The following is a 57,671-nucleotide window of genomic DNA, read 5'->3' on the forward strand; positions in this document are numbered from 1 at the left end:
CTGTAGCTCAGCTGGATAGAGTACTTGGCTACGAACCAAGGGGTCGTGGGTTCGATTCCTGCCAGCCGCACCAGATTCAAGAAAATGCCCCGATGAGAGATCATCGGGGCATTTTTCTTTTCGACGTGCCTAAACTATAATGCGCATTTTGCAATTATCAGAAAGGTAACCGTCGACTATGTCCAAGACTTTCCCAGCTCTGCTGGCAGGCCTGTTCGGCTTCGCCCTTGCCCTGCCTGCCTTTGCCGACAGTGACGGTAAGGGCGCGATTGAAAAGTGTTCCAGCAGCCTGGGGACATTGGCTGTTGCCGAGCCACAAAGCGAGATTCTGACCCACCTCGGGCACTATAAATTGGGCTCGCCGTCCACTATGTTGCGCATGATCGCCCAGGAGTCCGGCTGCTTCACCGTGGTGGAGCGTGGCGTGGCCATGCAAAACCTGCAGCAAGAACGTGCCCTCGCCGCGGGCGGCCAATTCCAGGAAGGTTCCAATGTCGGCGGCGGACAACTGCAGGCAGCCGATTTCGTCATGACGCCAGCGATCCAGTTCAGCGATGACAGTGGCGGCGTGGGCGGCGCTGTAGGCGGCCTGCTTGGCCGCATGCCCGGTATGCTCGGTACCCTTGGTGGCCTGGCTGGCGGTGTGAAGTTCAAGGAAGCGGAAACGACGCTGCTGGTTGCCGATGTGCGTTCCGGTATCCAGGTCGCAAGTGCCGAGGGCAAGGCCAGCAAGATGAACTTCAGCCTCGGCGGCTGGGGCTGGGGTGGCTTTGGCTGGGCCAGCGCGGGCGGCTATTCCAAGACTCCAGAGGGCAAACTGATCGCAGCCAGCCTGCTGGACAACTACAACAAGATCGTCCAGGACATCCGTAACAAACCGCAGCTGATCCAGGTGACGTCGGCCGCATCGCAGCGCAATGCTGCCAATTCGATCAAGGCAACTACGCCCGGCCAGGGCTCGGTACAGCGTGCCTCCTACGCACCGGCTGCGCCGGTACGTGGCGGTGAAGATGGCGGCGGTATCGCGGGCGTGTACACCGCCCAGTTCATGGGCGACGACAATGGTACGGTGAACGTGATGGTCGCGCCCAGCGGCGCAGTGACTGGCATGGGCAAGTCCAAGAAATTCAATGTGGCCTTCCAGGTCAGCGGCACCGTGACGCCCGACGGCGAATTGGCCATGAGCGCCCAAGGCAGTGCAGGGGGCAGCAAATTCATGGGCAACGTTAACCCGAAGACGGGCGCCGTCATGGGCGTGTGGCAGTCGATGGCAAATGGCGGACTGCAGGGCACATTCACCGGGCAGCGCCAGCAGTGACCCGCACTGTCCCTATCGCCACTTCCACGTAGCGTAGGTGCATGCTATACTCCTGCCTTAAGCGGCTGTAGCTCAGCTGGATAGAGTACTTGGCTACGAACCAAGGGGTCGTGGGTTCGATTCCTGCCAGCCGCACCAAATTGAGAAGGGTCCATACCGGAAGGTGTGGACCCTTTTTACTTTTCAGCGCAAAACAATTGCACGCCGGCACTGGCCTTCTTCCGGTCGCGATGGCGGTCCTGGGACAATAAGGCTGGAGAGGGCTATACTTTAGGTATGAATAAACTCATTCTCGTTGGTGCCGCCGCCGTAATGCTCCTGGTTTCGGCCAGCGCCTTTGCCACTGCCAACGTCACCTTCGTCGGTATCGACAAGATGACCGATGTGCCGCATGACTTCCACAAGCGGGAAGATATGCAGTTCGCCTTGCGTGAGCACTTCAAGCGCTTGTCCGAGCAACTGCCGGCGGGGCAGGTGCTGAAAGTGGATATCCTCGATATCGACCTGGCCGGCGAAGAATTCCCGCGCGTCTCAATACAAGAGGTCCGCGTGCTGAAAGGCCAGGCCGACTGGCCGCGCATGCACCTGCGCTACAGCATCGAGCAGGATGGCCGATCAGTCGCCAGCGGCGACAGCGAAATCTCCGACCCCGGCTACCTCATGGGCAGCAACCGCTACAACCAGGAAGCATACGGCTACGAAAAGCAAATGCTCGACGACTGGTTCCGCAAGGAAGTCCTCAAGCGCCACTGAGCTGGATCAAATTCGCACAGCCGTTAAGCGCGCAGAATCGTACCTGTGCCTGCTTGACGGAGAAATGGCCATGCCTAAAGATGAAAACATGGACGTGCGGATCGCAATTTTGGAAACGAAAGTCGACGATTTGTTGGGCAAAGTCGCGACCTTGCGTCAAGAAATGGCAACGAAGTCGGACATTGCCAACTTGCAGACGCAACTTGATTTAATGCAACGGCAACTTGATGCAATGCAGGGACGATTAGATGGCTTCAAGGGTGAAATTGAACGCGCCGTCGCTGATGCGGCTCAACGTCTTGAACAGCGTCTCGAATTCGAAATCAAGTCACTCGCAACCAAGGCGGAGCTCGAAAAGGCCGTCAATAAGGCGCTCCTGAAAGGCATCGCTATACAAACTGCAATCAACATGGCGATGATCTCAGTCGTGGTGCAATTCCTGCGTTAATATTCAGGAATGACACTCATCACTTGCATCGAAGACCTGCGCCGCCTGGCCAAGCGCCGTGTGCCGCGCATGTTTTATGACTATGCCGATTCCGGCTCCTGGACTGAATCCACCTACCGCGCTAATGAAAAGGACTTCCATAAGCTGAAGTTCCGCCAGCGCGTGGCCGTTGACCTGAATAACCGCAGCCTGCGCACGACCATGGTGGGGCAGGAAGTGGCGATGCCGGTGGCGATCGCGCCGACCGGGCTGACCGGCATGCAGCATGCTGACGGTGAAATCCTCGCCGCGCGCGCGGCGGAAAAATTCGGCATACCGTTTACGCTGTCGACCATGAGCATTTGCTCGATCGAGGACGTGGCGGCGCATACGACCAAGCCGTTCTGGTTCCAGCTGTATGTGATGAAGGACCGCGATTTCATCAACCGCCTGATCGACCGCGCCAAGGTCGCCAATTGTTCGGCGCTGGTGCTGACGCTGGACTTGCAAGTGCTGGGCCAGCGCCACAAGGATTTGCGCAATGGCCTGTCCGCGCCGCCGCGCCTGACCATCGCCAATATGCTGAATATGGCGACCAAGCCGCGCTGGTGCGCCGGCATGCTGGGCACGTCGCGCCGCCAGTTCGGCAATATCGTCGGCCACGCGACATCAGTGTCGGATATGAGCTCGCTGTCTTCGTGGACCAGCCAGCAATTCGATCCGAGCCTGTCGTGGAACGACGTCGAATGGATCAAGCAACGCTGGGGTGGCAAGCTGATTATCAAGGGCATCATGGATGCCGAGGATGCCCGACTCGCCGCCAACAGCGGCGCCGATGCGCTGATCGTTTCCAATCACGGCGGCCGCCAGCTCGATGGCGCGCCGTCGTCGATCGCTGCACTGCCGGGCATCGTGGAGGCGGTGGGCCGGCAAATCGAAGTGCATATGGACGGCGGCGTGCGCTCCGGCCAGGACGTGCTGCGGGCAGTGGCGCTGGGCGCCCGCGGCGTCTACATCGGCCGCCCCTTCCTGTACGGGCTGGGGGCGATGGGCGAGGCAGGCGTCACGCGCTGCCTCGACATCATCCGCAACGAACTGGATATCTCGATGGCCTTCTGCGGCAAACGGGATATCCAGCAAGTCAGCAGGGAGATCCTCCTGCCCTGAAAACCAGGCCTGCCAGGAGCTTGCAAATTTCGTCGAACAGGGAGGGTTTGGTGTTGTCCATTTGCGTTTCCTTTCTGCTAAAGGTCGAAGTAAGCGCATTGTGAACTGTTTCATTGTTGGGATAAATGCTTATAATCGAATTGAATATCCCAAAAATGGAGCAATGAATGGATAGGCTGCACCACATGCGCTTGTTCGTCGAAGTGGCCAGGCGCAAAAGCTTCCGCGCGGCCGCCGAGGCGCTGGACATGTCGAATTCCACCTTATCGCGCAATATCGCCGAACTGGAAAAGTCCATCGGCCTGCGCCTGCTGCACCGCTCAACCCGCAAGGTGGAGCTGACCGAGGCGGGCGACGCCTATTTCAAGCGCTGCCAGGGCATCGTCGAAGAAGCGATGAACGCCCACGAGGCCTTGCTGGACTGGTCGGAAAAGCCGGCCGGCATCCTGCGCGTGACCATGACGTCCAGTTTTGGCGTGGGCTACCTGGCGCCGGTGCTGATGGAGTTCGCCGACATGTACCCGGACATCAAGATGGAATTCGATATTTCATCGCGTACCGTGGACCTGCAGTCGGAACCCTTCGACGTTGCGATCCGCATGGGACAGCCGCCGACGGCGCCATCCACCCTGGTGGTGCGGCGCATTGCAATGATGCCGCGCTACCTGTACGCCTCGCCGGTCTACCTGGCCAAGATGCCGCCGCTGGAACATGCCTGCGACCTGATGCGGCACACCATGTGCGGACGCTTTTTCTCGAGCCGCGTGCCGGAGATCTGGCGCAAGCTGTATCGCGGCGAGGAAGTGGTGGAGGTGATGGCGCAGTCGCGCTACGCCACCAATAGCGCGGCCCTCAGCATGTCCTTTGCCGCCAACGGCTTGTGCATCTCCGCCCTCGACCCGCTGCTCGCCAAACATGAAGTGCAGACCGGCCGCCTGCAGCGCGTTCTGACTGACTGGCATATGGAACCGATCATGGTGCATGCCTTGACCGAAACCCGTCACTTGCCGGCGCGTGCACGGCTGTTTATCGATTTTTTGCGGCAGCGGCTGGGGCAGGGCTAAGTTGTCGCCCTGGCGCGAATAAGGCATTACAATGTTTGCATCAATCATCGGGAGTACGCGCCATGGCTACGCTGATCCGGCACCGCAAGACCCGCATTATCACCCTGGAAGCAGGGGACGACTTGCACGAGCATTGCAAGCCCCGCGACATCGCGCTGGTGCCTGATCCAGCCGGATGGTGGACTTATTTTATTGGCGAAGATGGTTCGGTTGAGCGCTACGATATTCCCTTTGCGACCTATAATGAGGCCCTGTGGTCGGCCAAGGCCGCCGCGGAATTCGATGCGCAATAAGACTTGAGAACATATGCCGGATACATCCATTCTTGTAATTGAAGACGACGAACATATTGGCCAAATCCTGACGTTTATCCTGCAACGGCAAGGCTACAAGACGACTCTTGCGGCCGACGGGCTGGCGGCGCGCAAGGAAATCATGTCTACCAACACACCGCCATCGCTGGTGCTGCTGGACGTAATGCTTCCCTATATCGACGGTTTCGAATTGGTGCACATCATCCGCGCCCAAGCCGGCTGGCAGGAAGTGCCGATCGTAATGCTGACGGCAAAGCACACTGAAAAAGATATCGTGCGCGCGCTCGACGAGGGCGCCAACGATTATGTGGTCAAGCCTTTCCAACCCAATGAATTGCTGGCGCGTGTGCGCCGCCACCTGAAGGAATAGTTTGGATTACAAGCCGCCTTCCGATATCTACCTGCTGGTCGCACTCTGGACCGGCGTAGGCGCCATGGCGCTGACGGTACTGGTCGGCCTGCAGATCGTCTGGCTGCGTTTCGCGATGCTTCGCCTGCAGCGCCGCGAACAAGCCTTGACGCTGAAGTGGCGGCCCTTGCTGAATGCAGCGATCGCCGGCGACGAGGTGGGCAATCTGCCGGAGCTGGCGCAGCGCGACCGCGTGCTGTTCATCAAATTATGGCTGCACCTGCAGCAAGCCGTGCGTGGCGAGGCGAGCGAAGGCTTGAACGCCATCGCGCGCCGCCTCGGCTGCGACGCCAATATGCGTGTACTGCTGGTGCGCGGCAACCGCGCAGAGCGCCTGCTGGCGACGCTGGCGCTGGGGCATATGCGCGACCGGGAATCATGGGCGCCATTGGCGCGAGCGGCGCATGCCGCCGACAGCGCGTCCTCCGTGCATGCCTTGTGGGCGCTGGTGCAGACCGACGCAGAACGTTCGGCGCAGGAAATGGCGCCTTTGCTGCTGCGGCGCGACGACTGGCCCTTGTCCCAGCTGGCGAACATCTTGCAGAACGCCCGCAGCGAATGGCAGCTGGTGCTGGCCCTGGCCTTGTTGCGCGTGACCCCGGAAGAATTGCCGCAAGCCTTGCGGCTGGTGGCGGCCTTGCGCATCGACTTGCCGCAGCCGCAGCTGAAGGGCTACCTGGCCAGCGGCCAGGCGGAAGTTGTGCTGGCCGCCTTGCGCCTGGCGCGTACGCCAGCCGTACTGGAACAGGTGCGCGGTCACCTGGACAGCAAGGATTGGCGAATCCGCCTGCAGGCGGTGCGTGCGCTGGGCGAACTGGGCGATCGCAGCGACGTCGCGCGGCTGCGCGCCTTGCTGTCCGACCCGGAGTGGTGGGTGCGCTACCGTGCGGCCCATGCCTTGCTGTCCTTACCCTTCCTGACCACGGCTGAACTGGCCGAATTGCGCAATTCCGGCGACCGTTATGCCGCCGACATGCTGGCGCAGGTGGCGGCCGAAATGGAGGTGGCGTGAAGCCCGACTCGCAAGTAATCCACGCCATCACCATTTGCGTGCTGGTCTACTTCGTGCTGCTGAATGGCGGCTACCTGCTGCTCAATTTCCTCGCCATGTTCGCGCTGCGCCGGCGTGCCCAGGAAGCAGTGCTGGACGACCTGCCGCAGGTGTATTCCGCGCTGGAGCCGCCGATCAGCATCCTGGTGCCGGCCTATAACGAGGAAGCCACGATCGCCGCTTCCGTGCGTTCGATGCTGCAGCTGTCGTATTCGGAGATGGAAGTCATCGTCGTCAACGACGGCTCGACCGACCGCACGCTGCAGGTGCTGACCGAGGAATTTGCGCTGGTGCCTTTCCCGGAGGCGTACCGCATCCAGCTTGAGACCAAGCCTGTGCGCACGATTTACCGCTCCACGCGTTTCCCGAACCTGCGCGTGATCGATAAAGCCAACGGCGGCAAAGCCGATTCCCTGAACGCCGGCATCAATGCAGCACGTTACCCGCTGTTCTGCGGCGTGGATGCCGACTCCATCCTGCAGCGCGACAGCCTGCAACGGCTGGTGCGGCCCTTCCTCGGCGACCCGCAGATGGTGGCAAGCGGCGGCACGGTGCGCATCGCCAATGGCTGCGAGGTGCGCGGCGGCTTCCTGACCCGGGTCGGCATGCCGAGCAGCCCCTGGGCGCTTTTCCAGGTGGTGGAGTACCTGCGTGCCTTCCTGTTCGGGCGCCTGGGCTGGTCCGTCATCAACGGCATGCTGATCATCTCCGGCGCCTTCGGCCTGTTCCGCAAGGAGACCGTGGTGGCGGTGGGCGGCTACACGCCGAAGTCCATCGGCGAAGACATGGAACTGGTGGTGCGCATGCACCGCAAGCTGCGTGAGCGCGGCATTCCCTACAAGATTGAATTCGTGGCCGACCCGGTGTGCTGGACCGAGGCGCCGGAAGACCGCAAGCAATTGCGCAACCAGCGCATCCGCTGGCAGCGCGGCCTGTCGGAAAGCCTGAACAGCAACTGGGGCCTGATGTTCAGCCGTCACGGCGGCGTTGCGGGCTGGCTGGCTTTCCCATTCTTCGTCTTGTTCGAATGGCTGGGCGCCCTGGTTGAAATGCTTGGTTATGTGTTTATGGCCGTGGCCTGGTGGCAGGGCTGGATCTCCTGGGATTCGGCGGTGATCTTCCTGTTCGTGGCGATCGGCCTGGGTATCCTGCTGTCCGCCTTCGGGCTGCTGCTGGAGGAGATTTCCTTCCACCTCTATCAGCGGCCAGGCCAGCTTTTATTGCTGGCGGCCGTGGTGGTCGCGGAGAACTTCGGCTACCGCCAGTTGAACAGCTGGTGGCGCCTGGTGGGACTCTATAAGTGGGCGCGCGGCGGCGAGGCCAAGTGGGGCGTGATGAACCGCAAGGCCGGCTGGCAGCGCGACATCAATTAGACGCCGGCAGTACCACGTGGAAGGTCGTTCCCTGGCCTTCCTCCGTCTCAAAGCCGATGCTGCCGCCATGCTGTTCAACAATGGCGCGGCAAATCGCCAGGCCCAGGCCAGTGCCGCCTTTGAGGCGCGTATCGGAACTATCCGCCTGGCCAAACTTCTCGAAGACGCGGGAGCGGAATTCCAGCGGGATGCCGGGCCCGTTGTCGCTGACGGACAGGCGCACGCCTTCCGGTACGGCGGCGCAAGCCAGGGTCACGGTGTTGAATTGGGGTGAATATTTGATGGCGTTGGACAGCAGGTTGACCAGCACCTGAACCAGGCGGTCATGGTCGCCGCGCACTTTCAGCCCACGCCCATCGCCCTGGCGTTCCAAAGCCACGGGGCGCTGGGCCGCGCTGCCGCGCACCGCATTGAAGGCTTCTTCCAGCAGCGGGGCGACGGTCAGTTCTTCGCTGCGGAACTCCATTTTGCCCGCTTCGATCTTCTCAATATCCAGCACGTCGTTCACCAGGCGCACCAGGCGCTCGCTGCTCTGGTAAGCAATGTTGACCAGGTGCTGCACGTCCGCCGGCAACTCGCCGGCGCCGCCCTCGATCAGCATCGACAGCGAGGCGCGGATCGACGTCATCGGCGTGCGCAGCTCGTGCGAGACGGTGGCGATAAACTCGTTCTTCATTTCCTCCACCTGGCGGCGCTCGGAAATATCGTGCAGGAAGGTGGTGAACAAGGCGTCGGCAGGGCGGCTGACGCTCGCTTCCACCGTCAGCTCCTCGCCGTTGCGGCGGATCAGGGTGAGTTGCACGCGCCGGCCAAAGCTGGCGGAGTCGCTGCCGCGGGCGGCGGCAAGCGCGGCTTCCTGCTGGGCGCGGAAACGCTGCGGCACCATCAGCCCGATATAGCTCTTGCCCACGGCTTCCTCGCGCGTCCAGCCGAACATGCGCTCGGCGGCCGGATTCCAGTCGCTGATCAGGCCATCGGTATCGGCGGCGATGAAGGCATCCTGCGCGCTGTCGATGATGGCGGCAATGCGTTGCATGGCTTCGCGCAGCTGGCGGGTGCGGGCGCTGACGCGGCCTTCCAGGTTGGCCACCAGGGAGATCAGGGTGCGCGACAGCGCCTGCACCTCGGCGTAAGGCGCCAGCTGCGGCAGCGCAGCTGCCTCGCCGTGTCGGATGCGGTCGGCGGCATCGGCCAGTTCGCGCAGGGGGCGGGCGATGCGGCTGGCGAGCGGGAAGGCTAGCAGCGAGAACAGGGCGGCCATGGCCACGCCCATCCACCACGCGCGCTCCTGCAGGGCGCGCACCGGCGCCCAGGCGCTATCGACGCGCTGGCGTACCAAGACAGTCCATCCCAGGCCTGGGTAGGCGGCGTGGCCGCGCGTATGCGCATAGCCGACCAGGTAGTCGACACCATCTTGCCAGCGCTCGACGCGGTAGCCGGCTTCCTTGCCTGGCAGCGGCAAGGATTTGGCTTGCAGGCCCGGCGGCCCGAGCAGGACCTTGCCCTGGCGGTCGACGATGATGGCTTGCACTTCCCGGTGGACGCTGGCCGGTGCGATCACCGAGCGTTCCAGTTCGCGCGCCCATTGCCAGGACAGGTGGGCGCCCAGCACGCCGCTGCCGTCGGACAGGGGAAAGGCCAGGTCAACGAATCGTTGTACGTCCGGGCCGGGAGAGGGCAGCAGCTTGGCCAGCAGCACGGCGTCGTGTACGTCGCCGACAAAGGTGCCGGCTTGCGCATTGCGGTACCAGGGACGCTCGCTGACGTCGGCGCCTTCCAGCAGGGTGCCGGTAGCCGCCAGCACATGGCCGTCGCCGCTGGTGGCTCCCAGCCAGGCATATTGGGGATAGCTGCGCTGGTGCTGTTCCAGCGTGGCGCGGCGCGCTTCCGGCGTGGCGGCCGCACCCATGTCGGGACGCTGCGCCAGCAGTTGCAGTTCGCGGTAGCGCTCGAACATATTGCGGTCAAGCTTGTCAGCGGCTTGCAGGGCCAGGTCCGACAGGGCGCTGCCGATATCGTCCTTGACCTGGTTGCCGGCGGAGTGGCCGATGATGGCGGCCAGCACGCCGCCCATCAACATCGCCAGAGCGCAGAACGAGAGCGCCAGGTAGGTGCCCAGGCCAGCCTTGTAGCGTGCGCGCTTCATGCGACGCGGTTGGCCGGGCGGCCTGCGATGAAGGCTTCGATATTGTCGATCAGCTGGTCCGCCAGGCCTTGCATGGCCTGGCCGCTGGCCCAGGCCGAGTGGGGCGTGAGAAGGAAGTTGGGCAGTCGCAGCTTCAGTAAAGGATTGTCCGGTAGCGGCGGTTCTTTCGACAGAACGTCAAAGCCGGCGCCCGCGATCACGCCGCGCTGCAAGGCATCGGCCAGTGCCGCTTCGTCCACCAGGCCGCCGCGTGCGGTGTTGATCAGGATGGCGCTCGGTTTCATGCGCGCCAGTTCGGCCGTGCCGATGATGTTGCGGGTGGCGTCTGTCAGCGGAACGTGCAGGCTCAGGACGTCGGAGGTCTCCAGCAGCTCGTCCCAGCTGACGTTGCGTACGCCCAGGTCGTCGCTTGGGGTACGGGTGTGTACCACGATCTCCATGCCGAATGCGCGGCCCAGGTGCGCGACTTGTTTGCCCAGGTCGCCGTAACCAAGCAGGCCAAGGCGGCTGCCATGCAGGTCGCGGATCGGGTGGTGGAAGAGGCAAAAGCGCGGCGACTTCTCCCACATGCCCGCTTCCACGTCTGTGCGGTAGGCCAGCAACTGCCGGCGCAGTGCGAGCATCAGCGCGAAAGTATGCTCCGGCACGGCTGCATGGGCGTAGCCCTGGATATTCGACACTACGATGCCGCGTTCGCGTGCTGCAGCCAGGTCGACGATGTCGGTACCGGTGGCGGCCACCGCGATCATTTTCAGGCCGGGCAGGGCAGCCAGTGCCTCGGCGCGCAGCGGCACTTTATTACTGATGGCGACCGTCGCCCCTTGCAAGCGCTCGATAGCCTCGGCCGCGCTGGACGCAGGGTATTCCACCCATTCATGCGCGAAGGCGGGATGCCGGATGTCGGCGATGATGCTGTCTCGGTCCAGGAAAACAATACGTTCGCTCATGCAGTCAGCTCCAAAGGCGGGTTTGCGGCGGCGGCCAATGGGCGCAGGCGCATTTGAGGGTGGCTGGCCATCAGGTCTGCCACCCATTCCACGAAGACGCGCACTTTGGCCGACAAGTGGCGATTCTGCGGGTAGACCACGTGGATAGGCAGCGGGTCGGTGACCCAGTCTTCCAGTACGCGCACCAGGCGGCCGTTGGCGCCGTGGTTGCCCAGTTGAACGTCCGTCATCATGATGATGCCAAGACCGGCCAGGCCGGCGGTCAGGTAGGCATTGGAATCGTTCAGCGCCACCACGCCCGGCAAGGTCATTTCGATGCGCTCGCCGTCGCGCGTGTAATCCCAGTTGTAGATCTTGCCCGTCTTGGACGAGAAATAGTTGATACAGCGGTGCCGTTCGAGGTCGCGCGGATGGCTGGGCGTGCCGAAGCGCTCCAGGTAGGAAGGCGCCGCGCAGGTGACAAAATTAAGCAAGGCGACGCGCCGTGCGATCAGGGTGGAATCGGCCAATTGGCCGCCCCGCACTGCACAATCGACGCCTTCCTCGATCAAATCGACAGGACGGTCGCTACAGCCCAGTTCAAGCTGGATATCCGGGTATTGTTCAAAGAACGAGGGCAGGGCAGGCACCAGGATTTCATTCGAGAGCCCGGTCGGCGCATCGACCCGCAGCCGGCCGCTCGGGCTCAGTCGGGTGCGCGACAGCGATTCCTCGGCGTCCTTCACGTCGGCCAGGATGCGCAGGCATCTCTCATAGTAGGCGGCGCCGTCGGCGGTGACCGAAACATGGCGCGTGGTCCGGTGCAGCAGCTTGACCGAGAGGGCCGTTTCGAGTCCGGCCACCAGGGTAGAGACGGTGGCTTTGGGCAGTTGCAGGGTTTCCGAGGCGCGTGTGAAGCCCCCGGCGTCGACCACCTGGACAAAGACTTCCATTGCTTGCAGCTTATTCATGGTTCCACCCCATTGTTCGAGATTCTGAACAATCAATTCAACATTAGTGTATTTTTCTTATTCTAGTGGAAGTTTATTATTACCGTATTGCAGCATGAAAAAGCCATTGACCTTCCCGCGATGGGAACGATTAAAGTGGCTTTAAGTTACAGAGAAAAGGAGCAGTCATGAGTAACCGGGATGGATTCTTTGCAATGGTATCGTTGGCGCTGGGCGCGATCGCCCTGGCAGGCGTCCTGTATACCGACGAATACTCTTACGGCGCGCAGGTAGGCTTTGGCGCCGTGCCGGCGCAGACCATGTTGGCCTCGGCCAGCGGTCAGGCCGCAACGGAGGCTAAAGAATGACGGCGCAGGCGCCGGCGGACCTGAAGATCCGCGAACTCGAAGTGCGCGGGGCCCAGGGTCCGCTCGCCGCACGCCTGTACCTGGCCGGGAATCCGTCCGCCAAGCGCGATGCGCTGATTGTTTTCTTCCACGGTGGCGGCTTTGTAGCCGGCGACCTGGAGGAGGCGGACGAATTCCTGCGCCACCTGGTCACGTGCAATCCAGGCCACGTGATCCTGGCGACCAATTACACCCTGGCGACCGTCAGCCCGTTCCCGGCTGCAGTTGAAGATGCCCACGCCGTGCTGGCCTGGGCCAAAAAGAACAAGACCAAGCTGGCGTGGAGCGGCAAGCAGTTGCTGACCGCCGGTATTGAAGCCGGCGCCAACCTGGCGGCTGTCTCCGCGCTGATGGCGCGCGACCGCGGCGGCCCAGCGCTGGCGGGCCAGATCCTGATCATGCCGATGCTGGATCCGGGCCTGTCCACCTGTTCGATGCGCGAGCTGCCGAACTGTCCAGACCAGATGAAGGTAGCAAATACCTGTGCCGCCGCCTACCGCGGCTACCTGCCGAATGCCGCCGACCGCGCCCACCCTTACGCGTCGCCGCTGCAATCGAGCCGACTGAAAAATTTACCGCCGGCCCTGATCCTTTCGGCCGAAGACGACCCGCTGAGGGACGAAGCAGAACAATACGGGGCGAAATTGATCGCCTGCGGAGTAAAGACAACAGTCAGACGCATGCCACCGGCGCCACTGCAAGAGCCGGGAGCCAGGAACGAATGCGCGTGCAGGGGCTTTGCGTTGAAAGAGATGGCCAGTTTTATCAGCGCCATCGACGGCCCGGAACAGCCGTCGGCGTAGAGCCGGTTTACCAGAAAACAGTCGTTTAAAAAATAGTGCCTGCGAGGCACATGGGCTCCTTTTTGCCAAAATTTATTACTCTCACCCCCAAGAGGTTAAGAATGAAGAAGATGAATCAAATATCCACTCTTGTGCGGCCGCTGGTTGCCGCATTGGCGATGGGCGGACTGGCGGCGGCCATCCTGTCCGGCTGCAATGCAAATAGCAAAGCAGCCGAAAGCCAGGCTCCTGCAGCAGGCGGCCCGCCGGTATCGGCAGCCGTTGTAGTGCAGAAGTCTGTCGCAGAGACCCAGGAATTCTCGGGCCGTATCGAAGCGATCGAGCACGTGGAAATTCGTCCACGCGTCAGCGGCTTCATTACTGCCGTGAACTTCAAGCCTGGCAGCGAGGTGAAGAAGGGTGACGTGCTGTTCGTAATCGATCCGCGTCCATTCCAGGCAGAAGCCAGCCGCGCCGACGCCGCCGCCAATTCGGCGCGCGCCAAGGCCGACCTGGCGAAAGTGGAACTGGTCCGTGCTGAAAAGCTGCTGGCCGATAAAGCCATCGCCCAGCGCGAATTCGACGAACGTTCGTCGGCGCTGAAAGAGCTGGACGCATCGGCCCGCGCCGCATCCGCAACAGCGGAAGCAGCGCGCCTGAACCTGTCCTACACCCAGGTGGTATCGCCGATCAACGGCCGTGTGTCGAAGGCAGAGATCACCCTCGGCAACCTGGTTGATCCGAATGCCGTGCTGACCAGCGTGGTTTCGCTGGACAAGATCTACGCCAGCTTTGACGGCGACGAAGACACCTTCCTGCGCGTCGGCGGCCAGGCCCACAAAGGCGAGCCGGTCGCCGTGAAGGTCGGACTGGCCAACGAAGCCGGTTTCCCGCATGAGGGCAAGCTTGAATTCGTGGACAACCAGCTCGATACCCGCACCGGTTCCGTGCGCATGCGCGCCACCTTCGACAACAAGGACCGCGCCTTGGTGCCGGGCCTGTTCGCCCGCGTCCAGCTGGACGGCGGTACCGCCACCCGCAATTCGCTGCTGATCAACGACCGCGCCGTCGGCACTGACCAGAACCGCAAGTTCGTGTACGTGATCGGCGCCGAAAACAAGGCGGAATACCGTCCTGTGGTGCTGGGCCCGAACATCGACGGCCTGCGCGTGGTGCGCGATGGCCTGAAACCAGGCGAGAAGATCGTCGTCAACGGCCTGCAGCGCGTGCGCCCCGGTGCGCCGATCACGCCGCAAATGGTTGAAATGACCTTTGACCCGATGGCAGCCGAAAAAGTGGCCGCCACCGAAGCCAAGAAAAACAAGGAATAAACAATGAACTTCTCACGTTTCTTTGTCGATAAACCGATCTTCGCGGCGGTTCTATCGATCATTGTATTCGTAGCGGGCTTGATCTCGATCTTCAAGCTGCCCGTCTCCGAATACCCGGAAGTGGTGCCGCCATCGGTCGTGGTGCGCGCCGTTTATCCGGGCGCGAACCCTAAGGTGATTGCGGAAACCGTCGCCGCGCCGCTCGAAGAGCAGATCAACGGTGTCGAGAACATGCTGTACATGTCCTCGCAAAACACCAGCGATGGCGCGCTGATGCTGACCGTGACCTTCAAGATCGGCACCGACGTCGACAAGGCTGAAACCGCGGTGCAGAACCGTGTGCAGCGCGCCTTGCCACGCCTGCCGGAAGAAGTGCGCCAGATCGGCGTGACCACGGTGAAGTCTTCGCCTAACCTGACAATGGTGGTCCACCTGCTGTCGCCGAACGGCCGTTACGACGACCTGTACCTGCGCAACTACGGCGTGCTGAATGTGAAAGACCAGCTGGCCCGTATTCCAGGCATGGGCGACGTGCAGATCTTCGGCGCCGGCGACTACGCCATGCGCGTCTGGCTCGATCCACAGAAGGTCGCCGGCCGTAATATGACCGCGTCCGACGTGGTCGATGCGATCCGCGAGCAAAACGTGCAGGTGGCTGCCGGCGTGATCGGCGCTGCGCCGTCCAAGTCGGCCGACTTCCAGCTGACCGTGAACACCCAGGGCCGTCTGAGCTCCGTCGAGGAATTCGGCAACATCATCATCAAGAGCAATGACGATGGTGCGCTGACCCGCCTGAAAGACGTGGCGCGTATCGAGATGGGCTCCAACAGCTACTCCCTGCGTTCGCTGCTGAACAACAAGTCCGCAGTCGGTCTCGGTATCTTCGAAGCGCCGAACAGCAATGCGCTGGAGCTGTCGGCCAATGTGCGCGCCAAGATGGAAGAACTGAAAAAGGACTTCCCGGAAGGCGTGGCCTACGACATCGTGTACGACCCGACCCAGTTCGTGCGTGAATCGATCAAGTCCGTGATCCACACGCTGCTGGAAGCGGTTGCCCTGGTGGTGCTGGTGGTGATCATCTTCCTGCAAACCTGGCGCGCATCGATCATCCCGCTGATCGCGGTGCCTGTATCGATCGTCGGCACCTTCGCGGTCATGATCGGCTTCGGCTTCTCGATCAACACGCTGTCGCTGTTCGGCCTTGTGCTGGCCATCGGTATCGTGGTCGACGATGCGATCGTGGTGGTGGAGAACGTGGAGCGTAATATCGCCAACGGCCTGTCGGCTCGCGATGCGACGATCCAGGCCATGAAAGAAGTGTCCGGCCCGATTATCGCTATCGCCCTGGTGCTGTGCGCCGTGTTCGTGCCGATCGCCTTCGTGTCCGGCCTGACCGGCCAGTTCTATCGCCAGTTCGCGCTGACCATCGCTATTTCGACCGTCATTTCGGCCTTCTGCTCGCTGACCCTGGCTCCGGCCCTGTCGGCAACGCTGCTGCGCCCGCACGACGCACCGAAAGACGCGTTGACCCGCGTCATGGACAAGCTGTTCGGCGGCTTCTTCCGCTGGTTCAACAACTTCTTCAACCGCGCTTCGCACAGCTATGAAACCGGCGTGCAAGGCGTCCTGAAGCGCAAGTCGGCTTCGGTCGTCGTGTACCTGGTGCTGGCCGCTGCCGCAGGCATCATGTTCAAGATCGTGCCAAGCGGCTTCGTGCCGGGCCAGGACAAGCAGTACCTGGTGGGCTTTGCCCAACTGCCTGACGCTGCCTCGCTGGAACGCACCGACCAGGTGATCCGCAAGATGTCCGACATCGCCAAGGAAATCCCTGGCGTGGACGCATCGGTCGCATTCCCTGGCCTGTCGATCAACGGCTTCACCAATGCGCCGAACGCCGGTATCGTGTTCACCACGCTGAAGCCATTCCACGAGCGTACCGACCCGTCGCAATCGGGTGCCGCCATCGCCGCGGAAATCAACAAGCGCATGGGCGCCGTGCAGGACGCGTTCGTGATGGTCTTCCCACCGCCGCCAGTGAACGGCCTGGGTACCACCGGCGGCTTCAAGATGATGATCGAAGACCGCAACAACGCCGGCTACGATGAACTGTACAAGACCATCCAGGCCATCCAGATGAAGGCATGGCAGGACAAGCGCCTGGCCGGCGTGTTCTCCAGCTTCCAGATCAATGTGCCGCAGCTGTTCGCGGACATCGACCGCGCCAAAGCCAAGCAACTGGGCGTGCCGCTGCAGACCATCTACCAGACCTTGCAGATCAACCTTGGTTCTCTGTACGTGAATGACTTCAACCAGTTCGGCCGTACCTATCAGGTGCGCGTGCAGGCTGACGCGCCATTCCGTTCGCAAGCCGAGCAGATCGCACAGCTGAAAGTCCGCAACGGCAAAGGCGAGATGATTCCCCTGTCGTCCCTGATGCGCGTGAAAGACAGCTATGGCCCTGACCGCGTGGAGCGCTACAACGCCTACGTATCGGCCGAGATCAATGGCGCTCCGGCTCCAGGCTTCTCGTCCGGCCAGGCACAGGCTGCGCTGGAAGGCATCGTCAAGGAAACCCTGCCGAAGGGTATGGGCTACGAATGGACCGAGCTGACTTACCAGGAAATCCTGGCCGGTAACACCATGATCTACGTGTTCCCGCTGTGCGTGCTGCTGGTGTTCCTGGTGCTGGCCGCCCAGTACGAAAGCTGGACCCTGCCGCTGGCCGTGATCCTGATCGTGCCGATGTCGATCCTGTGCGCCCTGATTGGCGTCAAGCTGACCGGCGGCGACAACAACGTGTTCACGCAGATTGCCTTGTTCGTGCTGGTTGGTTTGGCGTCGAAGAACGCGATCCTGATCGTGGAGTTTGCGCGAGAACTGGAAGACCATGGCCGCACCATCCTGCAGGCCGCGCTGGAAGCTTGCCGCCTGCGTCTGCGCCCGATCCTGATGACGTCGATCGCCTTCATCATGGGTGTGGTACCGCTGGTGTTCTCGGTTGGTGCAGGTGCTGAAATGCGTCATGCAATGGGTGTGGCGGTGTTTGCCGGCATGCTGGGCGTGACCTTCTTCGGCCTGTTCCTGACGCCAGTGTTTTACGTCCTGCTGCGCACCCTGGCGAAACGCCTTGAGAAGAAAGCCCCGGTGGCCGATGACGCCGCCCCGCAACTGGAAGGGACCCACTAATATGAAAAGTATGATTGCAAAGGGCGTGGCCCCGCTGCTGGCAGCACTTCTGCTGACGGCGTGCGCCGCACCTGAATTCAAGCAGCCGCAAGTCGACACCCCGAGCGCCTTCAAGGAGTCGCAAGTGGTGACGGCTGCCGACGGCACCCGCTGGAAGCAAGCCCAGAACGCCGAGCGCCAGCCGCGCGGTGAATGGTGGCTGGCCTTTGGCGACCCGGCCCTGAATGAGCTGGTCGCCGAAGCCACCCGCAACAACGCCAACCTGGCCGTGGCGGCCGCCCGCGTCAAGCAGGCGCGCGCCATCGCCGGCATCGCCGAAGCGGACCGCATCCCGCAGGTCGGCGTCGGTGTGGGCGCCCAGCGCGCCCGCAACTCGGCGCTGTCCCTGGGCCTGCCGGCCGGTGCTGACGTAGCGCCGCAGAACACCTACAACGCGACCCTGACGGCGAGCTACGAGGTGGACCTGTTTGGCCGGGTATCGAGCAATGTGGCCGCGGCTCGTGGCGACGCCGCACAGGTGGAAGCGAACTACCGCTCCGTCCTGCTGTCGCTGCAAGCCGACGTGGCACAGACCTATTTCCGCCTGCGCGCCACGGACGCCGAATTGGCGACTGTGGAGCAGACGGTCCGTTTGCGCGAAGAGAGTGTGAAGGTCAACCAACGCCGCTTCGACCTGGGCGACATTGGTGAATTCGACCTCTCCCGCGCCAAGACCGAGCTGTCGACCACCCGCGCAGAAGCGATCGGCCTGCAACGCCGCCGCGCCACCACCGAGCACGCACTGGCAGTCCTGCTGGGCAAGCCCGCAGCAGCCTACTCGGCGGGTAATAGCCCGCTGCTGGATTCGGCCCTGCTGCCCGCGATCCCGACTGGCTTGCCATCTTCGCTGCTGGAACGCCGTCCCGACGTCGCCTCCGCACAGAAGGCCATGGAAGCATCCAACGCCCGCATCGGCGTAGCGCGTGCGGCCATGTTCCCGGCGCTGGACATCACCGCCAATGGCGGCGGCGCAGCCGGCCACTTCAGCGACGTGTTCAAATGGAGCAGCCGCTCCTGGGTGCTGGGCGCCTTGCTGTCGATGCCCCTGATCGACGGCGGCCGTAACAGCAACAACGTCAAGCGCAGCGAAGCAGCACTGGAAGAATCGGTAGGCAACTACCGCCAGACCGTGCTGAGCGCCTTCGCCGAGGTAGAAGACAACCTGGCAGGATTGCGCATCCTGGGCGGCCAGACCGCACAGATCGACGACGCGCTGGTCTCGGCCCGCCGCTCGGCCGACCTCGCGCAGAAGCTGTACGATGCCGGCCGATCCAGCTACCTGGACCTGCTCGACGCACAGCGCAACCTGGCAGCCGTCGAACGCAACGCAGTGCAACTGCGCGGCGACCGCGCGGTCACCACCGTCGCCTTGATCCGCTCCCTGGGCGGCGACTGGAACTAACACGACAGTTTGATTAGCCCTTGACGGCGTACCGCCCCCGCGGACGCCGTCTTTTTTCTTGAAAGTCGGGGTCAGGTCGAGCAAATGGACAAATCGCTGCGCGATTTGTCCATTTGCTCGACCTGACCCCGACTTTGTTTTTAATAGTTGACAATGGGCAACGTATAATCTGGGTATTTCATCCATCGTCAAACGCTCAAATGCCGCTACTTCACAAAGTAAGCATCGCGCTGTTCACCGTTTTCGTGGTCGTCTGGACCTTCCTGGCGCTGAATCCGGAACCGTTGTCGAATGCGCGTGCCCACAGTCCTGAAGCCAAAGCTTTTGTCAGCGGAGCGCTGAAGGAGTTCTGCGGTGGGCTGTATACCGACGGCGTTTGCCCGGCGACGGCGATATCTGAAAAACAGCGCTGGACGGCGACTACTTATCTCGGCCGCTCCGACATCCCAACCCAGCAGACCGATTCCATCCTGGCTTCCCAGGGCTGGCAGAAGATTGGCGCTGAGACTGACAAGATCACTACCTTCTGCAAGCATGGCTACTCGGCCCGCTATGACCAGAAGGATGGCCATGTCGGCACTTTGTCCTTCGCCGGCGGTAGCCATAACTGCGAAAAGCTCGCCCGCAAAACCCATAGCTGAAATTCATTGATTCGCTTGCCAAACCACCTGAACACGCCTATGATTGCGACAAATGTCACACAAAGGCTAATATGGTCGCAAGTAGTCTGTTAAACAGTATCCCCGGAATCCGTCATGGCTTTGGATGTGCCGAGGCGCTGGTCCCTCCAGTCCTAGAGCAGCTTTGGGCCCTGCGTCCGGTGAAGCGGCAAGTGCACGGCACCCGCGTTGCCGCGATCGACGCGCCAGAACAGGCGGTTGGCGATGCGGACGGTTTCCACACCGCGGTTGCGGACTTGCCTGTCAGCGTAATCACCGCGGACTGCGTGCCGCTGCTGTTGGCGCGTCGCGATGCTTCGCAGGTGGCGGCCGTGCACGCTGGCTGGCGCGGGCTGTACGACGGCATCATCCCGGCGGCGCTGGATGAAATGGGGCAGGGCGCTTCAATCGCCGCAGCGATCGGCCCCACTATTTGCGCTCAATGCTATGAGGTCAGTGAGGAACTGGCGAACGACTTTGCCCGCAAATTCGGACCCGAAGCCGTACCAACGTTCCGCCACCTTGATCTGCGCGCCATCGCCGAACAGCAGCTGCGCGCAGCCGGCGTGCAGGAAATCGAACACGTCGGCGGCTGCACTTGCTGCAAGCGCGATGCCGCCGGCGAACCAATCTACCGCAGTTACCGGCGTGGCGACCGTGGGTCGCAAATGCATTCCGGCCTGTACATCACCCCCCAGGAGAGAACTTGAAGAAACTGATCACCACCATGGTGCTGGCCGCCCTGGCCAGCGTTGCCGGCGCCGCCGAGCATTCGGACGACTGGAACGGCGCGCAAAAGCCGTTCCCCCTTTATGGCAACAGCTACTACGTCGGCACCGCCGGCATCAGCGCTGTGCTGATTACATCGCCGAAGGGCCATATCCTTATTGATGGCGCGACGGAGAAGGGCGGTCAGATCGTGGCGGACAATATCCGCGCGCTCGGCTTCAAGCTGAAGGACGTTAAATACATCCTCAGTTCCCACGCTCACCACGATCACGCCGGCGGCATCTCGCTTTTGCAGAAACTGAGCGGCGCCACCGTGCTGGCAGGCGCCGGCAACGTGGAGACCCTGCGTACCGGCGTCTCGCCGAAGGAAGATCCTCAATTCGGCACGCTAGACAAATTCCCCGGCTCCGTTAAAGTAAAAGCCGTGGCGGACGGCGAAGTAGTCAAACTGGGCGCGCTGGCCGTCACCGCGCACAGCACCCCCGGCCACACCCCAGGCGGCACCACCTGGTCGTGGGAGTCCTGCGAAGGAGGGCATTGCGAGAACATGGTCTACGGCGACAGCCTGACCGCCATTTCGGCCGACGGCTACCGCTTCACCGACCACCCAGAACTGGTGGCGACTTTCCGCAGCAGTTTCGCCAAAGTGGAAGCCATGAAGTGCGACGTGCTGGTGGCCGCGCATCCGGCAATCAATGACCTGTGGGGACGCCAGGAGCGCGCAGCAAAAGAGGGCAATTCGGCCTACGTTGACAACAAGGCATGCGTCGCCCTGGTAGCCGGCGCCCGTGCACTCCTCGAAAAACGCCTGGCCAGCGAAAAACGCTAATCCCCTAATGTTCTCGGCGCCGCAACCATAATGCAACACAGCGTGAGAATCTGTGAGATTTTCGTTGCGGCGCGCGCTTGTTGAGTGATAACGTTATCCCATAACACCAAAAACATCAGCAGCGCCTGACCGGGGTATGTTTTTCTGCCCTTGTGTGATAACGATACCAATGCCTGGCGCTCATTACGGGATCAATCAACGGAGGAGGAGACATGCTTCAGAAGAAGAACTGGCTGCTGCGCAGTCTGGTAGTGGCCACCCTGGCCCAGGGTGCAATGCTTGGCGGCGCGGCGCGCGCCGACGAATTTGACGATATGCGCGCGAAATGGGCCCTGCGTGGCGGCCCGGTCGACAATAACGACCCGGACGTCATCGCATCCAAATCCCAGGGCCAGGACAATGCCCAGGTTTATTGGGACACGATGCTGCGCGATGCAGGCCGTAACTCACTATGGCCGGACTTGGCAGACTGGACCAAATCGGCCAACGTAACTGGCAGCTTCACGCGCCTGGGGGCGTTGGCTAACGCCTACAAGGGCGGCAACGCCAACCTGAAAAACAATCCAGACGTCTTGCAAGCTGTCTACGATGGCATCGACTGGATGCTGCAAAACTATTACAACGTCAACACCGTCGAATTTGATAACTGGTGGGACTGGCAAATCGGTACGCCGCAGCAGATCAACAATATGGTCTACTCGATGTACGATATCTTTCCGATCGAGCGCCGCACCGCGCTGCTGACTACGATCGACCGTTTCGTGCCTTACGCCAGCCCACGCCTGAAACCGGACGGCACCGCCGGTACCGCTGTTGAAACTGGCGCCAATCGCCTCGACAAAGCATTCATCCTGGTGATGCGCGGCATGCTGGGCAAGGACGGGAGCAAGATCGCGGCGGGCCGCGATGCGATTAGCCAGACTCTCCCTTACGTCACCACCGGCGACGGTTTCTATGCCGATGGCTCCTTCATCCAGCATACCCACGAGCCTTACGCCGGCGGCTATGGCGGCGTGCTGTTGAGCGATATCTCCAAGCTGTATTACCTGCTCTCCAATTCCAGCTGGGATGTTACCGATCCAAACAAGTCCAACGCCTTCAATTGGGCGATGAACACCTTCCGTCCTGTGATGTACAACGGCGCCATGATGGATGCCCAGCGTGGCCGCACGATCACCCGCCAGTATGGCTCTGACCACCTGACCGGCCGCGGGATCGTCAGCAATATGCTCGCGCTGGGCCAATCGCTGCCGGCCGAGCAGGGCGCTCAGATCAACGCCGTGCTGAAAGGCTGGCTGCAGCGCGACACCTCGTTCGGTGCCAGCTATTTCACTCCGATGCAGACGGCTACGCCGGGCGTGATGAATGTGATGTCCGGCTCCGACATCACGAGCTTGAAGGCGATCATGAACGACGCCAATGTCGTCGGGGCGGACGAACCGCTTGAAACGCGCGTCTACCCATCGGGTGATCGTGTGCTGATGCGCCAGCCGGGCTTTGCGTTCGGCCTGTCGATGTTCTCCAAGCGCATGTCCGCCTTTGAAACCGGTAACCAGGAGAACCGCAAGGGCTGGTGGACCGGCATGGGCATGACCTACCTGTACAACGGCGACCAGACCCAGTACGGCGGCAATTACTGGGCAACTATCGACATGCAGCGCTTGGCCGGCATCACCACGGATCACAGCAGCGCAGCGCTGGTTGACTGGAAGTTCTATGGCAATACCAAGACCGGTGTCGGTGGTGCTGAACTGAACAAGCAGTTCGCAGCTGTCGGCATGGATTTCGCCGCCCTGAACGTGACCGGAACTCCGCTGGTTGGTAAAAAGGCCTGGTTCCTGTTTGGCGACAAGGTCGTGGCGGTCGGCAGCGGCATCACTACCACGGATGGCAAATCGGTGGAAACGATCGTGGAGAACCGTAAGCTTTCGGAAGACGGGCAGGAAGTTCTGACCGTCAACAATACGGCGAAAGACTCCATGATTCCCTGGGCCGAAGCCATGCCGAGTACTAGCTGGGCGCATCTCGCGGGCAGCGTGCCAGGTTCCGATATCGGCTATGTATTCCCCGACAGCGGCACCACCGTGGCTGGCCTGCGCGAGCAGCGCTCGGGCGCGTGGAGCGACGTTGGCTCAAACTTGGATACCGCCCAGTACACTGACAATTATCTGTCGCTGGCCCTGGACCATGGCGTGAATCCGACCAATGCAGCTTACACCTACATCATGCTGCCAAACCGCACTGCCGAGCAGGTGGCGGCCGCCGCGGCCAACACCGGCATCACGGTCTTGGAACGTTCGACTGCTGCCAGCGCAGTCAAAGACACCTCGCAGGGAGTTACCGGCCTGGTGTTCTGGAACGACAGCAGCAAGACTGTCAACGCCAACGGCCAGCCGCTGGTCACCAGCGACAAGAAGTCGGCAGTGGTACTTAAGCAAAGCGGCACGGACCTGCAAGTGGCGGTTGCCGATCCGACCCAGCTCAATACCGGCAACCTGAATATTGAGGTGAATCGCGCCGCGACGACGGTGCTGTCGACCGATCCGGGCATCACGGTGGTGCAAACCTCGCCGACCATCAAGCTGCAAATCGCGGTCAACGGTTCGGGCGGCAAGTCATTCGCTTCGCACTTCACGTTGAGCAACCTGTCGACGCTGTCGCCAGCTGCCGATGCTTACGTGCGCGACGGTACTTACGCGAGCAGCAATTTCGGCACGGCGACCACGGTGACCGTGAAGTCTGATGCGGTGAGCTATGCACGCAAGGGCATGTTCAAGTTTGACCTGTCTAGCGTAGAAGGCACCATTGTCAGCGCTTCGCTGCGCCTGACGCCAACCTCGGTAGGCATGGCTGGCATCACGCATAAGCTTTACCAGACGGTGGATGCGAACTGGGACGAGACTTCGGTCACCTGGAATAACCGCCCGGCCAATTCCTCACTGGTTACCAGCTGGAGCGTTCCGGCTGTGAACACCCAGGTAGCGCTGGATGTGAGCAGCCAGGCCATCACAGCACAGGGCGGCAACAAGCTGCTGTCGTTCGACGTGGAGTCCGCGCAGAACTACGGCGCCAGCGGTTCGGTGGATTACGCCTCGCGAACCCACTCCAACACGGCTTATCGCCCGGTGTTGGTCGTCACTGTGCAATGATGCGGTGAGGAAGGGGGGCGGGCTTAGTTGGCGCCTGCCTTTTCCCGTTTCGCGCAATTGGCCGACAGGATCGAGCGTTCAAGGGCGTCGCTGACTTGCTTGATCGCTTCTGGCGTGCAGTTTTCGGTCAATGGTTTCGATGCCACCGTGTTTGCCGGATGGCGGGTGAAGCCTCGGTATGCGACGGTGGCAAGGATGGCTGCTGCAACGACTGCAATGACGAGGTTTGCGCGGGATTTCAAAGGTTGGTCCGATTGATTGCCAAAGTCCTGCAATCATACAGAAAACCCGCCTTGCCAGCGTAATACGCCGGCGAGGATGGGTTGGAAAAGGTTGCCGGTCCCCGCCGGGTCAGCGCGCCATTCCGTTTTGGAGGCGGAATACGAGTAGGCGCGCTGGCGGCTGGGGAAGCGGCGGGCGCTGCTTACTTGGCTGGAGCAGCTTCTTTTGTCGCGGCTACTTCTTTGGCTGCGTGTTTCTTGGTGTGGTGCTTGGCCGGTTTGGCTTCCTTGCTTGCGCTGGAGTGCTCGTGTGCAGCAGCTGGGGCCGCAGCGGTGGCCGAGGAGGCTGGGGTAGCTGCTACGGCTGGAGTTGCAGGAGTAGCTGCCGTTGCCGGGGTAGCGGCTACCGCAGGTGCGGCTGCTGGTGCTGGCTTGGCTGCTTGGGTCGCGGCAGGTGCCTGGGCGAAAGCGGCGGTTGCGAACAGGCTTGCGATCAGGGTAGCGATGGTCTTTTTCATGGTCAGTTTCCTTGTTGGTATTACGTGTTTCGGACGTCTGGTTCCCCGCCGAGCCAGTGCGCAGCGCTGATTGACTGGTGATCGCTTGCGGCGCACTGGCGGCTGGGGAAGGGAGCTGCTTACTTGGCAGGAGCGGCTTCTTTAGCGGCTACTTCCTTGGTTGCAGCATGTTTTTTTGCGTGCTTGGCCTTTTTCACTTCTTTAGGTGCGCTCGACTTCTCGGTCGAAGCGGCTGGAGTAGCAGCGACTGCCGGGGTGGCAGGAGTTGCCGGCGTCGCCTTGGCGCCTTTGTCCGCCGGAGTGGCTGGAGTCGCAGGGGTAGCTGGGGTTGCTGCGCTGGCGGATGCGGACATAGCGCTCGAAGCGTGTGCAGCGGCGGCAGCTGGCTTGGCGGCTGGGGCCGGAGCTTGTGCGAAGGCAGCGGTTGCGAACAGGCCGGCGATCAGGGTGGCGATGGTCTTCTTCATGGTCAAGCTCCTAAGTAAAGTGGGGTACTGCGTATCGTGTGTCGTGCATTATTGCCGTGTCACTGAGCAAGAAACGGCGGCCGATTCTCTCTAGTTGACGGGTATTACACCTCGTTACAACTACCAGAACTTCTTACAAAGTGCGGCAGGTAACCGTCTGCGTCCGCCGCTGCCCGTACAGTGGGGGCATGAAGGACGCACTGAAGACTTACAAGGCCAAGCGTAATTTCAATATCACGCCGGAACCAGCCGAGGGAGGCCGGCCGGGCCGGGGACGGCTGGCCTTCGTCATCCAGAAGCACTGGGCGCGGCGGCTGCATTACGACTTCCGCCTGGAGCTCGACGGCACCATGAAAAGCTGGGCGGTGCCGAAGGGGCCAAGCTACGACACGCATGACAAGCGGATGGCGGTGCACGTCGAGGACCATCCCATTTCCTATAACGAATTCGAAGGCACCATCCCCGAAAAGCAGTACGGTGCGGGGAAGGTGATCGTTTGGGATCGGGGCACCTGGGAGCCGGTTGAGGACCCGCGCAAGGGAATGCAAGCCGGTAAGCTGGTCTTCAACCTGCACGGCCACAAGATGCACGGACGCTGGGCGCTGGTGCGCATGCGGGGCAAGGGCGAAGATAAGGAGCCCTGGCTGCTGATCAAGGAGAAGGATGAATACGTCCGTCCCGCAGCGGAATTCAGTGTGGTGGATGAAATGCCCGATAGCGTCAAGACGCTCGGCGCCGTGGTCGAAGCCGGTGCAGCATTGCCAGCCCCGCCGCGCATCAAGCGCCTTCCGGCCGAGCTCGAGCCTGAACTGGCGACGCTCGTCGACGCGCCGCCAGCGAGTCCGGAAGACTGGCTGTTCGAAGTCAAATACGACGGCTATCGCCTGCTGGCCCGTATCGATGGCGACGACATTACGCTGCACACCCGCAACCGAAACGACTGGACGCACAAGCTGGAGCCGCTGCGTGCGGCACTGGCCAAGGCCAGGCTGCCGGATGGCTGGTACGACGGCGAAATCGTGGTCCACAACGAAGAAGGGCGTCCCGACTTCGGCCTGCTGCAGCAGGCTTTCGACGGCAAGCGCACCAAGGACATCGTCTACTTCCTGTTTGACGCCCCTTACCTGGATGGCGAAGACCTGCGCGGACTGCCGCTGGAAGAGCGCCGAGCAAGGCTGGAGTCAGCGCTAAAAGGCGTCAAGGGTCAAACCCTGCGCCTGAGCGCCGAGCTGGCCGCGCCGCCTGAAGAAGTGCTGGCCGCTGCCTGCAAAATGGGCCTTGAGGGAGTGATCGGCAAGCGCCGGGACTCTACGTACACAGGCCGCCGCTCGCGCGACTGGATCAAGCTGAAATGCGCGCAACGGCAGGAGTTCGTCATCGGCGGTTATACCGACCCGCAAGGCAGCCGTACCGGCATCGGTTCGCTGCTGCTCGGCGTCTACGGCAAGGACGGCGCACTCCATTATGCTGGTAATGTCGGCACAGGCTTTAACGACAAGACCCTGCGCGAGCTGGCCGACAAATTGAAGCGCCTGAAGTCCGGGGAAAGCTCATTCTCCGCCAGCAAGGCCGTCGCCCGCAAAGCCCACTGGGTCAAGCCGAAACTGGTGGCGGAAGTGAGTTTTGGCGAATGGACCCGCGGCGGGTCGGTGCGTCACGCCGTATTCCAGGGGCTGCGCAAGGACAAGACCGCCGGCGAGATCCAGCGCGAGCAGCCGGTCGCCATGGAGGAGGACACCGTGCAAAGCAAACTGCCCGCCTCACTCAAGGTGAGTAATCCAGACCGCGTGGTCGATCCGGCCAGCGGCTTGAAGAAGATCGACGTGGTGCGCTACTACGCGTTTGTTGCCGACCTGATGCTCGAACACACGCGTGGCCGGCCTGTTGCGCTACTGCGGGCGCCGGACGGCATCAGCTCGCAGCTGTTCTTCCAGAAGCATGCCGATGTGAGCAAGCTGCGCGGCTTGAAGGAGTTCCCGGGCGAGCTTGATCCCGACCATCCGCCGATGCTGGAAGTCGGCAACGTGGCGGCTTTGCTGTCGGCGGCCCAATTCAATGTGATCGAGTTCCACACGCAGAACGCATTTGGACGAACCTACGAAAAGCCGAACCGCATTCTGTTCGACCTTGACCCCGGCGCCGGTGTTGAATGGTCTGCGATGCAGGAGGCGGCGCAGCTGGTGCATGCCTTCCTGGCGGAGCTTGGGCTGCCTTGCTTCCTCAAGACCAGCGGCGGCAAGGGTTTGCACATTGTGGTGCCGATAAAACCTTACTACGACTGGGATACGGTGAAGGCGTTCAGCAAGATGGTCGTGGGCCATATGTCTGCCATTTTGCCGGCCCGCTTTGCCCTCAAAAGCGGGCCGAAGAACCGCGTCGGCAAGATATTCATCGATTACCTGCGCAATGGACGGGGCGCGACGACCGTGTCCGCCTGGTCGGCTCGGGCGCGTGCGGGACTTGGTATTTCCGTGCCGGTGGCGTGGGACGAGTTGGTGAGTCTGCGGGGCGGCGATCATTGGACCGTTGCCACTGCCCACACGCGGCTCGATGTCGGCAACGCGCCGTGGGCCGACTACGCCAAATCCGCCGTCGGCCTGGCGCCTGCGATCAAAGCAATCGGAATGAAGCCGGCCTAGCTGCAAGTGCGGCTTCTATGCGGCTTTGCGGCGTGTGGAGGCGTGCTTGGTGGTCTTTGCGGCGCTGGTGCGCTTGGCGGCTGGCGTTTTGGCTGTGGAGGTCTTGCTGCTGGCGCGCGTGCTCGCGGTGCGGGTCTTGCTGGCTGCACCGCTGGACTTGGCTCGCGCACGCGTCGGGCGTGGCGTGGCTTCCTCTTCGTCCTCCTCCGTTTCGCTGGCTGCTGCGGCACGGCCTTTCGATCCAAGGCTTTGCTTGAGCAGCGCCACCAGGTCCACCACATTGCTGGCCTTGGGCACGGGCGCTTCGCCAGTTGGCTCGGTGAGGGTATGGGTCTGCCCAGCTTTCACTTTCTTCTCGACCAGTTTGAGCACATCTTCGCGATAGGTATCGTGGTACTCCTTGGGATTCCACTTCTCGCTCATGTCTTCCACCAGCGACAGGGCCATTTTCAACTCCTTGTCTGTGATGCCCGAGTCGCCCGGCAGCTTGAGATCTTCAACGCTTCGGATCTCAGTCGCATAGCGCAGCGTATTCATGATGATCCCATCGCCCACTGCAACCAGCGCGCATAAGTGCTGGCGCGTTCGGATCACCACCGTCGCAATGGCAATGCGCGCCGCTTTGAGCAAAGTCTGGCGCAGCAAGGAATAGACCTTGTCCCCGCCGCGCCCTGGCGAAAGGTAGTAGGGCGTCTCGTAGAAAGTCAGCGGCACCGAATCAGCATCAACGAAGGTCATGATATCGATTGTCTGCGTCGCCTTGGGATTGGCCAGACGCAGATCCTCATCACTGAGCACGACATACTCGCCATCAGAATACTGGTAGCCTTTGACGATATTGTCCCAGGTGACTTCCTTGCCGCTGCCCTTGTTATAGCGCTTGAAGCCAATCGGTGAGAAGTCGCGCTTATCCAGCATGGTCAGGTCCAGGTCATGCGACTCGACCGCCTTGTGCAGCTCCACTGGAATATGCACCAGGCCAAAGCTGATTGCGCCTTTCCATAGTGCTCGTGTCATGTCTATTCTCCGATGCTGCCGGTAATCGGCAAAACGATCCCGGTGATATAGCTGGCGCAGGATGGCGCCGCAAGAAATACAAAGGCCGGCGAAATCTCTTCCGGCTGCGCTGGCCGATGCATATCGGTCTGGCTGCCGAATTCCTTCACCTTTTCGGGCGCCTGGTCGGAAGGATTCAGAGGCGTCCACACCGGCCCCGGCGCCACCGCATTCACCCGAATGCCCTTATCGATCAAGTTGGAAGCGAGCGACATCGTGAAGGCATGGATCGCGCCCTTGGTGGTCGAATAGTCGAGCAGTTTCTTGGCCCCCCGCAGGCCCACAACCGAGCCGGTATTCACAATCGAACTGCCGCGTTTCATATGGGGCAGGGCAGCCTTGGCCATGTGGAAGTAACCATAGATATTGGTCTTCATGGTCAGGTCGAAGCGCTCTTCGGACAACTCTTCCAGCGAACCCGCATGTTCCTGGAAGGCGGCATTGTTGACCAGGATGTCGATGCGGCCAAATGCGTGCAGTACCTCATCGATGGCATGGCGGCAGAAAGCCGGATCGCGCACATCGCCGGGGATCAAAATGCAGCGCTGGCCCTCGGCCTCGATATGCCGTTTGGTCTCGACAGCGTCTTGCTGCTCTTCCACCAGATAGATCAGCGCCACATCGGCGCCTTCGCGCGCATACAGCACAGCGACCGCGCGGCCTATGCCGGAATCGCCGCCGGTGATCACCGCCGACATGCTGGCCAGCTTGCCGCTGCCGCAATAATCTGGCGCCATGAATTGCGGCTTCAATTGCATCTCATGTTCCAGGCCGGGCTTTTGCAGGTGCTGTTCTGGAAGGGGCGGGGCGGGATAATTATGTTTTCCGGCCTGGGCGGGTTCCTTCTTTTCCTCGTTCTTAGGCCGCGCTGCGTCACGCTGGTCCTGCTGTTGCTGGACGGTACGCTGCTCGCTTCCCGCGCCAGTTTTTTGCTGCGAATTTGACATGACTTCCTCCTGTGCTCGGAAGTTCAGTATTCGCCCCGGCAACGTTGCTAACCGTGCGCTCCCTCACATAAAAGGGATGTTGTCGGCAATGAACTTGTGGCACACTGAAACCATGCCCAATCTTGCGGGCCGACGTCACCGCACCGGCCTTTTCCTCCATCCCGATCCCGCGCGACGCCAGGAATTTGTGGCGGCTTGCGGCGAATCGTTTGACCGTTTGCTGACTGCGGACAGCATTGCCAGCGCACGCCATGCGATGACGCACAACAAGATTTCCCTGCTGGTGATTGACCTGGACAGTCCGCTGACGCCAGCCGGAACTGAGTTGGCGGCTTTGGTGCGCAGCCGGGCCGGCAAGCCGGTGCTGGTGTTGTGCCCATTCACCCGTTCCGCCACTATGGCCGAGCTGATGGCGCAAGGTCCGCTGGCTTATCGCGTCACTCCAATCGGGCCGGAATGCCTGCGCGATTCCGTGGCTGCCTTGTTGACGCCTGCCGCCGATACACTCGCTTCAGCCCAGCAGCACTTGCTCGACCGCGAAGCCGAACTCAACGATTTGCTGGCAATCCAGCGCAGCCTCCAGCGTGCCTTGTACGGATCGGAAGAGCTGGAGCGTATGGGCTCACGCATCTGCAATGCGCTGTGCAGTTATCCCGGCATTTGCCATGCTGCCTTGTTCCAGGCCATCGACGATGATGCGCTACGGCTGGTGGCGCAGGATGGCCGGATTGACCTGGACATTACCGACCTTCTGGCTGGCCGCATGAGTTTGCTCGATGCCCCGGTCCGGCGCGGTGAGCTGGTGCTGCTCGATTCGCCCACCAAAGCCAACGACCCGGCGCTGACCGAATTGTTGGAAGAGAAGGGCGTTCATATGCTGCTGGCTTTCCCCTTGCGCGGCGAAGTTGGCGGGCCATTGCTTGGAGCGATTTGCATGCTGTTCGACCGTCCGTTGACTTTCAGCCGCGAACATTTCAGCTGCTTCGGTTCAGCGGCGCAACTGATCAGCTTTGGCCTGGTGATGAGCGACCTGCGTCATCAGAACGACGCTCTGGGTCTGGAACTGACCCAGATCACACCTTTCGATGGCTTGACCGGCGTTTCCAACCGGCGCCAGGGCGAGCAAGTGCTTGACGACGAAGTCCGTCGTGCACGCCGTTACGGACTGCCGCTGGCGCTGATTGCCTTCGACATCGACAGCTTCCGCACGATTAATGAATTGTACGGTTACACCAGCGGCGACCGCGCACTGGCTGTGCTGGCTAGCACCGTGCAGACGCGCTTGCGCAGCTCGGACACGCTGGCCCGGATGCGCGGCGAGCAATTCCTGGTGATCGCCACCCATACCGTCGCAATCGATGCCTACAAACTGGCTGAAGAATTACGCCAGTCAATTGCCGCCACCGAACTCCCCGGCGCCGACTCGGTCACCGCCAGCTTCAGCGTAGCCCAGCTCGCCCCCGACGAAGGCGCAAGCGAATTGGTCACCCGCCTCGAAGCCGCCCTCCACCGCGCCAAACGCTCCGGCCGCAACTGCGTCGAGCTGGCCATGGCCCGCTAGAAATCGCAGCCAGTCTCAATTTCCGCCGCTTCAAGTACGCATTGCTTCTGCCAATTGCCAGCGCGTCTCGCCGGGCAGGAGCAGCCAGACGTGCTTCCATGCGTTGCGGGTACAACCCGCCAGCTGTTTCACCAACTGCGCTGGAGATATTGCTTCGCCGTTATGACGAATGTAGTCGCCCTCGACCGTGGCGTAATGGATCTTGCGCCGTATGGCGATCCGAATCTTCGTGCCGGACGGCAGGAAGAGTGACTTCCATTGGTAGCCGCCCTGCAGTGAATCACCATTGTCGGCCGCGGCCGAATTTTGCCTGGCGATCCAGTCGGAAATAGCGCGGCCCGCGACTTCGGCAAATTCCTCGGTTACGCGCCTGCCGTCGCAGAAATCACTTAAGTCCATGAAGGTTTGAAACGGTACCGGTATGTTGATTAGCTCCCTCATTTTTCGGCTCCTTGGTTAGACGCGCTTGAATCTGCTCAAACTTGCATAAAGTGGCTAATAGCTGCTTATTGACGTCTCGATCTTGCTAATTTGATGCTCGTTTTTTCATGAAACTGCTTATTTATGCTCATTAATGCTCGCGCCATGGCGCGAATCTTGCAGGACTAGAACGAGCGGCTTCAAGCAAAAACGAGACGAAACGTGCAAAAAATGAGCAGGAATGTGCAACGAATAAGGTGCAATTAGCCACAATAAGAAACGTCGAGCGAGATTGAGCAGCATTGAGCAGGGCACCTGAAAAAAACAGGTGTACGCGCAGGAGATAAGACCGCACGAACGGCGCGAAGTTCCGATTTCAGTTGAAGTAAAAAAAACGGCAGCCTAAGCCGCCGCAAAGCACGTTCAATTTAAATGATGTCCATCATCCACGTGTGATATATTACATCCATAATAAAAATAATCAAGGAGGAGATCATGCGCGTCAGCAGGGAGCAAGCGGCACAGAACCGCGAACGCATCGTAGAAACAGCATCCCGCCTGTTCCGGGAAAAAGGTTACGACGGCATCGGCGTCGCCGACCTGATGAAAAGCGCCGGCCTGACGCACGGCGGCTTCTACGGCCATTTCGCCTCCAAAGAAGACTTGCTGGCCGAAGCCTTCGGCAAAGCAATGGAACACTCGGCAGAGCGCTGGCAAGAGCTGCTGGCGAACAAACCCGCCGAGCCCCGCGCCGCTCTCGCGCATATGTACCTGACTGCCAAACACCGCGACAACCCCGGCAAAGGTTGCGCGCTGGCGGCCCTCGGCCCCGACGTGTCGCGCGTCGGGGCCGAAGTACGCCAGGCCATGTCCGACAGCTTCCAGTCGCAACTGGAGTCGCTCGCGCAAGCACTCCCCGGTGACCCAGTGCAGCAGCGCCGCGACGCCATCGCCACTTATGCGGCCTTGGTCGGCGGTCTGGTACTGGCCCGCACTGTCGCCGATAAGAAACAATCCGACGAAATCCTGGCTGCCGTGCTGGCCTCCCTGGAGCAGGGCAGCTGATGCTGGCCTGGTTGAGGAGTTACCGGCGCGCGCTGCTGCCGGGGGATATCAGCGCGGGCATCGTGGTGGCGATGATGATGATCCCGCAAGGCATGGCTTACGCCTTGGTGGCTGGTCTGCCGCCGGTGACCGGCATTTATGCCAGCATCCTGCCGCCTATTATTTACGCGCTGTTCGGCACCAGCATGACGCAATCGGTCGGACCGATGGCGATTGTTTCGCTGATGACGGCTGCCATTATCGGTCAGATGGCGCCAGCCGGCTCAGGCCTTTACTCGGTGTTGGCGGCACAACTGGCGCTGGTGTCCGGCGTGGTTCTGCTTCTATGCGGCCTGCTGCGGCTTGGCTTCCTGGCCAACTTCTTCTCGCGTCCCGTCATGAGCGGCTTTACTGTGGGCTCCGCGCTGGTGATCGCCTGGGGGCAGCTCAAGCCCCTGCTGGGCGCAGACTTGCCACACTGGCACGGCCTAAGCGCCGCGCTGGGCCTGGGCTCTGTGCTGTTGCTGGTGCTGTCGCGCAGCCACCTGGCGCGTCTGCTGCGGGCGCTTGGCATGAAGTCAGCCGGCGCTGAAATGGCAACGCGCCTCGCGCCAATGTTTGTTGTAGTGCTAGGACTGGTGCTGGTTCAAGCCTTCGACCTGGAAGCGATGGGCATACAGACCACAGGCAAAGTGCCAAGCGGCCTGCCGCAAATGAACCTGGCCATGTCGTCCCGCCATTGGCAGCAGTTGGTGCAACCAGGCCTGCTGGTTGGCTTCGTGATTTTCCTGATCAGCATGTCGGCCGCGCAGTCACTGGCACTTAAGCGCAACGAGAAGCTCGCCAGCAACCATGAACTGGTGGGACTGGGTGCGGCTAACGTCGCAAGTATGCTCTCCGGCGCATTCCCCGTCACCGGCAGCATGTCGCGCTCCGCAGTCAACTTCGCCGCCGGTGCGCAAACGCCGCTGGCTAGCATCATCACCGCTGGCTTGCTGGCGCTCGCGCTGGTAGCGCCGACCGGGTGGCTCGCGCTGTTGCCGATGCCTGTGCTGGCCGCGACCATCATCGTCGCCGTGCTCGGTATGCTGGAACTCGACACGTTGCGCACCGCAATGCGTTATGACCGCGGCGACGCACTGGCGTGGTTCGCCAGCGGCGCCGGCGTGGTGCTGCTTGGCGTGGAAGCGGGCGTACTGGTCGGCGTAGCCCTGTCGATGGGCACCCTGATCTGGCGCGCCAGCCGCCCGCACATCGCAGTGCTGGGCCGCATCGCCGGCTCCGAACACTTCCGCAATATCGAACGCTACCCGGCCGAGACCCGGCCCGAACTTCTCGCCTTGCGCATCGACGCGAACCTCTTCTTCGGCAATGTGGAAGCAGTACAGCAGCGCATCGAAGACGAATTGCGCTGCCATCCAGAGGCCCGCAACCTGGTGCTGGTGATGTCGGCGGTCAGCTCGATCGACACGTCCGCGTTGTTCGCCCTGTCCGAACTAAACCAAAGCCTGCGCCGCCGCAGCATCGGCCTTCACCTCGCCGAAGTCAAAGGCCCCGTAATGGACCGCTTGCGCCAGTCCGACCTGCTGCATGCCCTGAACGGCGAAGTCTTCCTCAGCATCGATATCGCCGATAAAAAGTTGCAGTAGGCAATGGATTCGGTATGATCTTGCCAACATGGGCTGCATACCTTTCAAACGATTCTGGGCGGGCTTGATCCTGGCGGTATGGGCGCTGGTGGGTCTTTGCGCCGAAACGTCGCCGGCGCCGCAGCGGCCGCCGGTTGATGCGCATGTGCTGCTGTTTAATTCTTATGGCCCGGGACGGGCGGGAATTGACACCATCACGCAGGCTTTCGTGAGCCGGCTCCGCGCAACCGGCATCCCGCTCGAACAAATCCACGTCGAATACCTTCACCTCAACCAGCCGAATGCGGAAATGGTGGCGCAGGCACGGCGCGCGCTGTTGTTGGCGCAGTATGGTGGTCAGCGTGTCGATGTCATGGTGGCGCTTCAGCAGCCTGCGCTGAATTTCGTGCTTAAGCAGCTGGCGGACCTTGAGCCGACGGCGCCACTCTTGGCCGATAGCCAGCCACTCTCCAAGCAGATGGCCGCCAACCGGCGGCCGATTTTCCATTATCCGATCCTGCCTGACGTGGGCGCCACCGTGAAGGAAGTGATGGAGTTGATGCCGCGTACACGGCGGGTCGTCATTCCTGGCGGGGTCAGTGAGGCCGATCGCGCGTTCCAGCGCCAGGCAGAAGTTGACCTTGCACCTTGGCTGCGTCGCGTGCAGGTGGAGTTCCTGCAGAACATGACTTGGGCGGAGCAGATGCGTTACATCGGCAACCTGACGCCTGACACAGTGGTGGTAACCGGCATGTTCAACCGGGATCGGGATGGTTACACGTTGCCGACCATCGATGCGGCGCGCGATACGATGCGCGCGGCGAATGTGCCGGTGTTCTCCTTGTTCGATACGGTGGTGGGCGAGGGCGCTGTCGGTGGCGCGGTGCGCAACCTGCCGCAATCGGGCGCCGAACTGGCTGACAGCGTGCTCGCGATATTGGATGGTAATTTGGTCGCCAAGGAGGCGTTGACCAAGGTGCCCGCCGGGCCGGTGCAAAGCATGTATGACTGGCGCCAGCTGGAGCGATGGAAGATCGATCCGGCGCCGCTGCCGATGGCGAAGTTCGTGAACCGGCCGCCGTCGCTCTGGCAGGCGTATCGCGGTACGGTGCTGGGCGCCATTGCCATCATCGTGTTGCTGGTCGGGCTGCTGGTGGCCGTCCTGGCGCAGTGGCGGCGAGTCGCCTGATTTCGCGCCGTGTGCGGGCGGAAGCTGCACAGTGCGGTAATTGACGGCACTGGCAATTTCGCCTTAAGGTACACTCCCGGGACCATTACCAACCTGAGCTCCAGGAGCACCATGAAACAGATTGTCGCAGCACTTGCCATCGCAGCAGCCTTCAGTTCTCCATCTTACGCAGCAGCCAAACCCGGTAGCCCCGACGCCCGCTTCACCGCCATCTACACGGCGGAATGGAAGTGGCGCCAGCAGCAGCGCCTGGAAGACGAAGAGGACGATGTGAAGGGCGTGGAAAGTGGCTTGCCGCATGTGGGGGCAGCGGTGCAGATGGAGCGGCAGAAGAAGTGGGAAGAGACCCTGCGCCAACTCGAAAGCATCAAGCCTGAAAAGCTTTCGAACAAGGAGCGCACTAATTACCTGGTGTATCGCGCGCAAATCTCGGCGCTGCTCGATAACCAGCGATTCCGCGAATACGAAAAGCCGCTGAACGGGGATTCTTCGTTCTGGTCCAACTTTGCGGCCGAAGCGCGCCGTACCTTCCACACCAAGGAAGAATACCGCAACTACCTGGCGCAGTTGAATGATGTGCCGCGCTACTTCGGTGAAGAGGTCACCAATATGCGTGCCGGCCTGGCGCGCGGTTTCACGCCGCCTAAGATCACGTTGGAAGGCCGCGATAAATCGATTTCCTCGGTCAGCGATGCAAAGCCGGAAGACGTGGTGTTCTACCAGCCGTTCAAGCAGATGCCCGCGACGATTCCAACCGCCGAGCAGGAGGCTTTGAGGGCCGAGGGTTTGAAGGCGATTCGCGAGAAAGTGATCCCGGCTCACGCGTCGCTGCTGAAATTCATGCGCGATGAATACATCCCGCAAGCCAAGGTGGCGCTGGCCGCCGAGAGCTACCCGGACGGCAAAGCGTATTACCAGTCGAAGATTGTTGAATTCACGACCACGAACCTGAGCGCGGCCCAGATCCACCAGATCGGCCTGGACGAAATGGCCAAGATCCGCGCCGAAATGCAGGAAGTGATGAAGCAGGTTGGCTTCAAAGGCGATCTGCCGGCCTTCCTGCAATTCCTGCGCACCGATCCCCAGTTCTACGCCAAGACGCCGGAAGAACTGCTGATGCGCGCCGCCTGGATCGCGAAGAAGTTCGATGGCAAGGTCGCCGATTACTTTGGCCGCCTGCCGCGCAGCCGCTTCGCCATCCTGCCGGTGGCGCCGGAGATTGCGCCGTTCTACACTTCGGGCCGTGGCGGCCCTGGCGGTTACTGGGTCAACACCTACAACCTGCCAGCGCGACCGCTGTATTCGCTGCCTGCATTGACCCTGCACGAATCGGCGCCAGGCCATGCTTTCCAGATGCCGATTGCGATGGAGCAGAAGGGCCGTCCGGCATTCCGCAATGCCTATATCTCCGCCTACGGCGAAGGCTGGGCGCTGTACTCCGAACGCCTGGGCACCGAAATGGGCATCTACGAAACGCCGTATGAGGTCTTCGGCATGCTCAGTTACCAGGCCTGGCGCGCTTCGCGCCTGGTGGTGGACACCGGCATCCACTCCAAAGGCTGGACCCGTGAACAGGCGCAGCAATACCTGATGGAGAACACCGCGCTGTCTTCGCATGAAGTCATGACGGAGGTGGATCGTTATATCTCCTGGCCTGGCCAGGCGCTGTCCTACTACCTTGGCGAGATGGCGATCTTCGAAGCGCGCAAGAAGGCGGAGCAAGCCCTGGGCAGCAAGTTCGATATCCGCGCCTTCCACGATACCGTGTTGGAATTGGGCTCGGTACCGCTGCCGGTGCTGCATGCGCGCATCGATGAATTCATCGCTTCCGGCGGCAAGAGCCCCTATCCGAAGGAATAATGCTGCGCGGGTGATAATGTGTGAGTTTTAGCGGCGCGTCGGACAGGCACAATCCTGCATCTGTCATTGTTTGGAGGCTGTACGCCTATGTTCGACAAGCTGCTGCGCGCCGTGCGCAATGCGTTCTCGCTGGACTCCCGCACCTATCTGCGAAACGGCCTTGATGGCCTGGATAAATTCGAGCGCGGCCTGACCCAGCGCTGCCTGGTTTTCATTGAAGATGGCGGCGATCCGGCTGTGCTGAACGATGTGGCGCGACATGCGCCCAAGGCAGGCGAGGAGCTTGGTTCGCCGGGTGCGGCGTCCAATCCTGGCGCGTGGGGCAACTGGTACCCTCAGACGATTCGCGACCGCTTATATGCGCGCGGCCAGTTTTACGCTGGCATTTCCCTGGAAGAGGCACCGCTGGAAGCGCTGGTCCGTCTCGGCAAGGTGCTGGAAGCGGCTCATCGCGGCAACCAGCTTGAACGCAGCGCGCCGTCGGTGCCGGACTGGCTCCAGGTGCTGTTCAACGACGCCTTGGGCGCCAGCATCCTCGATAACTACAACAAGCAGGATTTCAAGAAGCGCGCGGCCTGGGATATCCGGCTGCTGCAGGCTCTCCTGGCCTACGAAGAGCTGCCACTGCCGCTGGCCGCGCTGATGGTCTTCGAGCGCAAGAGCCCGGGCGGTAATTATTTTGACCAGTTGAAGCATGACCGCATGCTGCAGCCCGGTGCGCTGGATGATTTCATGTTGGCCCACCGCGAGGATGTCGACAAGGCATTCCCCGGGCTGTCGGCCGGCGGCCGCGCGCTGCTGGCGCGGCGGATCGGCAGCAGCAAGTCCGTGGCGACTCCCTATGCCGATATGCTGGTGCGGCTGGCGGTCAACGGCTCGTCCACCGTGCGGCGCGATTCTGCGCCACATCTCGCCGCCGTTGAACCTGGAAAACTGCGCGAACTGCTGTTCGGACTTCTCGCCAGCGGCGACCGAGATGAGCGCGGCCACGCGGCAGGCCTGGTTGCGCGCCTGCTGGGCAGCGATGCGGTAGCCCATCTCGAGGAGGCACTGGCAAAGGAGGTCAGCAAGCCGGTGCAAACCGATATCCGCGCCGCCATTGCGAGCCTGGAGGCGGTGAGCGAAGCGCAGGCCGTCGAAGACCTGGTTGCGCCGCCTTGCCCTGAACTGGAAGAAAAAGCCCTTGGCGCCAATGCAGTGGAAATCCTGCAGCGGAACTGGGAAGAGATGATGGCCGCTGCGCGCAAGGGCGCGGAGGAGGAGCGTGAACGCAACAAAGATGCGCAGTACAAAACCAACTACGCCGACCGGCGCGAGCGCCACCTGGCCGCTTACGGAATGGGCTTTGCGAAAAGGCTGGTCGCTTCACTTAACGGAGATGGCGACGTTGGCAAGGCGGCGGGGGAGCACTGGCACCTCACCTATGAAATGATCTCTCATGAAGGGCGCCTGATGGCCTTGCCCGAGTTTGGCGCGATGCAGCTGGTGCGCACTTCCAAACTGCGCAACAACACGGCCAGCGTTGTGGGCTCCCCGGAATTTGACGCATGGCTGCAGCGTACCGGGCAAGGCGGCGTCGACCTGCGGGTGCTGGAAAAAGCCATGACGCGCGTTGGCCTGAGCAGTGATGAAATGGCCAAGGCCTGCCTGAAGAAATATTGGGGGACGGAGGGCGGGCCGACCGATATGCTGCCGCCGGATTTCGTCTGGCCGTTCTTCCTTCAACATCCGGAATTGATCGACAGGGCGCTGGCGCGTGTGGGCGACAATTCCTGGTCGCCCGACCAGCCCGATTCGGGCCTGGCGCTGGACCTGCTTGGCAAGTTCCCGCAAATCCCTGCGCGCTGGCTGCCACGCCTGCTGGAAATTGCACTGGGCGAGGGCAAGAGCTATCGCCGCGAGGCGCAGCAAGTCCTTCTGCGTACGCCGGGCATCGCTGGCCGCGTGATGGAAGCGCTGGGTTCCGGCAAGCAGGAAACCCGTATCGAGGCCGCGCGCTGGCTGGCTGAAATGGGCGATGCCGCAGCCATCCCGGTCCTGAACAAGGCACTGGCGAAGGAATCCCGCGAGACGGCCAAGGCAGCGCTGCTGGCGGCGCTGGAGCGGCTGGGCGAAGATATCAGCCATTACCTGTCGCCGGAAATCTTACTGAAAGAAGCGCAGAAAGGCTTGAAGGGCAAGGCGCCAACGGGCCTGTCCTGGTTCAATCACGCCACGCTGCCTCAATGCACCTGGCGCAAAGGCGGTGAGGTCGATCCGGCCATCCTGCAATGGTGGGTTGTGCTGGCCTGCAAACTCAAGGAGCCCGCTGCAAACGCGTTGATGCAGTTGTATTTGCAGCAGTTGGCGCCCGCCAGCGCCGCAGCGCTGGGCGGTACGGTGCTGCGCATGTTCATAGCGCAGGATACGCGCGGTCCATCGCTGGAGGAGGGCATCGCCTTCGCCAACCAGGTGGCTGCCGCCCGCTACAAGGAATACCAGGATGGCGCCAAACGCTGGCCCGATTACTACGCTACGCTGGCCGCGCTGTCGATGGAGCAGGTGTTCGAGCGCGCCAAGCAGGAAAAAATGGGCGAGTACCTGGGCAGCGCCATCGGCGAAAAAGGGATCCTGGCGCTGACGGCAGGAATGCAGGGGCAGGAATTCGTTTCCATCGTCCAGCCGTTCATGAAGAACCATTACATCCGCCGTTCGCAGATCGAGGCCATGATCGAAGGCGGCTCTGTCAACGACGATCCGCAGGTGATCCAGTTCCTGCTGGGGATCGCGCGCCGCTACCGCACCGCCAGCGTGCAGGAGAAAGCGCGCCTGCTGGTCCAGCGCGTCGCCGAGCGCAATGGCTGGAGCGAGGACCAGCTGTCCGACCGTACCGTGCCGACCGCCGGGCTGGATGACAGCGGCGCGCTGGAACTGGCGATCGGCGAGCGCCGCTTCTTCGTGACGCTGGATGAAGACCTCAAACCGCGGCTGGCCAACGAAGAAGGCAAGGTGCTGAAGGCGCTGCCCGACCCGCGCCAGGGCGAACCGGAAGATGCGGGCAAGGAAGCCAAGGCCCAGTTCTCGTCCAGCAAAAAAGAACTCAAGCAGATCGTCACCATGCAGCAGGCGCGCTTGTACGATGCGATGTGCGCAGGACGCCGCTGGAGCGTGCCGGAATGGCGCGAATTCCTCCACGCGCACCCGATCATGGGCCGCCTGGTCCAGCGCCTGGTGTGGATGGAAACGAACGCCGACGGCAAGCTGCTGCACCTGTTCCGCCCAACGGAAGACGGCAGCCTGATTGACGCCGACGATAACGAAGTCGAACTGGCAGGTGGCAGCCAGCTGCAACTGGCGCACAGCGCGCTGGTTGATGCCGCGCTGGCCACCCAGTGGCAGGCGCATTTGAAGGACTACAAGGTGCCGGTGCTGTTCGGCCAGATGGCACGCCCGCTTCCGCCGGACAGCCTGGAGGGCAAGGCGGTGGAAGACCGCAAGGGTTGGATGAGCGACACCTTCACACTGCGCGGCGCCTTCACCAAAGTGGGCTACCAGCGCAGCGCGGCGGAAGATGGTGGCTTCTTCTGCAGCTACTTCAAGGAATTCGGCCCGGCGCGCATCCGCACGGTGATGGAATTTACCGGCAATACGCTGCCGGAAGAAAACGTGGCCGCAGCGCTCAAGCGCCTCACTTTCGAGTCCATATCGGGTGGGCGCTACGCCCAGAACGAGGTGGGGCTGGACAAAGTGCCACCGGTGTTGCTGGCGGAGTGCTATGCCGATTACCATGCAGTAGCGAAGCAATGTGTAGGCTTTGACCCCGACTGGGAGAAGAAAGTACCGTGGTAGACATTAGTGGTGGATCGCACGCCGTCGTGCGTGCCAGCGCGGAACAGCGCTACAAGGACGAACTGGAGCGCCTGCGCGCCGACGACAAGGCAAGCCGGCCCGAGGGCTGGCTGCTGTCGCCGCGCGCCGTGCGCAGCTTCATTTTGGGCGACAAGGAACGCGGCATCAGCCGCAAATTCTACGGCGATGACCCGCTGGTGGACCGCGCAATCGTGACCCTGATGGGCCACCAGGGCCTGATGCTGGTGGGCGAGCCGGGTACCGCGAAGTCGCTGCTGTCCGAGCTGCTGGCAGCCGCAATCAGCGGCGATTCCGGCCTGACGATCCAGGGCACGGCCGGCACTACGGAAGACCACATCAAGTATTCCTGGAATTATGCTTTGCTGCTGGCCGAGGGGCCGACGCCGCGAGCCATGGTGCCGTCGCCGATGTACCACGCGATGGAATCGGGACGCCTGCTGCGTTTTGAGGAGATCACGCGCTGCCCGCCCGAAATCCAGGACGTGCTTATTTCGCTGATGTCGGAAAAGCAGGTCATGGTGCCGGAACTGGGGCGCGATTCGCGGCTGCATGCGCGGCGCGGCTTCAACATCATCGCCACCGCCAACCTGCGCGATCGCGGAGTGCACGAAATGAGTTCGGCGCTGAAGCGGCGATTCAATTTCGAGACAGTGCGCCCGATCCGCGACCATCGCTTCGAGACGGAACTGGTGATGCAGCAGCTGGAACGAGAGCTGGGCGCCATTCGGGCCGAGGTGCAGGTCGACCGCGACGTGGTGGCGCTGTTGGTCACCACCTTCCAGGAGCTGCGCAACGGCCAGACCGCCGAAGGTACCACCATCAAGTCGCCCGACGCAGTGCTGTCGACGGCGGAAGCGGTCAACCTGAGTTATGCTGCGGCGCTGGAAGCCCTGCATTTCGGCCAGGGCCGCCTGACGCCGCGCGAATTGGCCAACCAGCTGCAGGGCGTAGTGTTGAAGGATAACGCCGACGATGCGCGCCGCATGCGCCATTACGTCGACACCGTCATGCGCGAGCGCGCCCGACGCGACGACCTGTGGAAGACCTTCCACGACGCGGCCAAGCAGCTGTGGCAGTAGCCTACCCGGCCCTGGACAGCCTGCAGGCCCAGGGAATCTACTTCGCACCATTGCGCCACCACAGCCCGGCCTGCGCCTGGGCGGTGCGTGCCATGCTGCTCGAATTGCGTCCCGCGGCTGTGCTGGTGGAAGGGCCGGATTCTTTCAACACGCTGTTGCCGCTGCTGCTGGCCCCGGAATGCCAGCCGCCGCTGGCGATCCTTTGCCAGGCCGATGCCGGCGGCGAAACGCCAGCCAGCGCTTTCTTCCCGTTCTGCGACTACAGCCCGGAATGGGTAGGCCTGCGCACTGGCCACGAACTGGGCGCGGCACTGGCCTTTATCGACCTGCCATGGACCGATAAGGCGCAGCTGCGCGGCCGGGGCGAGGACGATGATCACAGCCTGATGGCCGAGCGCTACTTCCAGCACAGCCGCCACGTGGACGAACTGGCAGCGCGCGTGGGTTGCCGTGACCACAATGAACTGTGGGACCACCTGTTTGAATTGCGTCCGCCGGCCGCGCTGGCGGATTGGCGCAAGCTGTTCCGGGATGTCTACCATTACTGCGCCGAAACGCGTGTTGACTATGAGCCCGAAGTGCTGGAGGCGGATGGCAGCCTGCCGCGTGAGCGCCATATGGCGGCCCATATCCGCCACTGGCGCAAGCAAATGCAAGACAATATCGTCGTGCTGACCGGCGGCTTCCACACGCCTGCCTTGCTGGACATGTGCGCCAGCGGCAGCACCAGCGCGCCGCGCAGCGCGCCGGCAAAGGACTGGCTGATCCGCTATAGCTTCGACCAGCTCGATGCGCTGAATGGTTACGGCGCCGGCATGCCAGCGCCGGCCTATTACCAGCGTGTTTGGGAGACGCTGCGATCCGGCGACCAGGAAGCACAACGCACCGTAACGCTCGATTGCCTGGGCGGCATCGCGCAGCAATACAGCGACCTGGGACTGGTGGAGCGTATCGGCACCGCTGACGTGCAGGCGGCGGCGCTGCAGGCAATGCGCCTTGCCGAATTGCGCGGCCATCCTGGGCCGGGGCGCCATGACCTGATGGATGCCATGCAGTCTTGCTTCATCAAGGGGGCACTGGGCGAATCGGCGCATGGCCTGCCTGATATCCTGCGCCGCTACCTTGGCGGTTCGCGCCTGGGCCAGGTGCCCGCCAGCGCTGGGGCGCCGCCTTTGCTGGAAGACGGACGCCGCCTGGCGCGCCAGTGCCGCATCCGGCTCGATGATGCGCAGCCGCGCACCAGCCGCCTTGAAATTTACCGCAAGCCCGCGCACCGCCTGCGCAGCCGCTTCCTGTATCTGATGCGCTATCTCGATTGCGGGCTGGGGCTGCAGCTGTCCGGCCCGGACTACCTGGCCGGCACCCGCCTGGACCTGATGGTCGAAGAGTGGGAGGTGGCCTGGACGCCGCTGGTGGAAGCGCGCCTGGTGGAGCTGGCATCGCAAGGCTCCACGCTGCAGGAGGTTGCCTTGCGCCGCCTGCGCGAACAGGAAACGGCCCTGGGCGCGGCGGGGCAGGCGCAATCGGCAGGGCGGGCGGTTGGCCTGCTGGTCCAGGCGGCCGCCGTTGGCCTGCATGAGCGCATGCCTGCCTTGCTCGACCTGCTGTCGCAGCATCTTGCTGCGGATGCCTCTTTCGTGTCGGTGGTGCAGTGCGCGCGCCAGCTGCAAACCCTGTGGCGCGCGCGTGAGCCGCTCGGCATGCAGGGACAGCAAGGACTGGACCGGCTGATGCAGGAATGCTGGCCGTCTGCCTTGTTCCTGCTCCCCGCGCTGGCCGGTTGCAAGGAGGAAGAGGAGGCGGCGATGGTGGACGCCATCCTCGCCTTGCGCGAATTTGGCCGCAGCGAGTGCAGTCGCGGCGACGCGGGCGGCGATGCGGTGCAGCAGCTGCATGGCCTGCTGGGCGGCATGGCGGCACGCAAGGGCTGCGCTCCCGGTATTGCGGGCGCCGCTGCCGCCATCCTCTATCTCGACGCGGCCTGGGACCAGCAACAGCTGGCGCAGGCTGCCGCCCAGCGTTTCGGACCCGGCGCACAGCCGGTTGATGCGGTGCGTTTCCTGTCTGGCCTGATGGCTGCGGCGCCGGAGCTGCTGGTGACCCAGCCCGCCTTGCTGAAGGCATTGGACCAGGTCATGGACGGCTGGGACGAACGCGATTTCATGCGCTGCCTGCCGGAGCTGCGGCGCGCCTTCAGCGCCCTGAAGCCGGTTGAAACCAGCGACGTTGCGCGCTTGCTGGCACAGGGCCTTGGCGTGGATGCCGCCGAACTGCAGACCGCCAGTGCCTTGCTGTCGGAAGCCGATATGCTGGCCGGCGCTGAAATCCAATCGCTTCTGCGCGATGGCCTGGAACGCGACGGCCTGCAAAGCTGGTTGGCCGGGAAGGAGGCCGTATGAGCGCCGATAAGCTGCGCCGTTGGCGCCTGGTGCTGGGGCGCTACGCCAATGAGTCCATGCCGCAGGCGCTGGGCCGGCAGGATGGCCGCATCGACCAGGCGCTGGATTACCTGTATGGCCGAGAATACGAGCGCAAAGGTCTGGTGCAGCGCGGCGGCAGCGGCACGCTGGATCCGAGCCAGCTGCGCGCCGTGGACTGGCTGGAAACCACGCGCAAGCTGTTCCCGCGCGATGTCTACGAACGCCTGCAAGCCGATGCCGTAGACCGCTACCAGATCCGTGAAGTGCTGAACGACGCCAAAGTGATCGAATCGCTGGAGCCGAGCCAGGCGCTGGCGCGCTCGCTGCTGTCGATGCGCGGCAAGCTGCGCGCCGACGTGCTGGAGGCCGTGCGCAAGGTGATCCGCCGTTCGGTCGACGAGATCGTGCAAAAGCTGCGGCAGGATTTCGTCAACGCGCTGACGGGGCGCCGCAACCGCTTCCGCCGTTCGCAAATACCTTCGGCGCAGAACTTTGACTGGCGCGCCACGGTGCGCGCCAACTTGCGGCACTACGACCCGGAACGCCAGCGGCTGGTGATCGAGCGGCCGCTGTTCAACGGCCGCGTCAAACGCAGCCTGCCCTGGGACGTGATCCTGTGCGTCGACCAGAGCGGGTCGATGAGCGATTCCGTGATGTACAGCGCAGTGGTCGCCTCCATCCTGGCCGGCCTGCCCGGTGTGAATGTGCGGCTGCTGGTGTTTGATACTTCTGTCGTGGATTTGAGCCATATCGCATCCGACCCGGTGGAGGTGCTGATGACCGTGCAGCTGGGCGGCGGCACCAATATCGGACTGGCGCTGGAACGATGCGAAAGACTGGTGCGTCAGCCGCAGCGCACCGTGGTCGCCCTGGTGAGCGATATGTGCGAAGGCGCGCCACCGCAAACGTTGCTGGCGGCCGTGCGCCGCCTGGCCGAGTCGCGCGTGCGCCTGCTTGGCCTGGCCGCACTGGACGCGGAAGCGCAGCCGATTTACGACGTGCAGATGGCGCAGAAGTTGGCCGCAGCCGGCATGGAAGTGGCGGCGTTGACTCCGCTGCATTTTGCGGAGTGGCTGGGCGAGGTGATGGCGTGAGCGCGCCCTGGTACGCGGTCTACCGCAATATCGACGATGCCGCGCTGGAGGCGCTGGCCAACGCCGGCCTGCTGCGCCGCGCCGCCAAGGATGTGGAAGCGGACAAGGTCGGCTGGCCCGAAGGCGCCACCAGGCCTGCCTCCGACGGCGGCACGGTAGTGGCAGACGGCCAGCGTGTGCAGCTGACATCCGCTGGCCCGCGCCAGGCACGCTGCGACTGTCCTGCTCCGGGTATGTGCAAGCATATCCTCGCGGCGTCGCTTTGGCTGCGCGAACTCCCGGCCGGCGAGGCCGGCGAGGTTGCTGCGCCGCCCGTCGACGTGGTCGCTGAAATCTGCGCGCTGCCCGAAGCCGCCTTATTAAAAGCCGCCGGCAAGGCGGGGCGCACGCAGGCGCTTACCTGGCTAACGACAGCCGGCGTGCCTCAAATCAGCGTCGAGGGCGGCAGCGCCACCATCGTGCTGCCCGGACTGGAGCAGCGTGCGATCTATATTGCGGGCCTCGGCTATGACGGCATGCTGTCCGAGGCGGCGCCCGGCAGCAAACGCGCCTTGCATCTCGCCGCACTGCTGGCTGTGCGCCGCGAGCAAGGCGTTCCGCTCACGGCCGCAGCGGCGGGCGGTGCCGCGCAACCGGCGGCGGGTGAAGGCAGCGCCGAATACGTGCCGGAACCCGGCGTCAGTGTCCTGACCGCCAGCGAGCGCGCCTTCGTCGCCCAGTTGCGCGAGCTGCTGCACAACATCCTGCGTAACGGCCTGTCGCACGTCAGCGCGCTTGTGCCGCCGCAGTTGCGCGCGCTGAACATGTCCGCACGCGGCGAAGACATGCCGCGCCTGGCCGGTATGCTGCGCGAGCTTGGCGGCACCATCGACCTGCTGGCCGACCGCAGCTACCACGCCGACGAACCCCAGGCCTTGTCGCAAATGTCCCGCATCGACGCCCTGTGCGTCGCGCTGGAACAGGCCGATGCCGCGCGCCTGCGAGGCTTGCGCGGGAAGGTCAGGCGCGACTTCGAAGGCAGTACGCTGCCCGCGCTTCTGCCGCTGGGCGCCTATTGGTGGACCACGCGCGGCGGCGCACGCGGCATGACCCTCAGCCTCTGGGACCCGGAAGCGCGCGCCATCGTCCAAGGCGTGCTGGCCCGTCCCGACGGCAGCGACCCCACCTTCCACCGCCACACGATCTGGGACATTGGAAACCTGTGGGCCGGTGCCGGTAGCCCCAGCCGCATCTGCCAGCACATGCTGCGCCTGGAAGGGGCGCGCCTCGCCGAGGATGGCCGCATTGCAGGCGCCGGCGCCCAGGCCAGCAGCGCGCCGCTCTGGAACCCCGCGCAGCTGGAAGCGGCAGCACCGGGCCACGGCGATTGGCAGGAACTGCAGGCCGTCTTGCGTGACAGCGGCGGCCTTGCAGGCGGCACACCGGACTGCGTCCTGTTGCGGCCAAAGGACTATGCGCAACCGCTGTTCGATGAAGTGCGCCAGCAATTTGAATGGCGCATCAACGACAGCCAGGGCCGCGGCCTGGTGCTGGGCATTCCGGCCGAAAAGGCATACGAGCAGCGCATCGGCAACCTGGAAAAACTGGCGGAAAAAGGCTTGCCCATCCCACTCGTGCTGGCCCGCATTCCGCGCGGCGAGGCGGCGCCAGCGCTGGAACCGGTCGCTTTAACGGTGGTGGAAAACGGAAAGCTGCGCGTCGTCTCACTGGACTTCGCCAAGGAGCACCGCCTGGGGAGTATGGGCCGCTTCGTGCGCGCCCTGGCCGGCATGGTGGAAAGCCGCAGTGCGCCGCCGGCGCTGGCTACACCGAGTGCCATGGAGCGCTTGCTGGAACAAGCAAGCGGCGCGCTGGAGCGCATCGCAATGAGCGGCCGCCTGCCGCCCGATCCGGCGCAGCGCGCGGAATTGGAAAGCTTGCGCCGGGCCTTGCAATCGGCAGGGATCGACCTGATATGCGATGCCATCCGCAACTTCGAACAGCAAGCTACGCCGGCCCATGCATTACAGCTGTATTATGTGCTTATGCGCTGCACCAGCCTGGTGCGGGTGGGCCGCTTTGGTGCGGCGTTTACCACGTGATTGCGTGGTTTTCGCAGGCACGCATTTTGCAACTTGATGCATATGACTAATCGCACCACGCTTACCGTGACAAACCAAGGGAACCGTCCTATCCAGGTCGGCTCCCATTTCCATTTTTTTGAAGTTGATTCGGCGCTGCAGTTCGAGCGCTGGAAGGCTTATGGCATGCGGCTCGATATCGCGCCGGGGACGGCGCTTCGCTTCGAGCCGGGAAAGGCGCAAACCATCACACTGGTGCGCCTTGAGGGCGACGCGGAGGTTGAAGGCTTCAGCGCTGGCGCAAGACGATAGGCGCCATCAACTCCGGATGTTTGCCGAGGTGGCCATCGAAACCGGCGCGAATGGCCGCCATATCTTTTTCCTCGTCGCCGCTCATCCAGAGATGCTCGGTCATGCCTAAAGTCTTGTTCGGGTAATCGATATACACCAGCACCAGCGGCACCTTGGCGGCCAGCGCCAGTTGGTAAAAGCCGCTCTTCCAGTAAGGCTTGTAGCCGCGCGTGCCTTCCGGCGTAATGCCGACCCAGTACCAGTCTTCCTTCATCATCGCATCGGCCTGGGCCTGGATCAGGCCTTGCGGCGCGCTGCGGTCGACCGGCGCGCCGCCCAGGTAAAAGAACCAACGGCCCAGCAGTGGAATCTTGAACAGGCTGTCTTTGGCCAGCCAGCGGAAGGGCAGGTTGATCGCCCATTTGCATAGCACCCCGACCACGAAATCCCAGTTGGAGGTATGTGGATAGACCACGGCAATACCGCGTGGCTCAGGCAGGGGTTTGAATTTCATCTGCCAGCCAAAGGCTTGCAGCGTGCGCAGGGCAAGGCGCTGCTTTAGTGTTGGCAGTTTATCCGCCTCTAGCTTATATTGATCCATTACTTCCCCATTGTTTTATTGTCAGCATTAATTGTTACTTACTTTTGGTGCTGAAAAATTGTGCGGCGGTATTCTATCGCGCCGCTCAGTGGGGCAGCAAGGTGAAATTATGACAAGACAAGTCTTGTGCGTCACTGCTACAACAGCAGGGCTGCCGGCGGATTTGCTTGGCGCCGTCCAGAACGTTGATGTCTGCCTTGTGGCTGGCTTGGCCGAGGCGGTTGCGGCCCTGCGTGAACAGCATTACCCGGTCGGTCTGCTCGTGCTGGACGGTTGGGACGGTCCGATCAATGAACTTGATCACTTCCTGCGCCGCCACAGTCGTCCGCGCTGGGTCGCCGTGTTCCGCCCGCAGGCGCTGGAACAGGCGCCGTTCCGCCAACTCGTACACGACCATTGCGTCGATTTCCATACCTGGCCGCTGGATGCCGGACGGCTCGGCCATACGCTCGGCCATGCGCTGGGCCTGGCTGCGTTGTCGGGCAGCGCGCATGCGGCCGAGGTGTGCCAGACGATGCGGCTCACCGGCCATAGCCCAGCCATTACCTTGCTGCGCCAGCAGATACTGAAAGTGGCGGGGGCCGACGCGCCTGTGCTGATCTGGGGTGAAAGCGGTACCGGCAAGGAACTTGTGGCGCGCGCGATACATGAACATTCGGGCCGTAGCGACGGTCCCTTCGTGCCCATCAATTGCGGCGCGATTCCAGCCTCCCTGGTGCAATCGGAATTGTTTGGGTATGAGAAGGGCGCCTTTACTGGCGCCGGCGCCGGCAAGGTAGGGCTGGTGGAGTCGGCCAGCGGAGGTTCCATCTTCCTCGATGAGATCGGTGACCTGCCGCTGGAACTGCAAGCGAACCTGCTGCGTTTCCTGCAGGAGAAAACAATCTACCGTGTCGGCGGTACGCGCAGCGTGCCGGTCGATGCGCGCGTGATTGCTGCTTCGCATGTGAAGCTGGGCGAAGCGGTGGAGCGTGGGCATTTCCGGGAAGACTTATTCTACCGGCTTAATGTGTTGACGCTGCAAGTGCCGGCCCTGCGCGAGCGGCGCGAGGATGTGGTGGCCTTGGCGGAAGATGTCTTCCACAGCTATGCCACCGAGCGTGCACGGCGGGTGCGTGGTTTCAGCAGCAGTGCGCTACGGGCCTTGCGTGCGCATGACTGGCCGGGCAATGTACGCGAGTTGCTGAATCGGGTGCGGCGCGCAGCAGTCATGGCGGATGGCGCGCTGATCCAGCCGCATGACCTTGAGCTTGATGGACTCGACAGCCGGTTTGGTGCCGAAGACCTTGATACTGCGCGCGCCGGCGCAGAACGGTTGGCGTTGCAAGGCCGCATTGACGCCGGACACAGCATTACAGCAGTGGCGCGCGAACTTGGCGTATCCCGCATGACCCTTTACCGCCTGATGGCAAAGCACGGCATCCAACGCCCATCGCGTCGCGGCAACGACTGAGCCCGCGAATCGTCGCGTCACAAACTTGTGACACTCACTTCATCCCAAACTTCCCTATGGCGCGCCGTGCAGCGCGCGTGGCGTGTCACAACGAAGTGACAGTTTGTCCTCTTCCGCAAGCCTCGCGTGCTGCGATGCCACATCAAAAGCCAGCGATATCAAGGGTTTAGTGAAGCTGGCATCAAGCTTGCGGTATGGCTTCTGGCCCCAGCATTGCGGGCAATTCAAAACACGACACAGCGAGGACGAGATGAAGAGAACTTTGATTGCAGCAGCCATCGCCTTGGCGATGGGGAGTGCATTCGCGCAAACGACAACGCCGCCCAACGTAACCCAGACCGGACCGGGCGCACAGTCCAACGACGGATCGACTTCGACGCAAGACAGCAGCCAGGCCAATGCCAACAATAACAGCAGCGGCGCCGCCGATGCGGCGGCCATTGGCGCTGCGGCGGCCAATAACGGCGCGACATCGACATCGTCGATGACGAATGCGTTCAATACTTCGACGGCGACGGCGGTCAGCAACCTGACTGGCACGGTGACCAATAACGTCATCAACAACATCGGCAATGTGGCCACCAATGCGGGCAATGCCAATGGCGGCGCGGCGGGCAATGGCAATGCCGGCGGCGCTACCGGCGGCAATGCCAGCGGTAGCGGCGGTGCCGGCGGCATGGCGAACGGCGGCGCGGGGGCCGCGGGCGCAGCGGGCGGCATTGCCGTGAATGGCAGCGCCACGGGCGGCAATGGCAATGGCGGCGGCGGCAGCGGTGGTAACGCGACCGCAGGCGCAGGTACTGGCGGCACCAGCGGCGCCGGCGGCGCGGCAGTGGGGGCAACCAGTGGCCGTGGCGGCGATGGCGCAGCTGGCGGCGCTGGCGGCGCCGGTGGCGCTGGCGGTGCGATCGTCGCAGGTGCCGGCGGTGCAGGTGGCGCGGGCGGGGCAGCGGCAGGCGGAGCAGGCGGCCTGGTCGGTACTGCGGGTAGCGGCGCAGGCGGAGCAACCGGCGCAGCGACCGGAGCGCGTGGAGGTGACGGCGGCATGACCGGTGCAGCAAGCGGCGGCGCGGGCGGCACCGGCGGCGCAGGCGGTGCTGCAGGCATGGGTGGTCTTGGCGGCGCAACCGGCAGTATCGCGACCGGAGGGGCGACTTCGACCCAGGGGGCGTCTGGCGGCGGTGCATCCAGCGGCAACGCAGACTCCAGCAATACAGCCAACAATGGCATGGGCGGCACGCCTCCGATCACCAGCACCATGGGTGACCAGAACAGCGCGGGCGGCTCTACCTCGTCCACTGGCGGCAATCCTTCGAGCTCCGGCAATGCTTCCACTTCCGGCACCGGCACCAGCGGCGCAGGCGGGGCAGGCGGCACAGGTGGCGGCGGCGGTGCGGGCGCTGCGGGCGGGGCTGGCGCGGCGGCGGCCAATACCGCAGGCAATGGCGCTGCGGGCGGCGCCAATGCTTCGGGCGCAGGCGGCGGCAGCGGTGCTGTAGCAGCTAACGGCGGCGCGGGGGCATCCGGTACTGGCGGCTCAGGCGGCGGCGGTGCAGCAGGCGGCAACGGCACCAGCAGCGGCGGGGCAGGCGCTGCGGGCGGCAATGGCGGCAGCGGCGCGGCAAGCGGCATGGCCAGCAATACTGCGGGCTCCAGCGGCGGCGCCGGTGGCGGCACGGGGGGCGCTGCAACGGGCGGCGCTGGTTCAGGCGCGGCTGGCACTGGCGGTGCTGCGACCAATGGCAATGCGCAGGCAGGTAACGGCGGCGCTGGCGGCAACGGCGGTGGCGGCAATACCGGCGGTGCAGGCGGCGACGGCGGCACCAATACCGCAGGCGCGGCAACCGGCGGGGCTGGCACGGGCGGCACCGGCGGAGCTGGCGGCACGAACAACGTCAGCGCGGGCACCTTCGACATGTCGAACACCATGAACAATGTCGGGCAGTCGGCGGCGGGCATCATGGTGGTCAGCCAGAACAGCGGCATGTCCTCGCTGGTGCAGCAGAGCGTGAATGTGCAAGCTAACCTGGCCGTGGGCAAGTGAGCCACGGGGCATCATGCGAAGCTTAGGCAGGCCAGTGCAAGTCCTGGCCCTGTGCGGCGCCTTGGCGCCGGGCCTGGTGGCGGCGGCGCCTTGGGTTGGCGCGCTGCCGCTTGGCCCGCTGCTGGCGGCGCCGCAGCCAGCGCAGGCTCAGGCTGCGGCATCGCTCCCTGAGCCTGCGCCGCCTGTGGCAACGCAGGCTGCGCCTTCGCCCCTGGCGCAGGCCGGCGATGGCCCGGCGCAGGATGCGCGGCTGGAGCAGATGCGCGGCGGTAGCGATACGCCGTGGAGCGATATGAAGTTGTCCGGCACGGTCGCCAACAATGCCGCGGTGAACGTGGTGACGGGCTCGAATATCGTGACTGACAGTGCGTTCAGCAACGCGTCGGGATTGCCGATGGTGATCCAGAATTCCGGCGCCAATGTGCTGATCCAGAATGCAACCATCGTCAACGTGCAGATTAAATGAAGCGCATCTTCAGCGTTCTGGCACTTCTGCCGGCATTTGCCGCGCAGGCCGCCGACTTCACAGCCGGCGGCGCCAGCTTTGTTTTGCCGGTGACGAGCTTGAAGGAGGCACGATTCCGAACCACGGTACGCCAGCAGTACGACTTCAGCTGCGGTTCTGCCGCGTTGGCGACTTTGCTGAGCTACCACTACGATTTTCCGGTCGCGGAACAGGACATCTTCCGCGAAATGTTTTTGCACGGCGACCAGCCGCGCATCAGGCGTGAAGGATTTTCACTGCTCGATATGAAGCGTTTCCTGGCTGCACGCGGCTTCACGGCGGATGGTTTCGAGCAGTCGCTCGACAAGCTGGCGCAGGCAGGTTTGCCCGCCATTGTGCTGGTGGCCACCAATGGCTATCGCCACTTCGTTGTGGTCAAAGGAGTCGCGGGCGGCCGCGTGCTGCTGGGTGATCCGGCAGGCGGCACACGCGCTTTGTCACAGCAGGCTTTCGAGGAGATTTGGCAGAACCGTTTGCTGTTCGTCATCCATGGCCGCCCAGGCAAGCCGCACTTCAACGAGACGGCCGACTGGCGCGTCGCGCCGCAAGCGCTGCTTGCCGACGGCATCGTGCGCGACAGCTTGCGTGAAGTGACCGTGCCCAAGCTGGGCGCGGGCGACTTTTGAGGGAGGGCAAGATGAATCGGGGACTTGGCAGCTTGCTGCTGATGCTGGCCTTGCCGGCCATGGCGCAGGGCCCGCCAGACGGTTGGACGCCGGCGCCGGATGCGCAGTTGGAACAGGCGCGCGGTGGTTTCGAGACCGGCAATGGCTTGCTGGTGGCGCTAGGCGTCGAGCGGATGGTGGAGGTGAATGGCGTGGTGGTGGCGCGCAATCGGGTCGAGTTGGCCGACATCGGGCGGCTGGCGGATTCGCCGCAGGCCCGTGCCGAACTAGCGCCGCTGCTGGTACAAAACAATGCGAACGGGCAGTTGATCCGCAGCCTGACGACGATTGATCTCACGGTCAATACGCTGTCAACGCTGAAGGGACTGAACCTGGAGGGCAATCTGCGCCAGGCTTTGTCCAGTGCTGTGGTGCCACGTTAGCGCCCTGGGAGTGGATGATGCAGCGAAAAATATGTGCCGGCGCGGCCGGCATGCTGATCCTGGCGAGCCAGGCGGCTTTGGCGCAACTGCCGCCCGAGCAGCGCAGCAACGCCGAACTGGCGGCCGAACTGGCCGAGTTGAAGCAGGCATTGGCCGAGCAGCGTACACTGCTCGATCAACTACGCCAGCAAGTGAACGATGAGCGCCTCGCCGCCGCGCGCGGCACCGGCGCTGCGGGGGCTGGGGCAGGGGGCGGTTCGGGGCAAAGCCAGCCGCAGCCGCAGCTGCCGGCACCGGCGCCCACTGGCGGCGCACAGCAGCCGGCGCTTGCCGTCGGCCAGCCGCCCAAGCGCGATACCAAGCCGCCGGAAGTCGCACCGATATTCGAATCGCCCGGCGTGCTGACCGCGCGCGGCAAGCTGGTGCTGGAGCCATCGTTCCAGTTTGGTTACTCCTCCAGCAACCGCGTGGCGCTGGTGGGCTACACCATCATCCCCGCCTTGTTGATCGGCTTGATCGACGTCCGCGAAGTGAAGCGCAACACCAGCACCGCCACTTTGAGCGGGCGCTACGGCCTGAGCAACCGCACCGAACTGGAACTGCGTCTGCCCTACATCTATCGTTCCGATTCCACAGTCAGCCGGGAACTCTTCACCGGCACGGCGGTGGAAAAAGTCTTCGATGTCAGTGGACGAGGGGTTGGCGACGTTGAGCTGACCCTGCGCCACCAGCTCAACGACGGTGGCTTCGATAAGCCGTTTTACGTTGCCGGCCTGCGTTTGAAGACCCGTACCGGGCGCGATCCTTTCGAAGTGGTGACCGATTGCGTGCGGCGCTGCGTCGGCGAGAATGTGACCGGCACCGGTTTGCCGATGGATCTTCCGACCGGTTCAGGGTTTTACGGACTGCAGCCGAGCCTGACCTGGCTCTACCCAAGCGACCCGGCCGTGCTGTTCGGCAGTGTCAGCTACCTGCACAACTTCCAGCGCCATAACTTACGCCGGCGGGTGCTCGAAGGCGAGTGGGAACCGCTCGGCACCGTCAAGCCGGGCGATGTGATTGGCTTCAATTTCGGCGTCGGCCTGGCACTGAATGAAAAGGCTTCAATCAGCTTCGGCTACGACCATAGCTCTATCGCCCGTACCAAGCAGAACGGTGTACCTGCGCCAGGTTCGGTGCGGACGCAGCTGGGCACTTTGCTGGTTGGCATGTCATACCGCCTGAGTGCCAAGCGCACCGTCAATGTTTCGGTTGGCGCGGGGCTGACACGCGACACGCCTGACGTCTCAATTACGGTAAGGATTCCGACGAGCATGTAGTTGCCGTTTACGCTAATCTAGTGTTTTGGCAACTAAATGAAAGAGATCCCATGATCCTGAACAAGCTCGCCGTACCTTTCGCAATTGCTGCTTTTGCCGGCGCTGCACACGCTGCCGCGCCAATGGCAAAGACTCAGGCGCCAGGTTTCTACCGCATGGCCTTGGGCGACTTTGAAGTGACCGTACTGAATGACGGCACCATTGACCTGCCGATGGAAAAACTGCTGCACCAGAAGCCTGAGAAGACCAATAAGGCGCTGGCGGAGAATTTCCTGAAGACTCCGGTGGAAACGTCGGTTAACGCTTTCCTGATCAATACCGGTTCGAAGCTGGTGCTGATCGATACCGGCGCCGGCAGCCTGTTCGGCCCAACCCTGGGCAATATCCTGAAGAGCCTGAACGCAGCGGGCTACAAGCCGGAGCAAGTGGATGAGATTTATATCACCCACTTGCACGGCGATCACGTCGGCGGCTTGGGCACGCAGGATAAGCCGGCTTTCCCGAACGCCGTGGTGCGCATGGATAAGCACGATGCGGACTACTTCCTGAGCAAGGCTAACCTGGAAAAAGCAGGCGCGGATGCGAAGGGTAATTTCCAGGGACCGATCAGCGCCGTGTCGGGTTATGGCGATAAGGTGAAGCCGTTTGAGGGTAATACTGAGCTGGTGCCTGGTGTGCATGCGACTTCAAGCTATGGTCATACGCCGGGGCATACCACGTATGTGGTGGAGAGCAAGGGGCAGAAGCTGGTGCTGATTGGGGATCTGATGCATAGCGCGGCTGTGCAGTTCCCGGATCCGAGTGTGACGATTCAGTTCGACAGTGATTCGAAGGCGGCGCTGGCGCAGCGCAAGGCGGCGTTTGCTGAGGCGGCGAAGCAGGGGTATTGGATGGGGGCGGCACACTTGCCGTTCCCGGGGATCGGGCATTTGCGGGTGGCGGGGAAGGGGTATGAGTTTTATCCGGTGAACTATTCGGTGCAGCGTTAAACCGGTAAACCAGTGTCAGACCCGCAGGGTCTGACACTTATACGCGGCGGCCGCGGGCCGAGGGTGTCGGACCCTGCGGGTCAGACTCCGGGGTACCGGTTTTAGGCCAGCGCCGGATAGTCGGTATAACCCTCAGCCGACGGCCCATAGAACAGTTCAGGGCGCTGCGCATTCAAAGCGGCCCCAGTCTGCAAGCGATAAGGCAAATCCGGATTCGCAATAAAATCCTTACCCCAAGCAATCGCATCAGCCCGGCCTTCCGCCAGCGCAGCCTGCGCACCCGCCACGTCAAACTTCTCATTGGCGATATACACGCCACCAAACTCACGCTTCAGCAACGGCCCCAGGGAATCATCCCCAACCGCTTCCCGCGCCGCGATGAACGCAATCCCGCGCTTGCCCAGCTCACGCGCCACATAGCCGAAAGTCTCGGATGGCGAAGAATCACCCATATCGTGCGCATCCTGGCGCGGCGCCAGGTGCATGCCGACGCGGTCCGCACCCCACACGCTGATCACGGCGTCGGTCACTTCCAGCATCAGGCGCGCACGGTTTTCAATGCTGCCGCCATACTGGTCGTTACGCTGATTGGTCGAATCCTGCAGGAACTGGTCCAACAGGTAGCCGTTGGCGCCGTGGATTTCCACGCCATCGAAGCCAGCTTTCTTCGCATTCTCAGCGCCTTTGCGGTAAGCCTCCACCACGCCAGCGATTTCAGCAAGATCCAGCGCACGTGGTACGGAGTAAGGACGGGCAGGACGCAGCAAGCTCACATTACCGTTGGCGGCGATCGCGCTCGGCGCTACCGGCGCCTGGCCATCGAGCAGGCTCGGATCGGAGATGCGGCCGACGTGCCACAGCTGCAGCACGATCTTGCCACCCTTGGCATGCACGGCCTCGGTAATGAGCTTCCAGCCTTCGACTTGTTCATCGGACCAGATGCCCGGGGTGTTTTCGT

General features: G+C 62.6%; 48 protein-coding genes and 1 tRNA gene (1 of these 49 running past the window's edge). 38 read left to right on the plus strand and 11 right to left on the minus strand.

The features are described from left to right. Positions 1–178 precede the first annotated feature (178 nt). The 10 genes from AC1RTP_RS19220 to AC1RTP_RS19265 all read left to right on the plus strand — a co-directional run bounded on the left by AC1RTP_RS19220 (position 179) and on the right by AC1RTP_RS19265 (position 7,876). A complete protein-coding gene (locus tag AC1RTP_RS19220) occupies positions 179–1,318 on the plus strand; it encodes a CsgG/HfaB family protein (protein ID WP_498609555.1) in 1,140 nt (379 codons plus the stop codon). A 61-nt stretch (positions 1,319–1,379) separates the two neighbouring features. After that, a tRNA-Arg gene (locus tag AC1RTP_RS19225) sits at positions 1,380–1,456 on the plus strand. 138 nt (positions 1,457–1,594) lie between these two features. Continuing rightward, positions 1,595–2,071 carry a DUF3016 domain-containing protein gene (locus tag AC1RTP_RS19230; RefSeq protein ID WP_498609557.1) on the plus strand — a complete coding sequence of 159 codons (477 nt, stop codon included), beginning with the start codon at positions 1,595–1,597 and terminating at the stop codon, positions 2,069–2,071. Positions 2,072–2,141: 70 nt separating this feature from the next. After that, entirely contained in the window at positions 2,142–2,519 is a 378-nt protein-coding gene (locus tag AC1RTP_RS19235) for a hypothetical protein (protein ID WP_498609558.1), read from the plus strand. Positions 2,520–2,528: 9 nt separating this feature from the next. Next, entirely contained in the window at positions 2,529–3,665 is a 1,137-nt protein-coding gene (locus tag AC1RTP_RS19240; RefSeq protein WP_498609560.1) for an alpha-hydroxy acid oxidase, read from the plus strand. A gap of 167 nt (positions 3,666–3,832) precedes the next feature. Then, on the plus strand, positions 3,833–4,729 hold the full coding sequence (locus AC1RTP_RS19245) for a LysR family transcriptional regulator (protein WP_498609561.1): 897 nt from the start codon (positions 3,833–3,835) through the stop codon (positions 4,727–4,729). 62 nt (positions 4,730–4,791) lie between these two features. Beyond that, positions 4,792–5,022, plus strand: a complete 231-nt coding sequence (locus AC1RTP_RS19250) for a hypothetical protein (protein WP_498609563.1) — start codon at positions 4,792–4,794, stop codon at positions 5,020–5,022. A gap of 13 nt (positions 5,023–5,035) precedes the next feature. After that, positions 5,036–5,413, plus strand: coding sequence for a response regulator transcription factor (locus tag AC1RTP_RS19255; protein ID WP_498609564.1), 378 nt, complete (start codon positions 5,036–5,038; stop codon positions 5,411–5,413). A 1-nt stretch (position 5,414) separates the two neighbouring features. Next, positions 5,415–6,464: a HEAT repeat domain-containing protein gene (locus AC1RTP_RS19260; protein ID WP_498609566.1), complete on the plus strand. Its 1,050-nt coding sequence runs from the start codon at positions 5,415–5,417 to the stop codon at positions 6,462–6,464. Beyond that, positions 6,461–7,876 (plus strand): glycosyltransferase family 2 protein, encoded by a 1,416-nt coding sequence (locus tag AC1RTP_RS19265; protein WP_498609568.1) that lies wholly within the window; start codon positions 6,461–6,463, stop codon positions 7,874–7,876. Before AC1RTP_RS19260 ends, AC1RTP_RS19265 begins: the two co-directional genes overlap by 4 nt. On the opposite strand, the gene AC1RTP_RS19270 is transcribed toward AC1RTP_RS19265, so the two are convergent. The 3 genes from AC1RTP_RS19270 to AC1RTP_RS19280 are packed head-to-tail and all read right to left on the minus strand — an operon-like array spanning position 7,869 to position 11,919. Further along, complete coding sequence (locus AC1RTP_RS19270; RefSeq protein ID WP_498609570.1) at positions 7,869–10,022, minus strand: sensor histidine kinase; 2,154 nt, start codon at positions 10,020–10,022, stop codon at positions 7,869–7,871. The genes AC1RTP_RS19265 and AC1RTP_RS19270 overlap by 8 nt on opposite strands. Next, the gene (locus AC1RTP_RS19275; RefSeq protein ID WP_498609571.1) at positions 10,019–10,969 is read right to left on the minus strand and encodes a D-2-hydroxyacid dehydrogenase; all 951 of its coding nucleotides are present in this window, start codon (positions 10,967–10,969) and stop codon (positions 10,019–10,021) included. Before AC1RTP_RS19275 ends, AC1RTP_RS19270 begins: the two co-directional genes overlap by 4 nt. Further along, positions 10,966–11,919, minus strand: coding sequence for a LysR family transcriptional regulator (locus AC1RTP_RS19280; RefSeq protein WP_498609573.1), 954 nt, complete (start codon positions 11,917–11,919; stop codon positions 10,966–10,968). Before AC1RTP_RS19280 ends, AC1RTP_RS19275 begins: the two co-directional genes overlap by 4 nt. A 167-nt stretch (positions 11,920–12,086) precedes the next feature. Between AC1RTP_RS19280 and AC1RTP_RS19285 the strand changes: the two genes are divergently transcribed. From AC1RTP_RS19285 to AC1RTP_RS19325, 9 genes are all read left to right on the plus strand, one after another. After that, a complete protein-coding gene (locus tag AC1RTP_RS19285; protein WP_498609575.1) occupies positions 12,087–12,266 on the plus strand; it encodes a hypothetical protein in 180 nt (59 codons plus the stop codon). Next, the gene (locus tag AC1RTP_RS19290; RefSeq protein ID WP_498609577.1) at positions 12,263–13,108 is read left to right on the plus strand and encodes an alpha/beta hydrolase; all 846 of its coding nucleotides are present in this window, start codon (positions 12,263–12,265) and stop codon (positions 13,106–13,108) included. The genes AC1RTP_RS19285 and AC1RTP_RS19290 overlap by 4 nt, the downstream gene beginning before the upstream one ends. A 101-nt stretch (positions 13,109–13,209) precedes the next feature. Continuing rightward, complete coding sequence (locus AC1RTP_RS19295) at positions 13,210–14,418, plus strand: efflux RND transporter periplasmic adaptor subunit (protein WP_498609579.1); 1,209 nt, start codon at positions 13,210–13,212, stop codon at positions 14,416–14,418. A 3-nt stretch (positions 14,419–14,421) separates the two neighbouring features. Beyond that, on the plus strand, positions 14,422–17,604 hold the full coding sequence (locus AC1RTP_RS19300; protein WP_498609581.1) for an efflux RND transporter permease subunit: 3,183 nt from the start codon (positions 14,422–14,424) through the stop codon (positions 17,602–17,604). A 1-nt stretch (position 17,605) separates the two neighbouring features. After that, on the plus strand, positions 17,606–19,045 hold the full coding sequence (locus tag AC1RTP_RS19305) for an efflux transporter outer membrane subunit (RefSeq protein ID WP_498609582.1): 1,440 nt from the start codon (positions 17,606–17,608) through the stop codon (positions 19,043–19,045). A 200-nt stretch (positions 19,046–19,245) separates the two neighbouring features. After that, complete coding sequence (locus AC1RTP_RS19310; protein WP_498609584.1) at positions 19,246–19,686, plus strand: hypothetical protein; 441 nt, start codon at positions 19,246–19,248, stop codon at positions 19,684–19,686. 191 nt (positions 19,687–19,877) lie between these two features. After that, the gene (locus AC1RTP_RS19315; RefSeq protein ID WP_498609585.1) at positions 19,878–20,414 is read left to right on the plus strand and encodes a purine nucleoside phosphorylase YfiH/LACC1 family protein; all 537 of its coding nucleotides are present in this window, start codon (positions 19,878–19,880) and stop codon (positions 20,412–20,414) included. Further along, positions 20,411–21,262, plus strand: coding sequence for an SMB-1 family subclass B3 metallo-beta-lactamase (gene blaSMB / locus AC1RTP_RS19320; protein WP_498609587.1), 852 nt, complete (start codon positions 20,411–20,413; stop codon positions 21,260–21,262). The genes AC1RTP_RS19315 and blaSMB overlap by 4 nt, the downstream gene beginning before the upstream one ends. Positions 21,263–21,474: 212 nt before the next feature. After that, the gene (locus AC1RTP_RS19325; protein WP_498609589.1) at positions 21,475–24,411 is read left to right on the plus strand and encodes a polysaccharide lyase family 8 super-sandwich domain-containing protein; all 2,937 of its coding nucleotides are present in this window, start codon (positions 21,475–21,477) and stop codon (positions 24,409–24,411) included. A gap of 23 nt (positions 24,412–24,434) precedes the next feature. Here the strand turns inward: AC1RTP_RS19325 and AC1RTP_RS19330 are convergent, their stop codons facing one another. From AC1RTP_RS19330 to AC1RTP_RS19340, 3 genes are all read right to left on the minus strand, one after another. Then, positions 24,435–24,653 (minus strand): entry exclusion lipoprotein TrbK, encoded by a 219-nt coding sequence (locus AC1RTP_RS19330; protein ID WP_498609590.1) that lies wholly within the window; start codon positions 24,651–24,653, stop codon positions 24,435–24,437. 182 nt (positions 24,654–24,835) lie between these two features. After that, a complete protein-coding gene (locus tag AC1RTP_RS19335; protein ID WP_498609591.1) occupies positions 24,836–25,150 on the minus strand; it encodes a hypothetical protein in 315 nt (104 codons plus the stop codon). Positions 25,151–25,269: 119 nt separating this feature from the next. After that, positions 25,270–25,617, minus strand: coding sequence for a hypothetical protein (locus tag AC1RTP_RS19340; protein ID WP_498609593.1), 348 nt, complete (start codon positions 25,615–25,617; stop codon positions 25,270–25,272). 188 nt (positions 25,618–25,805) lie between these two features. On the opposite strand from AC1RTP_RS19340, the gene ligD reads away from it, so the two are divergent. Beyond that, positions 25,806–28,256 (plus strand): DNA ligase D, encoded by a 2,451-nt coding sequence (gene ligD, locus AC1RTP_RS19345; protein ID WP_498609595.1) that lies wholly within the window; start codon positions 25,806–25,808, stop codon positions 28,254–28,256. A gap of 15 nt (positions 28,257–28,271) precedes the next feature. Here the strand turns inward: ligD and ku are convergent, their stop codons facing one another. Both ku and AC1RTP_RS19355 read right to left on the minus strand, forming a co-directional pair. After that, the gene (gene ku, locus AC1RTP_RS19350) at positions 28,272–29,273 is read right to left on the minus strand and encodes a non-homologous end joining protein Ku (protein WP_498609597.1); all 1,002 of its coding nucleotides are present in this window, start codon (positions 29,271–29,273) and stop codon (positions 28,272–28,274) included. Between the two features lie 2 nt (positions 29,274–29,275). Beyond that, complete coding sequence (locus AC1RTP_RS19355) at positions 29,276–30,259, minus strand: SDR family oxidoreductase (protein WP_498609599.1); 984 nt, start codon at positions 30,257–30,259, stop codon at positions 29,276–29,278. Between the two features lie 88 nt (positions 30,260–30,347). Between AC1RTP_RS19355 and AC1RTP_RS19360 the strand changes: the two genes are divergently transcribed. Further along, the gene (locus AC1RTP_RS19360; protein WP_498609601.1) at positions 30,348–31,820 is read left to right on the plus strand and encodes a diguanylate cyclase; all 1,473 of its coding nucleotides are present in this window, start codon (positions 30,348–30,350) and stop codon (positions 31,818–31,820) included. Positions 31,821–31,850: 30 nt separating this feature from the next. Here the strand turns inward: AC1RTP_RS19360 and AC1RTP_RS19365 are convergent, their stop codons facing one another. Continuing rightward, positions 31,851–32,261 carry a hypothetical protein gene (locus AC1RTP_RS19365; protein ID WP_498609603.1) on the minus strand — a complete coding sequence of 137 codons (411 nt, stop codon included), beginning with the start codon at positions 32,259–32,261 and terminating at the stop codon, positions 31,851–31,853. A 474-nt stretch (positions 32,262–32,735) separates the two neighbouring features. Between AC1RTP_RS19365 and AC1RTP_RS19370 the strand changes: the two genes are divergently transcribed. From AC1RTP_RS19370 to ureB, 10 genes are all read left to right on the plus strand, one after another. After that, entirely contained in the window at positions 32,736–33,305 is a 570-nt protein-coding gene (locus tag AC1RTP_RS19370) for a TetR/AcrR family transcriptional regulator (protein ID WP_498609604.1), read from the plus strand. Continuing rightward, positions 33,305–34,933 carry a SulP family inorganic anion transporter gene (locus AC1RTP_RS19375; protein WP_498609606.1) on the plus strand — a complete coding sequence of 543 codons (1,629 nt, stop codon included), beginning with the start codon at positions 33,305–33,307 and terminating at the stop codon, positions 34,931–34,933. The genes AC1RTP_RS19370 and AC1RTP_RS19375 overlap by 1 nt, the downstream gene beginning before the upstream one ends. Before the next feature lie 64 nt (positions 34,934–34,997). Next, positions 34,998–36,101, plus strand: a complete 1,104-nt coding sequence (locus AC1RTP_RS19380) for a hypothetical protein (RefSeq protein ID WP_498609608.1) — start codon at positions 34,998–35,000, stop codon at positions 36,099–36,101. Between the two features lie 111 nt (positions 36,102–36,212). Further along, entirely contained in the window at positions 36,213–37,961 is a 1,749-nt protein-coding gene (locus tag AC1RTP_RS19385) for a DUF885 domain-containing protein (protein ID WP_498609610.1), read from the plus strand. A gap of 87 nt (positions 37,962–38,048) precedes the next feature. Then, positions 38,049–41,789 carry a DUF4132 domain-containing protein gene (locus tag AC1RTP_RS19390; protein ID WP_498609612.1) on the plus strand — a complete coding sequence of 1,247 codons (3,741 nt, stop codon included), beginning with the start codon at positions 38,049–38,051 and terminating at the stop codon, positions 41,787–41,789. Next, complete coding sequence (locus AC1RTP_RS19395) at positions 41,783–42,889, plus strand: ATP-binding protein (RefSeq protein WP_498609614.1); 1,107 nt, start codon at positions 41,783–41,785, stop codon at positions 42,887–42,889. Before AC1RTP_RS19390 ends, AC1RTP_RS19395 begins: the two co-directional genes overlap by 7 nt. After that, positions 42,880–45,288, plus strand: a complete 2,409-nt coding sequence (locus AC1RTP_RS19400) for a DUF5682 family protein (RefSeq protein WP_498609616.1) — start codon at positions 42,880–42,882, stop codon at positions 45,286–45,288. Before AC1RTP_RS19395 ends, AC1RTP_RS19400 begins: the two co-directional genes overlap by 10 nt. Further along, the gene (locus AC1RTP_RS19405; protein WP_498609618.1) at positions 45,285–46,403 is read left to right on the plus strand and encodes a VWA domain-containing protein; all 1,119 of its coding nucleotides are present in this window, start codon (positions 45,285–45,287) and stop codon (positions 46,401–46,403) included. Before AC1RTP_RS19400 ends, AC1RTP_RS19405 begins: the two co-directional genes overlap by 4 nt. After that, positions 46,400–48,484 carry an SWIM zinc finger family protein gene (locus tag AC1RTP_RS19410; RefSeq protein WP_498609620.1) on the plus strand — a complete coding sequence of 695 codons (2,085 nt, stop codon included), beginning with the start codon at positions 46,400–46,402 and terminating at the stop codon, positions 48,482–48,484. The genes AC1RTP_RS19405 and AC1RTP_RS19410 overlap by 4 nt, the downstream gene beginning before the upstream one ends. Positions 48,485–48,520: 36 nt before the next feature. Beyond that, positions 48,521–48,775, plus strand: a complete 255-nt coding sequence (gene ureB, locus AC1RTP_RS19415; RefSeq protein WP_498609622.1) for an urease subunit beta — start codon at positions 48,521–48,523, stop codon at positions 48,773–48,775. On the opposite strand, the gene AC1RTP_RS19420 is transcribed toward ureB, so the two are convergent. Next, positions 48,753–49,355: a 1-acyl-sn-glycerol-3-phosphate acyltransferase gene (locus AC1RTP_RS19420; protein ID WP_498609623.1), complete on the minus strand. Its 603-nt coding sequence runs from the start codon at positions 49,353–49,355 to the stop codon at positions 48,753–48,755. The two genes, ureB and AC1RTP_RS19420, sit on opposite strands and share 23 nt — an antisense overlap. A 109-nt stretch (positions 49,356–49,464) precedes the next feature. Between AC1RTP_RS19420 and AC1RTP_RS19425 the strand changes: the two genes are divergently transcribed. The 7 genes from AC1RTP_RS19425 (at position 49,465) to AC1RTP_RS19455 (ending at position 56,713) form a co-directional block, all read left to right on the plus strand. Next, positions 49,465–50,808, plus strand: coding sequence for a sigma-54 dependent transcriptional regulator (locus AC1RTP_RS19425; protein ID WP_498609625.1), 1,344 nt, complete (start codon positions 49,465–49,467; stop codon positions 50,806–50,808). 250 nt (positions 50,809–51,058) lie between these two features. Beyond that, positions 51,059–52,852, plus strand: coding sequence for a hypothetical protein (locus tag AC1RTP_RS19430; RefSeq protein WP_498609627.1), 1,794 nt, complete (start codon positions 51,059–51,061; stop codon positions 52,850–52,852). Between the two features lie 34 nt (positions 52,853–52,886). Next, positions 52,887–53,318: a hypothetical protein gene (locus AC1RTP_RS19435; RefSeq protein WP_498609629.1), complete on the plus strand. Its 432-nt coding sequence runs from the start codon at positions 52,887–52,889 to the stop codon at positions 53,316–53,318. Continuing rightward, complete coding sequence (locus AC1RTP_RS19440) at positions 53,315–53,983, plus strand: C39 family peptidase (RefSeq protein WP_498609630.1); 669 nt, start codon at positions 53,315–53,317, stop codon at positions 53,981–53,983. Before AC1RTP_RS19435 ends, AC1RTP_RS19440 begins: the two co-directional genes overlap by 4 nt. Before the next feature lie 11 nt (positions 53,984–53,994). Continuing rightward, positions 53,995–54,405: a hypothetical protein gene (locus AC1RTP_RS19445; RefSeq protein ID WP_498609631.1), complete on the plus strand. Its 411-nt coding sequence runs from the start codon at positions 53,995–53,997 to the stop codon at positions 54,403–54,405. A gap of 14 nt (positions 54,406–54,419) precedes the next feature. Further along, a complete protein-coding gene (locus tag AC1RTP_RS19450; protein WP_498609633.1) occupies positions 54,420–55,724 on the plus strand; it encodes an acetate kinase in 1,305 nt (434 codons plus the stop codon). A gap of 50 nt (positions 55,725–55,774) precedes the next feature. After that, the gene (locus AC1RTP_RS19455) at positions 55,775–56,713 is read left to right on the plus strand and encodes an MBL fold metallo-hydrolase (RefSeq protein WP_498609635.1); all 939 of its coding nucleotides are present in this window, start codon (positions 55,775–55,777) and stop codon (positions 56,711–56,713) included. 101 nt (positions 56,714–56,814) lie between these two features. On the opposite strand, the gene AC1RTP_RS19460 is transcribed toward AC1RTP_RS19455, so the two are convergent. After that, on the minus strand, positions 56,815–57,671 hold the 3' portion of the coding sequence (locus tag AC1RTP_RS19460; RefSeq protein WP_498609637.1) for an alkene reductase. The gene runs 199 nt beyond the window's last position; only the last 857 of its 1,056 coding nucleotides appear in the window; its start codon lies beyond the right edge, outside the window; its stop codon occupies positions 56,815–56,817.

The sequence above is a fragment of the Pseudoduganella sp. GW821-FHT11H04 genome, from assembly GCF_058807935.1.

What these genes read in the sequence shown, in the direction of transcription:
- AC1RTP_RS19220 (WP_498609555.1), top strand. Translation starts at nt 179, where the DNA reads ATGTCCAAGACTTTCCCAGCTCTGCTGGCAGGCCTGTTCGGCTTCGCC.
- AC1RTP_RS19230 (WP_498609557.1), top strand. Translation starts at nt 1,595, where the DNA reads ATGAATAAACTCATTCTCGTTGGTGCCGCCGCCGTAATGCTCCTGGTT.
- AC1RTP_RS19235 (WP_498609558.1), top strand. Translation starts at nt 2,142, where the DNA reads ATGCCTAAAGATGAAAACATGGACGTGCGGATCGCAATTTTGGAAACG.
- AC1RTP_RS19240 (WP_498609560.1), top strand. Translation starts at nt 2,529, where the DNA reads ATGACACTCATCACTTGCATCGAAGACCTGCGCCGCCTGGCCAAGCGC.
- AC1RTP_RS19245 (WP_498609561.1), top strand. Translation starts at nt 3,833, where the DNA reads ATGGATAGGCTGCACCACATGCGCTTGTTCGTCGAAGTGGCCAGGCGC.
- AC1RTP_RS19250 (WP_498609563.1), top strand. Translation starts at nt 4,792, where the DNA reads ATGGCTACGCTGATCCGGCACCGCAAGACCCGCATTATCACCCTGGAA.
- AC1RTP_RS19255 (WP_498609564.1), top strand. Translation starts at nt 5,036, where the DNA reads ATGCCGGATACATCCATTCTTGTAATTGAAGACGACGAACATATTGGC.
- AC1RTP_RS19270 (WP_498609570.1), bottom strand. Translation starts at nt 10,022, where the DNA reads ATGAAGCGCGCACGCTACAAGGCTGGCCTGGGCACCTACCTGGCGCTC.
- AC1RTP_RS19275 (WP_498609571.1), bottom strand. Translation starts at nt 10,969, where the DNA reads ATGAGCGAACGTATTGTTTTCCTGGACCGAGACAGCATCATCGCCGAC.
- AC1RTP_RS19280 (WP_498609573.1), bottom strand. Translation starts at nt 11,919, where the DNA reads ATGAATAAGCTGCAAGCAATGGAAGTCTTTGTCCAGGTGGTCGACGCC.
- AC1RTP_RS19285 (WP_498609575.1), top strand. Translation starts at nt 12,087, where the DNA reads ATGAGTAACCGGGATGGATTCTTTGCAATGGTATCGTTGGCGCTGGGC.
- AC1RTP_RS19290 (WP_498609577.1), top strand. Translation starts at nt 12,263, where the DNA reads ATGACGGCGCAGGCGCCGGCGGACCTGAAGATCCGCGAACTCGAAGTG.
- AC1RTP_RS19295 (WP_498609579.1), top strand. Translation starts at nt 13,210, where the DNA reads ATGAAGAAGATGAATCAAATATCCACTCTTGTGCGGCCGCTGGTTGCC.
- AC1RTP_RS19300 (WP_498609581.1), top strand. Translation starts at nt 14,422, where the DNA reads ATGAACTTCTCACGTTTCTTTGTCGATAAACCGATCTTCGCGGCGGTT.
- AC1RTP_RS19305 (WP_498609582.1), top strand. Translation starts at nt 17,606, where the DNA reads ATGAAAAGTATGATTGCAAAGGGCGTGGCCCCGCTGCTGGCAGCACTT.
- AC1RTP_RS19310 (WP_498609584.1), top strand. Translation starts at nt 19,246, where the DNA reads ATGCCGCTACTTCACAAAGTAAGCATCGCGCTGTTCACCGTTTTCGTG.
- AC1RTP_RS19325 (WP_498609589.1), top strand. Translation starts at nt 21,475, where the DNA reads ATGCTTCAGAAGAAGAACTGGCTGCTGCGCAGTCTGGTAGTGGCCACC.
- AC1RTP_RS19335 (WP_498609591.1), bottom strand. Translation starts at nt 25,150, where the DNA reads ATGAAAAAGACCATCGCTACCCTGATCGCAAGCCTGTTCGCAACCGCC.
- AC1RTP_RS19340 (WP_498609593.1), bottom strand. Translation starts at nt 25,617, where the DNA reads ATGAAGAAGACCATCGCCACCCTGATCGCCGGCCTGTTCGCAACCGCT.
- ligD (WP_498609595.1), top strand. Translation starts at nt 25,806, where the DNA reads ATGAAGGACGCACTGAAGACTTACAAGGCCAAGCGTAATTTCAATATC.
- ku (WP_498609597.1), bottom strand. Translation starts at nt 29,273, where the DNA reads ATGACACGAGCACTATGGAAAGGCGCAATCAGCTTTGGCCTGGTGCAT.
- AC1RTP_RS19355 (WP_498609599.1), bottom strand. Translation starts at nt 30,259, where the DNA reads ATGTCAAATTCGCAGCAAAAAACTGGCGCGGGAAGCGAGCAGCGTACC.
- AC1RTP_RS19360 (WP_498609601.1), top strand. Translation starts at nt 30,348, where the DNA reads ATGAACTTGTGGCACACTGAAACCATGCCCAATCTTGCGGGCCGACGT.
- AC1RTP_RS19365 (WP_498609603.1), bottom strand. Translation starts at nt 32,261, where the DNA reads ATGAGGGAGCTAATCAACATACCGGTACCGTTTCAAACCTTCATGGAC.
- AC1RTP_RS19370 (WP_498609604.1), top strand. Translation starts at nt 32,736, where the DNA reads ATGCGCGTCAGCAGGGAGCAAGCGGCACAGAACCGCGAACGCATCGTA.
- AC1RTP_RS19375 (WP_498609606.1), top strand. Translation starts at nt 33,305, where the DNA reads ATGCTGGCCTGGTTGAGGAGTTACCGGCGCGCGCTGCTGCCGGGGGAT.
- AC1RTP_RS19385 (WP_498609610.1), top strand. Translation starts at nt 36,213, where the DNA reads ATGAAACAGATTGTCGCAGCACTTGCCATCGCAGCAGCCTTCAGTTCT.
- AC1RTP_RS19390 (WP_498609612.1), top strand. Translation starts at nt 38,049, where the DNA reads ATGTTCGACAAGCTGCTGCGCGCCGTGCGCAATGCGTTCTCGCTGGAC.
- AC1RTP_RS19405 (WP_498609618.1), top strand. Translation starts at nt 45,285, where the DNA reads ATGAGCGCCGATAAGCTGCGCCGTTGGCGCCTGGTGCTGGGGCGCTAC.
- ureB (WP_498609622.1), top strand. Translation starts at nt 48,521, where the DNA reads ATGCATATGACTAATCGCACCACGCTTACCGTGACAAACCAAGGGAAC.
- AC1RTP_RS19420 (WP_498609623.1), bottom strand. Translation starts at nt 49,355, where the DNA reads ATGGATCAATATAAGCTAGAGGCGGATAAACTGCCAACACTAAAGCAG.
- AC1RTP_RS19425 (WP_498609625.1), top strand. Translation starts at nt 49,465, where the DNA reads ATGACAAGACAAGTCTTGTGCGTCACTGCTACAACAGCAGGGCTGCCG.
- AC1RTP_RS19430 (WP_498609627.1), top strand. Translation starts at nt 51,059, where the DNA reads ATGAAGAGAACTTTGATTGCAGCAGCCATCGCCTTGGCGATGGGGAGT.
- AC1RTP_RS19440 (WP_498609630.1), top strand. Translation starts at nt 53,315, where the DNA reads ATGAAGCGCATCTTCAGCGTTCTGGCACTTCTGCCGGCATTTGCCGCG.
- AC1RTP_RS19445 (WP_498609631.1), top strand. Translation starts at nt 53,995, where the DNA reads ATGAATCGGGGACTTGGCAGCTTGCTGCTGATGCTGGCCTTGCCGGCC.
- AC1RTP_RS19450 (WP_498609633.1), top strand. Translation starts at nt 54,420, where the DNA reads ATGATGCAGCGAAAAATATGTGCCGGCGCGGCCGGCATGCTGATCCTG.
- AC1RTP_RS19455 (WP_498609635.1), top strand. Translation starts at nt 55,775, where the DNA reads ATGATCCTGAACAAGCTCGCCGTACCTTTCGCAATTGCTGCTTTTGCC.